The organism is Mesorhizobium monacense (genome assembly GCF_056781675.1).
Window position 1 is genome coordinate 623,148 of record NZ_CM165567.1, and the last position, 56,181, is coordinate 679,328.

Genomic DNA, 56,181 nt, shown 5'->3' on the forward strand with positions numbered 1-56,181 from the left:
TCGATCGCCGAGAGGTTGATTGCATCTCCACCGGCCAAGCCGGCACCTTCGAAATCGGTGATGGTGTCGCCCGTGTCGAGAAGCGAAAGATACGCAAAAGTGTCGTCGCCAGTGCCTCCATTCAGCGTGTCGGCCCCATAGCCGCCCGTGATCAGGTCGCTACTGTCTTGCCCGTAAATCGTATCGGCTCCGGAACCTCCATAAATGGAGTCGCTCCCACTGCCACCGCCTGGACTTACCGGGGGTTCTCCGCCGTAAAGAGTGTCATTTCCAGTGCCACCGTACATTGTGTCATTTGAACTTCCACCAGTAATTGTATCAGCACCGGTTTGGCCATAAAGGGAAACGTCGGCACCGTTTTGGCCATTTATGATGTCATCTCCATCATGTCCAAAGACATTATCAGATCCGTTTCCGGCATTGATCGTATCGGAACTATTAGTTCCGTTATAACTCTCACTCTCACTCGTTCCACTGACAACTGTGACTGTGACTGTTGAAGATGCCGCTCCCCCAGCCGCGTCGAAATCGTTCGGATCGCCACTACCAGTAAATACCGGCGGCAGGCTAACACCATCATTGGTATCGCCGACGGTGACGGCGATGGCCTGGGTGTCGGTGCTGATGCCGTCGGAGACCCGCACCTGCACGTCGTAGACGTTGTCGGCGCCGGCGTCGGCGGGGTTCTCGAAGTCGGGTGCCGAGACGAAGGCCAGCACGCCGGTGGTGGGATCTATGGTGAACAGGGCGGCGTCCGCGCCGCCGCCGATTGCGTAAGTCAGCGTCGCGCCGGCATCGGCGTCGGTGGCGGTCACCGTGGTGACGGCGGTGGCGTTCTCGGCGACCGCGACCGAAGCGCTTGCCCCGCCGCCGTTGGAGGTGATCGCCGGGGCATTGTCGTTGACGTCGCCGACGGTGACGGCGATGGCCTGGGTGTCGGTGCTGATGCCGTCGGAGACCCGCACCTGCACGTCGTAGACGTTGTCGGCGCCGGCGTCGGCGGGGTTCTCGAAGTCGGGTGCCGAGACGAAGGCCAGCACGCCGGTGGTGGGATCTATGGTGAACAGGGCGGCGTCCGCGCCGCCGCCGATTGCGTAAGTCAGCGTCGCGCCGGCATCGGCGTCGGTGGCGGTCACCGTGGTGACGGCGGTGGCGTTCTCGGCGACCGCGACCGAAGCGCTTGCCCCGCCGCTGTTGGAGGTGATCGCCGGGGCGTTGTCGTTGACGTCGCCGACGGTGACGGCGATGGCCTGGGTGTCGGTGCTGATGCCGTCGGAGACCCGCACCTGCACGTCGTAGACGTTGTCGGCGCCGGCGTCGGCGGGGTTCTCGAAGTCGGGTGCCGAGACGAAGGCCAGCACGCCGGTGGTGGGATCTATGGTGAACAGGGCGGCGTCCGCGCCGCCGCCGATTGCGTAAGTCAGCGTCGCGCCGGCATCGGCGTCGGTGGCGGTCACCGTGGTGACGGCGGTGGCGTTCTCGGCGACCGCGACCGAAGCGCTTGCCCCGCCGCTGTTGGAGGTGATCGCCGGGGCATTGTCGTTGACGTCGCCGACGGTGACGGCGATGGCCTGGGTGTCGGTGCTGATGCCGTCGGAGACCCGCACCTGCACGTCGTAGACGTTGTCGGCGCCGGCGTCGGCGGGGTTCTCGAAGTCGGGTGCCGAGACGAAGGCCAGCACGCCGGTGGTGGGATCTATGGTGAACAGGGCGGCGTCCGCGCCGCCGCCGATTGCGTAAGTCAGCGTCGCGCCGGCATCGGCGTCGGTGGCGGTCACCGTGGTGACGGCGGTGGCGTTCTCGGCGACCGCGACCGAAGCGCTTGCCCCGCCGCTGTTGGAGGTGATCGCCGGGGCATTGTCGTTGACGTCGCCGACGGTGACGGCGATGGCCTGGGTGTCGGTGCTGATGCCGTCGGAGACCCGCACCTGCACGTCGTAGACGTTGTCGGCGCCGGCGTCGGCGGGGTTCTCGAAGTCGGGTGCCGAGACGAAGGCCAGCACGCCGGTGGTGGGATCTATGGTGAACAGGGCGGCGTCCGCGCCGCCGCCGATTGCGTAAGTCAGCGTCGCGCCGGCATCGGCGTCGGTGGCGGTCACCGTGGTGACGGCGGTGGCGTTCTCGGCGACCGCGACCGAAGCGCTTGCCCCGCCGCTGTTGGAGGTGATCGCCGGGGCATTGTCGTTGACGTCGCCGACGGTGACGGCGATGGCCTGGGTGTCGGTGCTGATGCCGTCGGAGACCCGCACCTGCACGTCGTAGACGTTGTCGGCGCCGGCGTCGGCGGGGTTCTCGAAGTCGGGTGCCGAGACGAAGGCCAGCACGCCGGTGGTGGGATCTATGGTGAACAGGGCGGCGTCCGCGCCGCCGCCGATTGCGTAAGTCAGCGTCGCGCCGGCATCGGCGTCGGTGGCGGTCACCGTGGTGACGGCGGTGGCGTTCTCGGCGACCGCGACCGAAGCGCTTGCCCCGCCGCTGTTGGAGGTGATCGCCGGGGCGTTGTCGTTGACGTCGCCGACGGTGACGGCGATGGCCTGGGTGTCGGTGCTGATGCCGTCGGAGACCCGCACCTGCACGTCGTAGACGTTGTCGGCGCCGGCGTCGGCGGGGTTCTCGAAGTCGGGTGCCGAGACGAAGGCCAGCACGCCGGTGGTGGGGTTGCCCGCGAAGAGTCTCTGGGGGTTTGTCGACGATCCAGATCCAACCGGCGTGTCAGGTCCCTTCGAGCCGTCTAGTGGCTTCTTGTCCGTACTCGTCGCCTCGGTTCTGACTGTATCTTCTGCGGGTGACGCAGCCGTACTCGATTCAAATTTGCCAGGACGATCAACCGTTTCGTCGCCGGTCGCCATTCCTTCGAGCGGCTCCGAGGCAAAAGATACCTCGAGCGCGGACTTCAACGCGAGCACCGCAAGAATAAGGGCGTTGAGCGCACTGATGGCAACGACGGCGGGAAATGCTGTAAAACCGGTCTGTGCGAGACGCCGCCCTGGTGCCATCACACCCTTAGCGGCGCTCATCATCGGGCGACATGTGCGGACAAGACCAATTATCGCGCCGCCAGCAAAAGCGAACAGGAAGAACTTTCCAGCGATCGAAAGGCCGACCAATACGAAAACGCCAACCCGACTAGGCTTGCCCGCCCGGGCGTCTAGCTCATTTGTTCGCGAGCTTGGTACCACCACACCGTCTATAGGTTTTCAATAGGTAACGGCCGATCCCTGGTCGCATTCCTCTATATCCGGGCACTTTCTAAATTTTTCTGTAACCTTCGGCGGGCTAGGCTTCATCCCGAAGGGGTTCGCATGGCATGGATAATGACGTGTCAATTAATTACTGAAAAAAGGAAGGTTTGATGGCCAAGGGCTTTGCACAATCCCTGTTAGCCCGCTCATGGTATCGACCATCCACTGTCGTCGTGCACCCTGGCCCCGAACTAATGCATGCGTAGGAGCGATTGTTCATCGCTCGTCAACGAACCCGAGCTCGGAATATGAGTCCTGTATGGTACCTTGTCCTGCCAACTCTCGCAGTCGTTGATTTTGCGATTGGTATCACTGCAATCTCGTTGCCCGACGCGATGAGAGATACTGTGATCGAGGCGACGCATCGAAGCAGTGTGGAACTGGCGAATCAATTCAAATTGACGCGTGACGATCAGAGTCGTTACCTGAGCGCTCTTCAAAAGAGATATGCCGATGCAAACTCAAATACCCAACTTGATACTAATATGCCGTTCAAATTTCATTTGGAGAATTTCCGAAAAGCAATATCTGGAGAAGTCAATTTAACTTCTGCGACCCCATATCTTATATTTAATACGAGAAGGGGCCGGATGGATGATTTTCAGGCAAAAGCTTGGGAGGCTTTCCAAGAGAATTCCGATGTTGTTCTTGAGAGACTGGAAATCATGGGGGGCCAACGCTCGCTACGAGTAGCTGTTGCCGATCACATGACCAATTCGATTTGCATTTCTTGCCACAACAGCAACACGCAATCCGGGAAACACGACTGGAAAATTGGTGACGTTAGCGCCGTACTTGAAGTGACCAGGCGGGTTGAACCTTATTTGGCCGCCGCGGAACAACGCAGCAACATAATTGTAGGGAGCCTTGCGGTTGGCGGTTGTGCCGTCGCACTTGTCCTCATCGCATTCACCGGTCTGATCGTCCGTCGCACACAAGAGAAGCAGGAGGCTGACTGGGCATCCAGCATCAAGATTACCCACCTCGCCCGGCACGACTCATTGACGGGCCTCATAAATCGCGCGGTCTTCATGGAGAAGATCGAGGAGGCCTGCACCGGCCTACGCCTGCGCGACGAGACATTTAACGTCCTATTGCTGGATTTGGATCGGTTCAAAGCGGTAAACGATATGCTCGGACACCCCGCCGGAGATGCGCTGCTCCAGGAGGTGACGCAGCGCTTGAGATCTGCGCTGCGCGAAGCCGATGTCCTGGCGCGGCTTGGCGGCGACGAGTTCGCGATCATCATCACGTCGGAGACCGATCCGCGTGGATTCGCAACCGAGCTCGCGAACCGAATTATCGGCGCCATTGCAGAACCGTTCAGTATCGACGGGAACCAAGTGAACGTCGGCGTCTGTGTCGGGATCGCCGCGGCTCCGGACGACGGCGCCGACCCTGTCGATCTGGTCAAGAAGGCCGACATCGCGCTCTATCAGGCAAAAGCGGGCGGTCGGAGCCGCTACTGCTTCTTCGATGCCGGGATGCTCTCCGATCTGGATGCCCGTAACCGGCTCGAACACGACCTGCGCGGGGCGATATCAAGTAAGGCACTGGAACTCCACTATCAGCCTATCGTCGATGCCAAGTCTGGAATGCCTTGCGGCGTGGAGGCCCTGGCGCGCTGGCATCACCCGGAGTTGGGAATGGTCGAAGCCGACAGGTTCATTCCTCTCGCCGAACAAACCGGACTTATAGTGCCGCTAGGGGAATGGATCCTGCAGAAGGCGTGCGCCGACGCGGCCGGCTGGCCGGAACATATCAAGCTAGCAGTCAATCTGTCTCCTATGCAGTTCAAACAGACCAATCTGCTAGATGTCGTCATGTGCGCACTTGTCGAGTCCGGGCTGCCGCCGCAACGTTTGGAGCTGGAGGTCACGGAGACGGTTTTTCTGGCAAACGATCCGGAGCACTGGGCCGTCCTGCGTCAGCTCAAGGGCCTCGGGATATCGATCGCTCTCGACGACTTCGGGACCGGCTATTCGTCGCTCAGCCACGTGACGATGTTCCCATTCGATAAGATAAAGATCGACAAGTCGTTCACGCAGGACATGACAAAAAGCGCCAGTTGCGCCGCGGTCATTTCATCGACACTCGCCATTGGTCGCGGTCTTGACATGACCACTACCGCCGAGGGCGTTGAGACCATGGAGCAATTCGAGCTTCTGCGCGCGAGCGGCGTCACGTTCGTGCAGGGCTATTTGTTCGGAGAGCCTGGCCCCGCTTCCAAACTTGAATTCAGCCGCGTGGGCAACGCGCAAATCAATAACGCGGCCTAGTCTTAGTCTAGCGATGGCGTTTGATAGTGACTGCGCAGCGGAGCCTGATTGACGATCACGAGGACGCCATTGCGGCAAAAATGTCGCAGACAGACGTGAGAACATCGTAGCGGCGTGCAAATTCTGCAATCGCCTACTGGGCGGCCGAAAGGCGAAATTCAGGCGAATCGGGCGTTCGACTTTCTTCCTTTCGGCAGAACAGTTCCTGTCGCGCGTCGATCTCCGGTCGGGGTTCGTCGGACTGATACGTGTCGCGATGGCCGCGAAGGTTAGATCACCGCGCGAATTTTCTCAACGATGCCTACTTCCTCGTGCCCTCGGCGATCACCATCATGTTCGGCTCGGCGAGGTCGCGTGTGCAGGAAGGCCCGGCTGCTTTGCGGCATCAGGCTCGCCGCATCAACACGATCTGCGGTCCGCTGTTGCTGTCGTTCGTGCCGAAGCTTGCGCCACGCCGACGGAAGGCTCTGTTCCCAGCGCGTGAAATCCCGGATCATCCAGTCGCGATCGGGCAGTTGCACGTCGAACATCGGCGGCAGCACAAGCCCCATCATTACGCCAACCCAAATTGGAAACTAGGATGACCGGCGGAATGGAAGTCCTCCGAACGGCTATGCACACAACGCGGCAACGGAGGTAAAAACAGAAAGGACACGGCGCTGAACGCTGCGGTAGACGGCGTTAACTTCAACGATACTTTTGAGCTCGATAATGCGCTCTTTGGCCAGCAAGGGGTAACGTCCACTCGACTACTCTAGGCGTGTTGGAGCGGCCGAGCGGATTTACCGGCGGGACTTTCAATGGCGCGCGGAACCAAATTCCCGTATCTGGGAAGGAGCCTGATCGAGATCGGCATCTTTTCGGCGGTGAGCAACGTGTTGCTGCTGGTGATGCCACTGTATCTGCTGCAGATCTACGACCGCGTGCTGCCGGCCGATAGCATCAGCACATTGATCTATATCAGCCTGCTCGCTGCTGCGGCGCTGGTGGTGCTCGGCATGCTGGAGATCATCCGCGCCTATTATGCCGACAAGGTCGCCTCGCGGCTCGACACACAGATCGGCTCCGATGCATTCCTCGTGTCGATGACCGCGCCGCGCGCCGCGCTCGGCGACGTGCAGCCGCTGCGCGACCTGCAGGCGATCCGCACCTTCATCAACTCGCGCTCGCTGTTCTTCCTGTTCGACCTGCCGTTCTCGCCGTTCTTCATCGCGCTGCTCTACCTGATCCATCCGGTGTTGTTCTTCGTCACGCTGTTCGGGGCCTTCGTGATGGTGGGCGTCGCGCTCGCCAACCAGAAGGCGACCGCCAAGCCCGGACAGCAGGCGGCCGACTCCATGATGGTCTCCATGAACATGGCGCAGTCCTTCGGTCGCAACTTCGAGACCGTGCGCGCCCTCGGTATGGTGTCGAACGTGACCGAGGTGTGGGGCAAGAAGTTCGCCGAGTCGCTCAACCAGGCGGCCAGCGCCTCGCGCCGCAACGCGCTGTTCGGCGGCTTCTCGCGCACCACGCGCCAGCTCTTGCAGAACGGCATATTGGGCGCCGGCGCCTATCTGGTGCTGCAGAACGAGATGACGGCGGGGATGATCTTCGCCTCCTCGATCATCTCGGGCCGCGCCCTGCAGCCGCTAGACCAGATCATCGGCGGCTGGCGCCAAGTGACCGACGCCGACCGCGCCTGGAGGCGGCTGAGGGGCATCGACACATCCGCGACCACCGCCAACAAGGACACCATCAAACTGCCCGACCTCAAGGGCGCCGTCGCGATCGAAGGCCTGATCTACTATCCGCCGGACGCCGACCGCGCCGCTGAGCCGCTGATCAAGCGGATCGGTCTGCGCATCGAGCCCGGCGAGACGGTGGCCATCATCGGTCCGAGCCGCGCCGGCAAGTCGACGCTCGCCCGCCTCATCGTCGGTGCCATCAAGCCGCATGCAGGCGTCATACGCCTCGATGGCGCCGACATCCAGAATTTCGATTCCGACCAGCTCGGCCGTCACATCGGCTACCTCAGCCAGGAGGTCGAGCTGTTTCCGGGCACGATCGCCGAGAACATCTCGCGCTTCGAGCCGAACGTCGACGACGCGGCGATCGTGCGCGCCGCCGAGGTTGCCGAGACGCACAAGCTGATCCTCGCCCAGAAGAACGGCTACGCGACGGTGATCGGCGCGACCGGCGTGCGCCTGTCTGGTGGCGAGCGCCAGCGCATCGGGCTCGCCCGGGCATTCTACCGCGATCCCAAGGTGATTATGCTCGACGAGCCGAACGCCAATCTGGACGCCGAGGGCGAGCAGGCGCTGGAGCGCGCCGTGCTCAACGCCAAGCAACGCGGCACGACCGTGCTGTTGATCACGCACCGGCCGTCGATCGCCGCCAAATGCGACCGCATCCTGATGCTGCGCGAGGGCATGGTCGAGATGTTCGGTCCGGCCCAGGACGTGCTGCAGAAGCTCGCGCAGGGCGCCGCCGGGACGCCGCCGAGGCCTGCGGCGACGGACACGCAGCCCCAGGCCCCGCAGCCGCAGCGCGAGCCGGCGGCGGCGCAGCCTTCCGCCTCGTTCGTGGCGGTGATGCGCGCCAACTGAGCGTGTCGGACCGAAAGCGCGAGCGGCTTTCGGGATGAATCCGGTGCGGAAACAAGAGATAGAGCGCGAGTTCCGATCTCGTTGGAACTGGCGCACCCTGGGGCGGGATTTCGATGGCAAAAAAGCCGCGCATCTATGACTGGACGAAATCGGTCGACACTAGCACGGCAAATGTCTCGCGCTTCGGCTATGCATTCATCATCGTCTGCCTCGGCGGCTTCGGCCTGTGGGCCTCGACCGCTCCTTTGGCCGGCGCTACCATCGCCCCAGGCTACGTCGCCGCGGCCGGGCAGAACATGATGATCCAGCACCTCGAAGGCGGGATCATCAAGACTATCGGCGCGCGCGAGGGCGATCACGTCAAGGCGGGACAGCCCTTGCTGACGCTCGACTCGACGACGGCCGAGGCGCAGCTCAATCGCATGCTGAAGCAGCTTGCGGCACTGCGCGCCAAGTCGATGCGGCTCGAAGCCGAGCGCGACCTCGGGAGCAAGCTCGTCATCCAGGCCGATATCGTGCGCAGTTCGCGCGGCGACGGCTTTCCCGACGTCGTGGCCGAGCAGCAGGTCGAGTTCAACGCGCGTTATGCGCGCTACATCGCCGAGCGCGAGATCCTCAAGCAGCGCATCCAGGCTCTCCGCGAGGCGATGAGCGGCCTCGACCAGCAGAAGAAGGCGAGCGAGAACCAGCTGAAGATCGTTCGCGAGGAAATCGAGCGCAAGAAGCAGCTGCTCGAGGACGGCCTCACCAACCGCACCGAATACACCAATTTGCTGCGCGTCGAGGCCGAGCTGATCGGCCAGGTCGGCTCGCTGCAGTCGCAGATTGCCAGCTCGTCGACACAGGTCGTCGAGACGAAGCAGCAGATCGAGCGGCTCACCACGGCGCGCGTCGAGGACGCCGTCTCCGAGCTCAACTCCGAGCGGGCGACGATCGCTGACGTCGAGGAGCAGGCGCGGGCCGCGCAGGCGATCCTCGACCGCACTGTGATCCGCGCTCCCGCCGACGGCATCATTGTGCGCTCGGTCCACAATTCGCCGCAGGCCGTGATCAGGGCCGGCGAGCCGTTCATGGAGCTACTGCCCACTTCCGACCTGTTGGTCATCGAGGCGCGCATCAGCCCGCACGACATCGACACGCTGCGCATCGGCCAGCAGGCGCGCCTGCATTTCTCTGCGCTCAACGCACGCATCACGCCGCAGGTGGACGGTACGGTCACCTACATCTCGGCCGACCGCCTGGTCGACCAGGCGTCCGGCCAGCCCTTCTACACCGCGCGGCTCAAGATCACCGACGACCTGCCACCAGAGGTGTCGCGCGACAAGATCTATCCGGGCATGCCGGTCGAGACCTACATCTCGACGGGCGAGCGCACCTTCGTCGAGTATCTCGTGCGGCCGCTGCTGGATTCCTTCGGCCGTGCCTTCCGCGAGTCGGACTTGTAGGTATCGCGTGAGCAATAGCCCGTCAGTCATGGTCTATGAGCGCATCGGCGACGATGCCGCTCTGCAGCAGGTCTCGGATTGCCTGGACGCGATGCGCGAGATCGTCGCCCGGCACGGCGGTGATTTCATTCATTCGAAGGGCGATGACGTACTCAGCCTGTTCGAGAGCCCGGAGGCGGCGCTGAGGGCCGTCTGCCAAATCAGCCGCCAACTGACGGAAGGGCCGTTGAGCGCCCGTATAGGATTGCATTTCGGGGCGGTCATTCGCGCACGGGGCGAGGTCTTCGGTGACGTTGTCAATGTCACCGCAAGGTTGTCCACTACGGCCAACCCCGGGGAGGTGTTGATCAGCCAGAGCTTCTGCGAAGCCCTTTCCGCGGGGAGCCGCAGTGGCTTGCGGCTCCTCGACAAAATGGCCTTGAAGGGGAAGCAAGAACTCTTCGATGTCTATACCCTGTGGAGCGACGATGGGGCCCTCAGTACGCAGATCACCAGCCGGGGCACCATTATCGGCAGGCGCTTCGTCCCGCCGCGACTGGCCAAACTGGTCATCCGCTATGGAGATCAGTTGCGATCCTGTCGAAACAACGAATTCGTGACCATCGGCCGATCTCCGGAATGCAATATTGTCGTCGAGCGGCCCTGGGTTTCAAGGCACCACGCGACCTTCACCATTTCGAATGGCAGGGCCCGACTTGTCGAGCGAAGCTCGTCGGGCACATTTGTGTCGATGGGACCCGGCCATGAAGTATTTGTACGCCGCGAAGATATTCTCCTCTTCGGCTCCGGCGTCATCTCGCCTGGACTGAGGCCGTCCCTCGGCGACGCCCAGTTCTTCACTACGAAATTGTCTCAAACTGACCCGGACGGACTCGTTAGTCGCGAGCGGCTTCAAGCGGCCGCGACGATCTCTTCGGCAATTCTGGTTGCGCGCGTAGCGCTGGTTCGCTGACACCGTCAATGTTCACGTTGAACCTTTTCTCTGGCGTCTCGTCCGGCAGGATCGCAACGATCAAGCCCTGCGGCCCGGCTGCCTGACCGCCTTCTTCGCTGGCTTTGCCGCGGCCTTGCGCCCGAGCCCGCTGGACTTCGCCAGTGCCGATCGCTGGGCGGCGTAGTTCGGCGCCACCATAGGATAGTCACGCGTAAGGCCCCACCTTTCCCGGTACTCGTCCGGAGACAGCCCATAGTGGGTGCTCAGATGCCGCTTGAGCGATTTGAACTTCTTTCCGTCTTCGAGGGAGATGATGTAGTCCGGAAATACCGACCTTTAACCGCCGGGGACGGAGCAGGCCTCTCGGGTTCACTTGGCTGCCTAATTCTCGAAAGTAGGTTATTCGTCCCCCCAGCCGGGAGCTCGTTGAGGAGCTTGCGAAATCCATGCTGGTGACGTGGGAGTCGCTAGCCGCCGAGAATCGACGCTGGCCCAAGCAGCCGTCAGATCATGGCTATGTGCTGAATGATAGCAATGCTGCGCGCCTGAACAGAAATGAACAGATCCGCGAACGTATCCGCGAATTGGTAGAAGCTTTGGCTGACAAGATGATCGTCACTCGCGAGGATCTTGATCATTTCTACCAGTCGCTGACGGCTCAGGATTTTACGTACACGCCCAACTAAGGCGCAAACGGAGCGCTCGCTGGCTGCGGTGAAGGCAATTAAAACAGTAGTTTATCGAAGCTCTTGCGGTGCACGTCGAATATCAGTCGAATAAAGAGCCCTGTACGGGCCAGATTCGATAGCGAAAAGGAATGCCGTCCCTGAGTTGCGGCTTCGTTCGCGCAAGAGTTCAATCGAACAACACCGGCGATCCTCGATTTACAGATGAGGGACTTGGGCCCCGAACCGCGCGAAAGGTGTACCGATGCCCCGCCTGGCTCCGCAGCAAAGGATTGCACTGGCTCGGAAGCTCGAGATTCGCGCTGCGACCGGCGAAGGACTGAGCTTGGAGAAAGGATAGAGCTTCGCCGCGCGGCGAAGAACCTGCTCGCATTGAACGCAATGGAAGAGCACAAGAATCGACGCATATTCTATCAAGCTTCAGAGCGAAGCTGGTCGGAGGAGCGCTACGAGCTTGGCTATCGGCACATGGTCCATTTGGCCGACGTGTTCGAGGGATGGGCAACGGACAGGCGCATGACGTCCGAATGGACAGCTAGGTTGACTGGATGGGCAGAGTCTCTGCGGCGGTTGGCAGATGAAGTCGGGTCGACTTGGGATCCGCCAAGGCCAGCGGGTACCTCTGCCACCACGACGCGTAGGCCGAAGGTCCAACATCTTGAACCGGATACTCTACTCGTCCATCAGGTTACGACCAATAAATCCCACAAGGGAGAGTGTAACCATGGCTGCTTTGCGCCCAATAGCAGACATTCCTACGGTCCCGTCACTGCACCAAAAAGCCGACATCGCTAATACAGGCCACGGCCAGCTTTGCGTAAAGCGTCGTTTAGCAGCTAGCCAACGTGACATGGATGAACGCGCTCGCCGCCGGTAACCTCATGAGCGCTGAGGGAAAAGATCCGGTCATGGAAAAATGGCAGGCAACGCTGCCCGCCATCTCCGACTTCCGGCTGCGTTTACTGGTGGCCAACCATCGTGCAGAAGTCGCCATGCCCCTGGTCATCAGTGGCTATGTCGCCGCATTCCTGCTTTATCGCGGCGCGATCCTCGTCTTTCAACCCCGTCCAAGCGGCCTTGAAGTCGGCTTCCGACTTTAAGGTCTTCATATCGGCAGCGGTGTAGAAGGGCGCCATTTTCGTCGGCTCGTCGAGGGCGCCGCCGTGCTCGGCAAGTGCGGCGCCGGCCATCATCGAAAGCGCCATCGCGCCCATGCAAAGCATCTTGATGTTCATGGTCATTTCCTCTCTTGGTTGCTTTGATTTCGTGCTCGTGCGGGATCGGCACGGGTCGGGCCTACCCCTAGGTCAACCATAGGAGAGCACTTGGCTCCGCGATATTGTCCTTTAGGGAACTTGCGGTGGAGTCTCGTCGCCCAATTACCGGCAGCCGGAAGCGCCACCGTCACGCCCTCGATCGAGGTCCATCCCGAGCACCTGCCCAAGCGCCTGATGATCCACAAACCGATAAGGTCGACGGGAGAACCGTCTGGCGCACTGAGCGGTTTCGCGGATGAGGCCCGTCCCAATCGGTCTCTGGTGATCGCGTTGCACCCCGCGTTGAAGAATACTGACGCGTTTCACGCTGGCGCTGAGTCTTGACGAGGCGTAACTCGCCAGCGGACACCATGGTTCTCGGAAGATCGCTGGCATTCATAGCCTCGCCTGAACCCGGAGCCGATTAGTTTGCCGGTGGCGAAAGGCTTTCCAATTGTTGCAGGCGTTTCATCGCCTCCATCGCCGCCAGCGAGTTGTAGTTGATACCCGCCGCGTTCAAGCTGCTCCCCTCCTGGAAGGGAAACTGCGGCAGCGTCATGAGGAAGGTTTTGAGCTTCTGCTGAACGGGCACGAAGAGCCAGATGTTATCGGCATACCAGCGCAGATAGAGGCCTGATTCCCGCGGTGCCTTCTCGTAGGGGTCGGCCCGGAGATTGACGATCTCAGGCCAGCCTGGCACATCGCGAGTGCCGGTGGCAATGTTGCCATTCACGACGGCAAACGAAACCTTCCAGACGTTCCAGCGCACAGCATTCAGTTCACCGCCCTGACCAAAATAGAATATCTCTTCGCGCGGACCTTTCGGGACCTCGCCCTTGAAGTAGGGCAGGAAGTTGTAACCGTCCAGGTGAACCTTGAATGTCTTGCCATTGGCTGCGTAACCCTCCTTCAACTTCTCGACGATGTTGGGTTCGCCGCAGCAGCCAGAAATGTCGGGAGCCAGTCCTCCTGCGAGAAGATGTCGTTGATGATGGTGCCCGGCTGGTGACGCCCGGCCAACGGACGAGCATCGGCACGCGGAAGCCACCTTCCCACGTAGTGCCTTTTTCGCCGTGAAACGGTGTGGTGCCGCCGTCCGGCCACGACCCGGTTTCCGCGCCGTTGTCGGTGCCATAAACCACAATGGTGTTGTCGGCGATCCCGAGATCGTCAAGCTGCTTCAGCACTTGGCCGACCATGTCGTCATGCTCGACCATGCCGTCGGGATAAAGACCGATACCGGTGCGGCCCTCGGCGGATTTCTTCAGATGCGTCCAGACATGCATGCGCGTGGTGTTGAACCAGACGAAAAATGGCTTGTTATCCTTCGCCGCCTGCGCAACGAACTTCTGCTCGGCATCGAGGATTCCCCCATCCACCGTTTCCATCCGCTCGCGGGTGAGCGGCCCGGTATTTTCGATTTTCTGGCCGCCCTTGCCATCTGCCCAAGTATGCAACACGCCGCGCGGACCGAAATTTTTCTTAAACTCGGGGTCCTTCGGATAGTAATAGGTCTCCGGTTCCTCCTCCGCGTTCAGGTGATAAAGATTGCCGAGGAACTCATCGAAGCCATGCACCGTCGGTAGATGCGAGTCTTGGTCGCCGAGATGGTTCTTGCCAAATTGGCCGCTGGCGTAACCTTGCACTTGGAGAAGGTCGGCAATGGTCGGTGCCCATTCGGGAATCCCCTGCGGCGAACCCGGCATCCCGATGGTCAGCAGCCCGGTGCGAAATGGATGCTCTCCCGTGATGAAAGACGCGCGACCTGCCGTGCAGCTCTGCTGGGCGTAGCGTCAGTGAAGAGAGCGCCTTCCTTGGCTATGCGGTCGATGTTCGGCGTTTTGTAGCCCATCAGGCCGAGGTTATAGGCACTGATATTGTCAATGCCGATGTCATCGCCTCAGATGACGAGGATGTTGGGCTTTTTCGAAGTCTGAGCCAGAGCTTTTGGCACGGCCGGCAGCATTGATGCTACCAGCAACGAACAGCCGCTGAGCAATAGGTCGCGCCGTTTCATCCGTCCGCCCGTTTGCTGCACTCCGTGCCGGCGATCACTACCATGATTACCACTCATGACGAGCTTCCCATCTCTTGTTCACGCCTGCCATGCCAAGCAGTACTGTCAAAGCTGGCATCAAAAAAGTGTTGGCGGTATTGCCCTTTGCGGCAAAATATTCTGAACAGAACCGCTCTGCGACTTCTTCAACCAGCCAGCCTGGTACTTTTTCATCCAGGGGTAAGTTAGCAATAGGGTCCGCTCGCAGTGCGTGCGCGAGGCCCTTCGCGAAAATCTCATGCCTCAAGGGGCGCGCGCTCAGCCTAGGACCCGCGTCCTCTGCGGCCCCCAGCGTTGTGCGACCAGTCGTTCCTCAATCAGTCGCCGTCAAGGTGACGGTGGTGACACCACCCGCTATGTTGATGCCTTGCTGACCCTCGACGGAGATCGGCTGCAAGGAGAGCGAGCGGTCGCTGCCGCCGACGAGAATATTGGCGCCAGCGCCGGCGCCGAACGATGCGTTGGCGCCCACACCGGCATAGGTGCCCGCCAGCGCGCCCGCCGGGAGGCCGCTTGTCGCCGCCGCCACGCCCCAGATCAAATGCCCATTCTTAACCTCGCCGAGTTCCACGCCGAACTGATCAATTGAACCGGCATAGTTTTCGAGCTTGCCGCTCTGGTCTTGGAAAACGCAGGCAAGTGTCTGCTTTTCGACCACGAACATGCCGATCCCGCGTGACACGTCGCACGACAATGTGCCGACCTGTGTCGAGTTCTGGGCAGTCGCAGCGAGGGGGATCGATACTACGAAGAGCGCAAAACATGCGCTGCGAAGGTAGGCCATTGTCATGTCTCCCTTGAATTGATGTCGCTTCTCGCGATGGCCGCTCCCTGGGGAGCGAGCCACCAAATGTTGGAAGTGCCATTTCCTCCTAGTAGCACGGTGGATAGGGATAGTACCCGCACTGGTCCCCGTAGCCGTAGCGGTAAGGAGCGGTCGCCGCGGCTCCAATGGCAGCGCCGGCCACGACGCCCGCTGCAACGCCTGCGCCGCCATACCAGGCTCCATGGTAAACCGGAGCGTGCCAATAGCCGCCCCCGCCATAGCCCCCGCCATGCCATCCGCCGACGTGGGCGAAGGTGGCGTCACCGACATGCGCGTAGCCGCCGTGGAAGCCACCGCCATGGAAGCCGCCGCCAAAATTGTCGATGAAGACCGCCGCCGGCCCATCAGTGCCGTCCAGATTTCCTTCCAGGACGGCAACGTCGAACGTCAGCGTTGTTCCTTCCAGCTTCGGAGTTTTCAGGGTCACGACCACATCGCTTACATCCGATCCATCGCCGCCGAGCACCGAGACGGTCGCATTCGGGGGGTCGATGGCAAAGTTGTCCTTGCCTTCATCCCACTGCATGATGAATTGCTCGGTGGTGACATGCCCTGCGGCCCGGACCGGCCGGTCGGCGAATACAATCGCATTCTTGGCTACGCCTGTCAGGACCAGTTTGCCGCCCTCCAGCTTGGCGCCGTCCGAGTTGACGACGGCGAGCGATGGCACCGGACCGGTCGGCGTAACCTCGCCGATGGTCTTTTCGAGCGGCACATGCGGCTTCTTGGCGGCGTCCTGGGCCATTGCCCCGGTGGCTGCCACGGCCAAACCTCCAGCAAAAGCCATCAGGCTTGTGATGCGAATCCTATTCATTGCATTTGTCCTTCGCGTTTGAGTTTGCCGGTACTGTCCTTGCGTCTGCTTTCACCCTGATCGAAACCACGAAACCGTGGTCCTACTTCCCTGGAAAAATCTGTTTCCAGTCGGTCTTCATGCTCACCACCGTCCATTGGTTGATCGCCGCGGCATCGAGTGCGAGGTCGAGGCGGCCGAAATCAGTGTCGCGATCGTAGGCGTATTCACGTTCCGCATCGGTGTGATGGACGATGAGGCCGAAACGGGGCTTGGTGTCCATTCCGTTGGCTAGCGTCGTCCATTGCAGCATTTCAAGATCGCCGTCGGAATTGCCGAACGCGGCTATCGGGCGCCGGCCGATATATTCGTTGATGCCGACCGGCTTGCCGGCCTTGTCGTCGATGAAGTTGACCGCCGGCAGACGAAACAGGGTCGGTGCCCCGTCCTTGATCTCGAACCGCGTCTTGATCGATGAGCCGATGACCTGCTCCGGCGGGACGCCGTAGACTTGTTCCGTCCAGGGGCGCATGAACTCAATGCCGCCACCGGACGCGATGAAGGTCTTGAAGCCGTTGGCGCGAAGATAGGCGAGCAGTTCGAGCATCGGCTGATAGACGAGTTGCGTATACGGGCGTTTGAACCGTGGGTCGCGTGCGGTGGCGATCCAGTCTGTAACGATCGACTGGAACTGTGCGCTGGTCATACCGGCATGGGTCGCCATGATGAGCTCGACGAGCCCTTTTTCGCCCGACGCGGCGAGAGTCTTCATGTCGCCTTCAAGGACCGCCTGGAACGGTTGGGTCGTCTTCCATTCGAGATGAGACGACGCCTCGGCCTTGACGCGGTCGAGCGCGAAGGCGAGCTGGACGTACATGGGATGCTCGACCCACAGCGTGCCGTCATTATCGAAGACCGCGAGGCGTTCGGGCTCCGGCACGAAGTCCGGCGAGTCTTGCTTGCTCACCTTCTCGACGAAGGCGACGATGGCCGCCTTCGGTGCGCTGTCGTTCCACGACGGGAGTGGATCCGTGTTGCTGGTGCTTGCCGCGGCGGCCGGCACCGCCCGTGCGGCGAGCACCGAGATGGCCGAGAGCTTCAACAGAAGCCGTCGTGAGATGTTGGTCATTGTCCGCTCCTCCCCGCGGTTAAAAGTGGTGTCATCAGGATAGGGGTGCGGCCACGGAGATGGCCGCGCCGAGGTGGGCGACCATACCGGCCGCCCACCTCCGCATCGCACGCCAGATGGCGGTCAGTCGTGACCTGTCTTCATGCTCCGGACCTGCGCCATCACTTGCTCCAGATTGTAGCTTGCAGGGTCCTGGAGCGGCGGGAAGGCGATGTAGGTCTCGAGATGCTTCAGCCACAACTGCTGTCCGATGGGCAGGATGTTCCAGTCATAGACGTAGGCGGTGGACGGTGACGCGATGGAGCCGCCCATACCGAAGAGCGTCTTGATCTGCTGCCCAACGGAAGTCTCGAAAGGATCACGCTTGATGTTGACGACCTGGGTCCAGGCATAGGGCATTACACCGCTAATGAACCCGGCTGGGTCATCCGAAACCATCGCGAAGTACATCTTCCAGTTCTTGTAGCGGACCGCCGACGGCTCCTTGCCGGAATAGTACAAGAAAGTGTCGCGCGCGGATGGCGACTTCCCTTCCAGGAAGTCGCGCTGATCGATGCCGTCGAGAGTGGTCTTGACGACATTCGGATATTTGCCCGCTTCGATCTCCTTCTTCAATCCATCACCCTTCGGGCCGCCTGCGATGTTCACGAGCGTCGGCAGCCAGTCGAGCGCCGAGAACATGTCGTTCTTGACGATGCCGGCCTCGATGTGCCCCGGCCAGCGAACGACCAGGGGGGCACGCATGCCGCCTTCCCAGGTGCTGAGCTTGCCGCCCTTGAACGGGGTGGTGCCGCCATCCGGGAAGGTGATCGTCTCGGCTCCGTTGTCGGTGGTGAAGACGACGATGGTGTTGTCGAGCTGGCCCATGTCTTCCAGCTTCTTCAGGACGACGCCGATGTTGTCGTCCATCTGCTTCATGCCGGCTTCGTTCATGCCCCAGTCCTTGCCGCCGGGCTCGCCGATCATATTCAGATATTTGTCAGGCAACACCGTCGTGATGTGCATGCGCGCCGGGTTGTACCAGACGAAGAACGGCTTATCGGTCTTCTTCGGGTCGTTTCGGTCGAGGAAGTCGACGACCTTGGCAGAGATTTCCTCGTCAATGGTCTTTGACCGCTCCAGCGTCAGCGGACCCGCGTCCTTGCAGGATTGATTTGCCGGGGATCCGTCGGAGGATGTGCACGCGAGCATCGGACGCGGTGGCGTCAGGCAGGTCGTAGTCTTCGGGTCCACGGCCGCCGGGTCTTCCGCTAAGCCGGGAATCGGCGTGTTCTTGCAAGCGGGCGCGATCCCCTGCTCGGTAGGCGACTTGTTGATGTCGGGGAAGCTCACCCCTTGCATGGCGTCGAGGTGATAGAGGTAGCCCCAAAATTCCTGGAAGCCGTGTGCCGTCGGCAGGGATTCGGTGGTATCGCCGAGATGGTTCTTGCCGAACTCACCTGTCGAGTAGCCGAGATCATTCAGGAACCTGGCGAGGTGAGGCGTGCCGGCCCGCAGGTAGGACGGGCTTCCGGGAATTTCCGGCAGGACCATGCCGACGCGCACCGGCTGCATGCCGGTGATGAAGGCGGTACGCCCGGCAGTGCAGCTCTGCTCGGCGTAGTAGGTCATGAATTTCGCACCCTCCTGGCCGATTCGATCGATGTTGGGCGTTTCGCCGACCATCAGGCCCTGATGATAGATGCTGGGTTGCATCCAGCCGATATCATCGCCCATGATGAACAGAATGTTGGGCTTTTGCGCTTCCTGGGCCTGTGCCGGCGGCGCAAGCGCGCCGCAAAGGCCGACGGCAGCGGTCAACATCCCGATACCGTAACGAAGGATCCTGCGACTCATTTTCAGCTCCTGTTTGCTGGAGGACTTCGAAAAACTGTTCGAATTGGAACGGCTCCAGGCCTGAGTGTCGGTTGCGACTTGCGAAAAGACGCCCGGGCCTGACGTTACGGTAGCTATCGGCCGGCCTCGGCGATATTGTCCTTTGGGGAAGTGCTCTCTGCCCGGCACGAGCATGGCGCACCGGACCCACAGAAGGGCTCGATGCGGCCAGCAATTGCCGGCGTCGTGAAACGGTAATCATCTTGAGGTTTTCTATAACTGGACTTGTGGTACTCGAGCGTTGCCCCGATGACGCTGTCTGGCTAATCTGTTAGTAGTTCCCGGCTTTCGGATGCAAAGGGATGTTCAGCATGGTTCGCGATCTGAAGGTTCGATCGCGCCGCCCCGTCCAAAGTACGGTCTTAGTTTTTTTCGTTTTTCTGTTTGCGATCTTTCTGAGCGAGACAGTTGCGCTGGGGGAGATCGTCAACCGGTCGCCGCGCGCGCTCATCCTCCATCCCTACGACGAAAGGCTTCCCGCGACGGTCATTGTCGGAGAGACAGCAAGAAATCGATTGCTGGAAGCGACAGCAGGCAAGATCGATCTGTTCTCGGAATTTCTCGATCTGTCCAGATTCCCCGAGAAGTCCCACATCGACCGCATGGCACGATATCTCGCCGAGAAGTACTCGGATCACCGCCCGGATGTGATCATCGCTGTCGGCGAGGCAGCGACCAGCTTCATTGTCAACCATCGCGACAGGATCGCCCCCGAGGCGAAGATAATCTTTTGCTGTTACGACAGCGCTTCGAAAATGAAGTTACCCAGCGATGTGGTCGGGGTTTTCAGCGAATTAGACATCACGAAAATACTCGAAATGGCTCGAGGCCTCCAGCCGAACGCAAGGCATCTTTTCATCATCGGGGGATCGTCGACCTTCGACCGTTCATGGCTCGCATCGGCCCGTGCTGATCTTGCCGTTCCCGCCAAGGACTATGAAACGACCTATCTAGAAGATTTGACGATCGATGAATTCGTCGAACGCGCCGCACATTTCCCGGCAGACAGCATTGTTCTGGTCCTGACCGTTGCAATGGATCGCACTGGCCGTAACTTCATTCCGCGGGAAGCACTCGAACAGATAGCGGCCACAGCCAGCGCCCCAATTTACGGTCCTTATGACACTTACATCGACCACGGCGTTGTCGGTGGCAACGCTGTCACCTTTGAATCGTTAGGGCTGGCCGTGGCCGGCCTGACGGTCGATGCACTTGCCGGAAAGCCGATCGCAAGTGTCGACGTGCCACAGACCTATTTCGCCGACGCAAGACAACTGAAGCGCTGGGGGTTGTCCGAGAACGCCCTTCCTCCCGGAACCGTCCTGAGCTTCAAGGAAAAGACCCTGTGGGAAGAACATTGGCTTATGATCCTTGGCGTGGTCGCCGTCGTCGCGCTGCAGGCCATCATCATTGCCGGGTTGTTGATAGAGCGTCGTCGCCGCTTTGCCGCGCAGGGGGAATCTCGCTTGCGTCTCCTCGAACTGGTGCACATGAATCAATCCGCGACCGCGGGCGCGTTGTCGGCATCGATCGCCCATGAACTGAACCAGCCTCTGGGCGCCATCCGCATCAACGCAGCAGCCGCTGAGATGATGCTGCGCAGCGAGAAACCCGATCTAAGGCTCATCCACCAGATTCTCATCGACATCCGCGACGACGATCAGCGCGCCGGCGATATCATTGCCCGGTTGCGAGGATTGCTGAAGAAGCGAAGCGAGATCGACTGGCAGGAGTTCGACCTGAACGACGTCGTCGGCAGTGCGATCAGCATCCTGCACGCTGAAGCCGAAAAAAGGAGCATCGTGGTCAGTGCCGGTAAACCGGCACAGAGATTGCCCATCCGGGCCGACAAAGTGCACGTCCAACAGGTCATACTCAACCTCGCAACCAATGCGATGGACGCCATGCACGATGCGGCGGCGCCGGAGCGCAAGCTGATGTTTCAGACGATTTTGACAGAGGAATCGAAGGTCGAGGTGTCGGTTTCCGATACCGGGCACGGCATCCCGATTGATCAGCTCGGCAATGTTTTCGCCGCGTTCTACACAACCAAGCCGGCCGGCACCGGGCTTGGCCTGTCCATCGCGCGCGCCATAGTCGAAACCTATGGCGGCAAGATATGGGCCGACAATCGCCCCGAAGGCGGCGCTGTGTTTCGCTTCGTTTTGCCACTGGCGCAACGTGCATGAGCCCAGTGAGACCGATCATTCACATCGTCGATGATGACAAGCGCTTTCGTACCGCGGTTGGGCGGTTGTTGGAGGCTTCCGGTTTTCGGGTCGCCTCTTATGGGTCGGGCGACGAAATTCTGGCACATCTGCCAAGCTCCGAACCCGGATGCATCCTCCTCGACCTGCAGATGCCTGGTCTAAGCGGAGCGGAACTGCAGGACCGTCTCGCGGAAAAGGTGCCACTGCTGCCGATCGTATTCCTCACTGGTCACGGCAATATCGGGGCTACCGTTCGAGCGATGAAGGCTGGCGCCGAGGATTTCCTGGAGAAGCCTGCCTCCCGCGAGGCATTGCTGGAAGCCATCGAACGGGCGCTGCTTCTATGTCAGAAACGACGCACGGAGCACGATCGTATTCATGCACTCCAGGTGCTCGTTGCGAGCCTCACGGCGCGTGAGTCCCAGGTTTTCGGCCTGATCGTTCGCGGCAAGCTCAACAAGCAGATCGCCTACGAACTCAGCACGTCGGAGAGAACCGTCAAGGCACACCGCCACAGCATCATGGAGAAGCTTGGAGTGCGTTCGCTGGCCGAGGCGGTTTCGATCGCCGAGAGATTAGGATCTGTTGATTCGGCGGTACAGCCAATGCGCCAGCAAAAGAGTGTCGCTTCCCCATAGGACAATATGCGCGGTCGTGTCTTGGCCCTAGGATCGGGGCGATTGGAGTGCGCAATTGCGGTGACTGAGGAAAGGCACAAATTGGAATGTCCCCCACGCACCGTGGCAGTCGTGGAAGACGATCCGAGCATGCGGAGGAGCGTCGAGCGCCTACTAAACGCACATGGTTTCGCTACGGACGGATATTCGTCGGCCGAGGCCTTTCTCCACCGTGACACCGCGAACCAGATTGGCTGCATTGTGCTCGACATCCATCTTGGCGGCATGTCGGGCATCGAGCTGCGGCACCGTTTGAAAAGCTCCGGTTCCAGGCTCCCGGTTGTCTTCATCACTGCCGTTGATGATGAAGCACTCGAACTGCAGGTCGCCCAGGCGGGTTGTGTCGCCTATCTGCGCAAACCGTTTCCGGCCGCCTTGTTGATCGGCGCTGTCAACAGGGCACTGGGAGGTTCGCCAACCGATTGAACGGCGGAAGGTGTTCTTGTTGGACCTTGTGGCAATCCGGCTTGGATGTCCTCAGTTGGCGCGACCTGCTCGTTCTGGCAAGCAAGGTCACCTCCAACAGCGACCACCGTCAAAGGAGGCGTCCAACACCACGGTAATGGGGGGATCGGGCCATATCATTTGGATGCTTAACACGGGTTTCGGCTCGTCAAGCAATAGCCAGACGCCCGATCTCGTAGCGACTATGTCGTAGTAGCTGCCGCCACCAAAGTAACTGCCACCAAAATAACGTGGATAACCGAAGGGGGTATTGTCATCTTCGACGGTGATGGCGACGGGCATCCTGCCTTCCCAACTACACCGGATCTGCAGCGCCGCTTCCGCACCCGAGGGAACGAGGAGTACCCCCAACGCAAACAATCCAGTGAGTGCCGGTCTCATCTTCAAACGCCCTTCCAACGGTTGCCGAAAGCTTACATCATCTGGGACGACTAGGGGAGGGAGGCCTTGCCAAATTGGTTACTTGATTGGGATGCTGAGGTGAGCGCATCTAGCGGCTCTCGCGGGGTCGATCAGTTGCTGCCAATCGTCGCGCGACCACAGCCCACGGAACTCCGGGAGGTCTTCCTCGGTTCCCCTAAGGACAATAGCGCCGTCAGTTTTTCTCGATAACACTAATTACCGGAGCGACAATTGTCGACATGGCCGGTCCCTATGGGCGCCGAGGCAAAGGTGGGAAGGTCGCTCACGCCCGGCCGGCGCCGCACCTGCCGGCGGCAGAAGCGCAGGTTCGGCGCTCGACGAGCCGGCGGCAATGGCGCCCTTAGCGATGAAGGACGAGGATCGCGCGGGGATGGCCAGGTCATCCGGCGCTAGACTGGAGAGAGTATTTTGAGATTGCTGACGCGCCTTTTCCAGAGGATTCTGGTTTTCTTTCTGGGCGTAGTTAGCGTTTGGCTGATAGTCTTCGTTGTTTTCGATACTGCGGACCACAGACTTCCATGGGTCCTGGCGGTAAGTCTTACGTACGGCTTGGCCGCCTATGTTATTCTGCCAAACGTGGTCCGAATGGGCCTGAAGGTTCTTCATCGCAGACTCATCCCTAGATACACGATCACCGGAGATGGTCTGCCCGGCGATCCTGTAAATCTCGTCCTCATCGGCACGCTTCAACAACTCAGCGATGCCTTTGCAACAGCGGGGTGGTCCACGGCCGACCGTTTGGGGATGGCAAGCTCGTGGCGCATGATACGAGCGTTTCTGCTGAATTCAGCCTATCCCACCGCACCTTTCAGCACTCTCTATCTCTTTGGGCGGCGGCAGGACATAGGTTTCCAGGAGCCCATCGATAACAGCCCGCGCAAGCGCCATCACATCCGTTTCTGGGCCCTCAGCCTCGACCATTCCGAGGACGACATGAGCGCAGCGAGCTTCTGGTTCAACACGGATAAACCGTCGGCCGACCAGCGCGTACTATGGGTTGGGGCGGGCACCAGGGATACTGGATTTTCTCTAACTTGGCTGACCTTCCAAGTTACACATGCTACCGATTCGGATACGAATGCCGAGCGCGACCACATAGTCGGTGAGTTGAGAGCAAAGCAAGTGATCGGGGATGTCGCGTTGCACCAATGTGGTTCACGTTTGCAGACCGGACAGGTCAATCATTACGTTACCGATGGTGAGATCGCGTTCGCCAGCTTGACAGAAAAATGAACAAGGATCCGCGATCGGAAGACTATCCTCGCACCATCGCCGCTCTCCCTTGGGTTCGAGAATCAGTGCGCTGGGATCGGGGGGCTGCGAAGCCGGCAGTTGAGCTCGAAAACCGAACGAGCGGAGAAACTCGATGAGAATTGCGCAGCCAGCCACGTTCTGGATTGTGGTCTCTGTGGTCTCCTTGGTTTCGCTGGTGCTGTTGCGCCAAATCCTGCTGCCGTTCGTCGTCGGTGCATTGCTCGCCTATCTGCTCGTACCGGCGGTCGACAGGTTGGAACAGTTCGGGATTGGTCGTTCGTTCGCAGCTCTGGCCGTGTTCCTGCCGCTGGTTGCGGGTTTTGTCGCCTTTCTCCTGGTGATGCTCCCGGCCATCATTGGCGAGGTCAGATTTTTTGTTGAGGAATTTCCGCGCTACGTCACGCGACTCCAGTCGCTCATTACCGATGCAAGCGGCCCTTGGCTGCACAGTGTCATGGGCCACGAGCTTCATATCGAGCAATCCTCCGCCGATGTCGCGAGGACGATGGGCAGCGCCTGGCTCAATGACTTCTTTCGCTCGTTATGGTCGGGCGGGCGGGCCTTGTTCTCCCTTCTTTCACTGCTTCTCGTCACGCCGATCATCGCCATCTATCTCGCAATTGACTGGCAACGAATGATTGCGACGATCGATGGCTGGCTTCCCCCGGCGCACCGCGACGATATTCGGGCGCTTGGGCGCGAGATCCACGGTACGGTCGCTGGCTTTGTGCGCGGGCAGCTCCTCATCTGTTTCATTCTCGCCGCACTTTATGCGACAGCCCTGAAGGTGACTGGGCTCAACCATGCCATTTTGATCGGCGTCGCCGCAGGTCTCATCAGTTTTGTTCCCTATCTCGGGGCCGCCACCGGTATCTTGGTTTCGGTGTGCGTTGCTATGGACCAGTTTTGGCCGAATTGGGTACCTGTCGCTGTCGTCGGGGGAATCTTCATCGTCGGAGAAGTGCTTGCCGATTATGTGCTGTCGCCGCGGGTCATCGGTCGTCGCGTCAACCTCAACCCAGTCTGGATGATGTTTGCGCTGTTCGCCTTTGGATGGCTGTTCGGCTTCATCGGATTGTTGTTGGCGATACCGATCGCGGCATCGTTGGGCGTGATCCTGCGGTTCGCGAGGCGGCAGTCTCTAGCAGGCTCGGGTCACCACGCCTCTGATGGGCTGCCTGGTCCGGGCCGATGAAAGGCCGGCACTGGACCCTGACGTGCCGCAAGGCGTATCGGCACTCCGTTGATGCATGCCCACAATGCCGGGCAGGTGGCACGCATCCGCTGCTGCGGCCACTGCAACATCAAGCGCTTCTATAAACCACTGGAGCTTCGGGAGGTCATCGGCAACGTCACCATCGAGCAGGTGCGGGCAAAGGTCCGCTGCGAGAAATGCGGGCGCAAGGAGTCGATGAATGCCGAACTATTCCATCCTGTCGGGCAGGAACTGGAAACCATTCGCTTTCGGCGCCTGATCGAGATCAGATGGGAGCGAAGAGTGATATGGAAAGACGAGTGAGGCCAAGGAGGTCCGGCAGCCTACACCCTCGATTTTTGCCAGCGGCAGAGCGCGCTTCGGTTTCGCTGCAAATACCAGCGTTCCCCGAGCTCGGGGCGGACGATTGTGTCATCGTTGGAACTTAAGCCTACACCGATGATCCTGGCGAAGTACACCGCGACATCCAATCCTGCTCCTTGGTGGTCATGCCATCACTGAGTGAGGGATTCGGCCTTAGCGCCTTCGAAGCGATCGCAGCCGGCGTGCCTGTGGTGCTTTCGTTCGAGAGTGGCTTGGCGGAATACCTTTTGAAAGCCATCAACGACGGGATTGTTGAGCCGGGCGTGCGAGACGCCTGTATAGCCCGAGTTATAGGGGACGACCCGGCACTGATCGTGCTCGAATGGGCGGAGAAGGTGACCAAGGCCATTTTGCATCGCGAAGAGGCGTTTCGGCGTGCAGAAACGCTGCGCACAGCGCTGCGGCCCATCCTGACGTGGAGGCGCGCTGCCGAGGATTTCACCGAGGCCGTGCTCGCAATCCTGGACTAGCGTTTTCGTCTGCGAGTCGAAGGGCTGAGTTTAAACAAGGTTGGCATTCTGGTTACGCATGGGCCAACGATCCCGCAGCCCTACACGGACATCGCCGGATTAAAGGCGAGACGGCAGCGGTACGGTAAGGCGGGCCCACTGTTGATTCTGGACGAGGTGGCAGTTGCTTTTCCGGTCTCTTATCGGGACGAAAAGTTCGGCAAACCTGCTAAACAATTGAAATGTTTGGTACGCCCAAGGGGAATCGAACCCCTGTTCCCGCCGTGAGAGGGCGGTCGGACTTTTGCAAGTGTTTCATGTCGCATCCATGTCGCGTGGACCTGCCGATAGTCGCAGGAAACCCTTGGAAATCAACGGTAGCCACTTGCAACATGGTGCGACATGAAATCGGCCGCCCAGGTGCATTCGATGGGACCTAAGCGACTGATTTAATTTGGAGAAATTTGGTAGCGGGAGAGGGACTTGAACCCCCGACCCCAGGATTATGATTCCCGTGCTCTAACCAACTGAGCTACCCCGCCAGGGCGGCGAAAGGCCCGAAATCCACCTTAAATCGCAAGGCATGTCGAGGCGTTCACCAAGGTCGCGCGGATATAAGGTTGGGAGGGCAAGCCTGTCAAGCTTCGAAGCAGCCTGCGTGCCGGCATAATCTCGCCATCGAAAAGCTTTGCCTGGCAGGCAATCGAAAAGGGGTGCGGGGTTGAGTTCGACCGGGCACGTCGCTATGTCTCGGCCACGATTTTTAGAGTTTGAAAACAATGAAGCCGCGCATTGCAGTCCTCGGTTGCGGATACTGGGGCAGCAACCACATCCGCACCCTTAAGGCGCTTGGCGCCTTGCACGCGGTTTCGGACGACAACCGCGCCCGCGCGGAAGGCTTTGCCAGCGAGCAGGATTGCCTGGCGATCGAGCCGGAGCAATTGTTCGTTCGCGACGACATCGACGCCATCGTCATGGCGTTGCCGCCGCAGTTCCACGCCGACATGGCAGTGCGTGCCGTCGAGGGCGGCAAGGACGTGCTGGTGGAAAAGCCGATCGCGCTGACGGTGACCGATGCCGAGCGCGCGGTGCAGGCGGCGAAGGACAATGGCCGCGTCTTCATGGTCGGCCATGTGCTGCGTTTCCACCCGGCCTTCGAGACGCTGAAGGCGCTGATCGACAAAGGCGAGCTCGGTGAAGTCCGCTACATCCACTCGCACCGGCTCGGGCTCGGCAAGTTCCACACCGAGAACGACGCGCTATGGGATCTGGCGCCACACGATCTGTCGATGATCCTGGCGATCACCGGCACCGAACCGATCGAGGTCAGGGGCGAGGGGGCGGCACTGCTCGACAATCTCAGCGACTTCGCGCATCTGCACATGCGCTTTCCCAACGGTCTGCGCGGCCATCTCTTCGCCTCGCGGCTCAATCCCTATCGCGAGCGGCGGCTGACCGTGGTCGGCACCAAGGCGATGGCGGTGTTCGACGATGTCGAGCCATGGGAGCGCAAGCTTGCCGTCTACCGCCACGCGGTATGGCAGGACAGCGGCCAGTGGGCCTTCACCGCCAACGAGCCGTCCTATGTGGCGGTCGGCGAAGGCATGCCGCTGACGCGCGAGCTGGCGCATTTCATCCAGTGCATCGAAACGCGGGCCGAACCGCGCACCAGCGGCGAGGAAGCGATCAGGGTTCTGCGCATCCTGACGGCGGGCACCGTGACCCACTCCGGGTCCGCTTCCTGACAGCCAGTCTTCTTCGTAGAGGAAGTTGCGGCGGCGTCTCTACTCGGCGGGGATATGTGCCGGGCGGGCGGCAAGCCGGCTCAGCATGGCCTCGGCCTCGGCGCCGCGCTCGGAGCGCTCGATGAAGCCGCCGCCGAACACGCGGGCTTCGTTGCCGTCGTCGGAATAGAGCACGCAGGCCTGTCCGGGCGCGATGCCCGATTCGCCGTCGACCAGCTCGACCGAGGTCACGCCGTCGCGGTGATGCAGCACGGCCGGGCGCGGCGGGCGCGTCGAGCGGACCTTGGCGAACAGCTCGAGGCCGCCGGCGGGAACGTCGGACAGCGGCCCATCGCCCAGCCAGTTCATGTTGCGCAGATAGATCTTGTGCGTCTCCAGCGCCTCGCGCGGACCGACGACGACGCGCGCCCGGCCGGCGTCGAGATGCACGACATAGAGCGGCTCGCCCGAGGCGATGCCGATGCCGCGGCGCTGGCCAATGGTGTAGCGCAAGATGCCTTCATGGCGGCCGAGCACACGGCCGTCTATATGGACGATGTCGCCCGGATTGGCGGCGGCCGGCTTCAGCTTGGCGATGATGTCGGAATATTTGCCCTGCGGCACGAAGCAGATGTCCTGGCTGTCCTGCTTGGCGGCGACCGTCAGCCCCATCTCCTCGGCAATGGCGCGAACCTCGGGCTTGGAAAGCCCGCCGAGCGGAAAGCGCAGATAGTCGATCTGCGCCTGCGTGGTGGCGAACAGGAAATAGCTCTGGTCGCGATCGGCGTCGACCGGCCGGTACAGCGCGCGGTGCGCGCCATTGGCGCCGGAGCGGATGTAGTGGCCGGTGGCCAGCGCGTCGGCGCCAAGCTCCTTGGCGGTCGCCAAAAGGTCGGCGAACTTCACCGTCTGATTGCACGACACGCAAGGGATCGGAGTCTCGCCGGCGACATAAGAGTCGGCGAAGGGGTCGATGACCGCCTTGCGGAAGCGCTCCTCGTAGTCGAGCACGTAGTGCGGAATGCCGAGCGTCTCGGAGACGCGGCGGGCATCGTCGATGTCCTGGCCGGCGCAGCAGGAACCGGCGCGGTGCGTTGCCGCGCCATGGTCGTAGAGCTGCAGCGTGACGCCGACGACGTCATAGCCCTCGCGTTTCAACAGGCCGGCAACGACCGATGAATCGACGCCGCCCGACATGGCGACGACGACTCGGGTGGTTTCGGGGCGTCCTGGAAGGTCGAGGCTGTTCATGGTTCTTTCGTTCTGCGTGGCGCCTGAATGCCAATGACCGGAATATAGGTCAAGCACCTGCGCGGCGCCAGCATCTCGCGCCCGGGCGATTTTTGCCAGCGAATTCAGTGTCTGGTGGCCGATATCTCAAATGCCGACGAAAAGACTAACGCGGCGTTCATGATCCTTACCTAGCTATTAGGGTTCGCTTAGGCAATTTTTAAAGCTGTGGCGGTACTGTGGCGGGGATTGGGTCTTTGAGTTTTTTGTAGAGAGTACGATGACCGATCTAGTTAGACCGCGAGTCAAATATGTTATCGGGCCTGACGGCAGCCCTCTCACGATTGCCGATCTGCCGCCGACGAACACACGGCGCTGGGTTATTCGGCGCAAGGCAGAAGTGGTGGCTGCGGTACGCGGCGGCCTTTTGAGCCTTGAAGAGGCATGTCAGCGCTACAAGCTTACCACCGAGGAATTCCTGTCCTGGCAGGCGTCGATCGATGAATACGGCCTTGCCGGGCTGCGCACGACGCGCATCCAGCAATACCGGCACTAGACAAGGCCGGGTCAAAGATAGAGGGCGCGGCCTTGCCGCGCCCTTTTGCTTTGCCGCAACGATCCTGCGTGGCTCAGACCGTCAGCACCACCTTGCCGATCGGCTTGGTGGCGAGAAAGGCATGGGCGGCGCCGGCTTCTTCCAGCGGCAGCGCCTTTGCCACGTGGACGGCGAGCTCTTTTGCATCGATCAGTCCGCCAAGCTCGGCAAGGCCGGCGCGATCGGGCACCACGGACATGCGCTCGACACGGATATTGCGGACGCCGGCGTCTGCTTTGGTGGCGCCACTGACATCGAGCAGCGACACCAGCACGCCGCCGTCCCTGAGTACCTTCAGCGAACGCTGGGCATGGTCGCCGCCGATCGGGTCCAGCACCAGGTCGATATCGCCGACCTTGCTGGTGAAATCACCCGCGGTGTAGTCGATAACCTCGTCGGCGCCGAGCGAGCGGACGAAGTCGAGCTTTTCCGGGCTGGCGGTGGCGATGACATAGGCACCGCGCGCCTTGGCGATCTGCACCGCCAGATGCCCGACACCACCGGCCGCAGCGTGGATCAGCACGCGCTGGCCCTGTTTCAGGCCGCCATGGCGCACCAGGCCTTGCCAGGCCGTCAGCCCGGCCAGCGGCAGCGCGGCGGCTTGAATGTGGTCGATACCTTCGGGCTTCGGTGCGATTTCGTCCGCCGGCGCGACCGCCAGCTCGGCATAGGCGGCCGCTTGCCTCGGAAAGCGCGGCATGCCGAACACCGCGTCGCCGATCTTGAGGCCGGTCACGTCAGGGCCCAGTGCCTCGACGGTTCCCGAGATGTCCCAGCCGAGGATAAAGGGCGGTTCGCCAAGCAGCGGGAAGTAGCCGGCACGAACGGCGCCATCGACGGGGTTGATGCCTGCGGCCTTGACGCGGACAAGCACCTCGCCGGCCTTTGGCGAGGGGGCGGGCCGATCGGCGATGACGAGGACGTCGGGTCCGCCGACGGAGTTCTGGATAATGGCACGCATGGAAATCTCCTGCTGGTTGGTGTGCCACTATCATCTGGATAGTAATGTTCTCTTGTCTAGTATGTACCTTTTCTATATATAGGTACCTCATGGATAGTGAAGACAACTCCTCGTTCGGCTACGACGCCTTCCGGCGGACGTGCCCCTCGCACACCGTGCTCGAGACGCTGGCCAACAAATGGGTCTATCTGGTCGTTTGTGCATTGCGCCGCGGCCGGCTGCGCAATGGCGAACTGGCGCGCAAGCTCGAAGGCATCACGCCGAAGATGCTGACGCAGACGCTGCGCATCCTCGAACGCGACGGCATCGTGCGGCGCGAGATCTTTCCGGTCATTCCGCCGCGAGTCGAATATGAGCTGACCGAACTCGGCCAGAACCTGGCGGGGCTGCTCAATCAGATCAGGTCCTGGTCGGAGCAGCATGTGCCCGACATCAAGGATGCCCGCGCGCGGGCATCGCTGGACTCTCGAGAGGATTCCCTGGCGCGGGGCTGAGGCCGGCACCGGGCCTGTTCAGGGTCCGGCCGCGGCTGCTCGATGGCGTTCCGGGAACGCCGATCGGGCTGGTTTCAGCCGATCATGGCGCTGCGGCCACCCAGTTCGGCATCGCGGATCTTGGTGTCGCGCGATTCGAGCATCTCGGCCTTGGAAAGCTCCGCTTCAGCTTCGCCGAGTAATGATTCGGCAACGCTTCGCTGCTGGGCGAGGTCGCTTTGGGAATTTCTGAGGTTGTCGCGGCGCAAGCGCGCCGCCTTGGCGAAGGTCGGATAGGCAAAATGGTTGATGTCGGTGATGCCGGCTTTCTTCTCTTCAGCGGTGATCTGAAGCTCCAGTTCGACAGCCATGCGTTCGAACTCGGCAATCATCATGTCGAGCTGCAGCAGCTGCCGCCGCTTCTCATTCACCTGAAACTGCTTCAGTCGAACGAGGTTTTCACGTGACTTCATGATTCGGTACTCCCGGAAACGCACACCCGCACATATCGTCCAAACCGCCTGAAAAGGCCCAGGCGTCACCCGTTTCCCCCGGCTTTCCCCGAACTATGGGAAACAAACTCCTAAAGTTTTTTGCCGTTGGTAACCATTCGTTTACGGGCATTGTTAATCATACGGGCGAGGACTTAAGGCCGGGTAAAAATTCCGGTTTTCGGCGGAAAGCCAACCGGCGAGTCCCTGGAGTCACTTAGGCTGGCTTATTAATGTGGTGCATTAGCGGTTTGGGTCTGTGATTCGTTATTAGATTCAAGAGGGTGTAGAAAGGGGTTAAAAAATCTGGTATCGTCCTCGGCACGAAATTAGGTTTTGTTAACCATTCGGTGGCACCTTCTGTTCAGGCAATCACTGCTCCGGTCCGGGACGGGTCGTGACATGGACCGGCAGCAGAAAAGGGGAATGAAATGCGTGTTCTGCTGATTGAAGATGACAGTGCAACCGCACAAAGCATCGAATTGATGCTGAAATCCGAAAGCTTTAACGTTTATACGACCGATCTCGGCGAAGAGGGCGTCGATCTCGGAAAGCTCTACGACTATGACATCATCCTTCTCGATCTCAATCTTCCCGACATGTCGGGTTACGAAGTCTTGAGAACACTTCGCCTCTCCAAGGTGAAGACACCGATCCTGATCCTGTCCGGTATGGCCGGCATCGAGGACAAGGTGCGCGGCCTCGGCTTCGGCGCCGACGACTATATGACCAAGCCGTTCCACAAGGACGAGCTGGTGGCGCGCATCCATGCCATCGTGCGGCGCTCCAAGGGCCATGCCCAGTCGGTCATCACCACCGGCGACCTGGTGGTCAATCTCGACGCCAAGACCGTCGAAGTCGGCGGCCAGCGCGTCCACCTGACCGGCAAGGAATATCAGATGCTGGAGCTGCTCTCGCTGCGCAAGGGCACCACGCTGACCAAGGAAATGTTCCTCAACCACCTTTATGGCGGCATGGACGAACCGGAACTGAAGATTATCGACGTCTTCATCTGCAAGCTGCGCAAGAAGCTCGACGCCGCGTCCGGTGGCCAGAATTACATCGAGACGGTCTGGGGCCGCGGCTATGTGCTGCGCGAACCGGAAGACATTCGCGTCAGCGCCTGAGCGAAACCTTCGTTTGATTTTCCAATAAAAAACCCGGCTTCGGCCGGGTTTTTGCATGCTGGGCGTTGAAGCCGCCCGCATCTCCGATGCTGGCGAGTCAGGCGGCGATTTTCAGGGCACGGAAACGCTCGAGCAATTGCGGCCGGTTGAACGGCTTCAGCAGATAGCCCTGGGCGCCGGCGCGCTTTGCCTTCATGATCGAAGCGACGTCGACCTCGACCAGCGAAACCAGGATCTGCGGCTTGACCACGCTCTCCATGGCGCGGATGCGGCGGATGAGGTCCACGGCCTGCACATCCGCCAAGGCGCCGTCGATGACGATGACGTCGGGCATGTCGGCGGCGCACATCTCGATGGCGTCGAGCCCCGTGGCCGCTTCGATTACGGTCAAATCGGAGCCGCCGAGGATGCGCTTTGCAACTTTCCTGATGACGCTCGAGTTGTCGACGAACAGGCAGCGTTTCATTTCCGGGTCCTCTCAGCCATCTGGCGAACCGGCAATCTGCGGGCAACCACGAGGCATACTAGAGCAATCTGGTAAAGAAGCCGAAAAGCCGTTAGGTAAAGTTTTTGCAAAGATACGCCGTGCGCATCTTCTTCGCCGCGAATGCCGCGAGACCAAGCCGGCAAAACTTGCTCTGCCTGAATTATCGCCAAATTAACAAATATTAGCAGAAATAAATACTTTGGCTGTTCTTGCCGACTGGGCGAAGGCTTCAGGCCGCCGAAAGCACGATCTCCTCGGCGGTCGCGTGGATTGAGATCGTCATGTTGGCCTCCCGCGCCAGGAGCAGCGTGTAATATGGCTGCACCGAATGGGCGTCGATCGGCTCCTCGGGCTTGTGGCCGGAATGAAGCTCCAGGAATTTCGGCGGCACGCGCAGCATCGGGCCGGCGGCCGACAGCGCAAAACGCGGCTCGGTGTCCAGATTCTCCAGCGTGACCACAAGCTTGCCGCCGCGCGGGATCGCCGCGTTGGCGACGAGAAGGAGGTTGAGCAGCAGTTTGACCTTGTTCTTGGGCAGCAGCGCGCGGGGCCCGTTCCAGGAGAGTTCCGGCTTTTCGTTTTTGAGGAAGGCGATGGCGACGGCTTCGGCATCGCCGGTGTCGATCATCATGCCGGCCGAGCCGGCGGCGCCGAAGGCGATGCGGGCAAATTGCAGGCGGGCCGAAGCGTTCCTGGCGCTCTGGCGGATCAGCTTCATGGCGTCCTCGTCGGCGCCGCCCTCATCGAGCAGTTCGAGGCCGTTGTTGATCGCGCCGACCGGCGAAATGATGTCATGACAGACCCGGCTGCAAAGAAGCGCTGCAAGATCCGGTGCTGAAAGGGCGAACAGTTCGGCCATGGGCGAAGTCCCTGATAAAATCCACGTACTCATGGCCGAGCGATCAATTGTCGCGCCTGCCCACACGAATCACGCCCTCTCCCCAGGTCATCTGAATACACAGCGCCTGTGCGTGCGGCAACAAATCCAAAATTGTCGTTAGCGAAAATGGTGAGTTCACGCAGGATTCCCGGCCTGCGCAGGCGGTTCGAAGCCGGTGTGTGAGGGACGCCGGCCTTCGAACTGCCATCTTCATGTGGAAGCTTAATGGTTGAAAAAGGATTACGGCATAGTTTGCCTGTGACAGTTACCCCTAGCGGCCGCCAAGAGCCGCATGGGTGCGAGGCGTCGGCGAAAGTGCTCCCTGACGGAGATTGGAAGCATGTTTTCCCGATTCTACGACCGGAGTTTTTTCCGAGTCATCTCAATGACGATTGCCCTGATGGGCGTTCTCGTCTTTTCGACCTCCGCGCTGCGGGCCCAGGAGTACACCGCTCAGGAGATCGTCGATTCCGGCCATAAATTCTTCGGCGCCACGTCGGGCGGGCTTGCCACCGTCGTCGAGAAGGTTTTCGCTTCCTATGGCCTGCCCAACGGCTATCTGCTCGGCGAAGAGGGCTCCGGCGCGCTGATCGGCGGCCTGACGTATGGCGAGGGAACGCTCTACACCAAGAACGCTGGCGACCATAAGGTCTTCTGGCAAGGTCCGTCGCTCGGCTGGGATTTCGGCGGCGAGGGCTCGCGCGTGATGATGCTGGTCTACAATCTCGACGATGTGAACAGCCTCTACAGCCGCTTCGGCGGCGTTGCCGGTTCGGCCTATGTGGTGGCGGGCGTCGGCTTCAACGTGCTGCAGAACAACAGGGTGCTGCTGGTGCCGATCCGCACCGGAGTCGGCGCCAGGCTTGGCGTCAATCTCGGCTATCTGAAGCTCACCCAGCGGCCGACCTGGAATCCGTTCTGATCGGGCATGTCGGTATTCAGGTGATGCCGGCCTGACCTGAATCTCGATATGCCCTCAACCCGCGATCATGCCATCGAGCGGATTTTGTGAGGTCACAGGCTGAACGTGGCCGCGGCACACTCTTGCCGCGGCGCTGGATTTCCGTCATGCGAAGATGGCAAAGTCGAGCTTTGGCGGTTGTTGCCATCATAGCGGATAGTCACCTTGATCCAGTCGATCCTGTTTTTCGCCCTCGGCTTTCTCTGCGCCGGCTTTCTGGCGCTGCTGGTCGCCCCGGCCATCTGGCGGCGGGCCGTTGCGCTGACGCGCAAGCGGTTCGAGGCGTCCATGCCGTTGACGTCGGTCGAAATCCAGGCCGACAAGGACCGGATCAGGGCCGAGTTCGCGATGTCGGCGCGCCGGCTGGAGATGAGCGTCAAGGCATTGCGGGAAAAGGCGGCCGAACAGCTGGTCGAGATCGGTCGCGGCCGTGAGGCCCTCAAGGGGCTGGCGGTCGAGCGGAAGGACAAGCAGCAGGCGCTTTCCGAACTGGAGGCGAGGACCGCAGAGCTTCATCAGCGCGAGGAACAGTTGCAACACCTTTCGGACAAGCTCGCGCAGAGCGAGCGCATGCTGGAGAAGCGCGCGCTCGAGCTCGAAAAGCTGGAGCATATGTATGACGACGCCAGCTTCTCCTCCAGCAACCGGCAGATCGAACTGGTGGCACGCGAATCCGAATTGGAGAGCCTTGCCAACGACATCGCGGTGCTGCGCAGCCAGCGCAAGGAGGCGGACAGGCGCAATCAGGAAACCGCGGCCGAAAGCAAGGCCGCGCGCGAGGCCTTGAAGGTGGAGAAGAAGAGAACCGTCGAGCTCGACAAGAAGGTCGAGCGCCTGCTCGCCACGCTGGCCGATCGTGAGGAGAAGCTCGACCGCCACGAGAAGGAAATGGCGCGATTGCGCGAACGATCGAAGGGCGAGGCCGAGGCAAACGCTCCGGCGGCGCTGCTTGCCGGCGGAGGCGACAGCCTGACTGCCGTCAGGAGCGACGACATCGACAAGGCGATCGCCAAGCTCGATGGCGACCGCGAGCGGCTGGAGGCGCGGCTGACGACGCTGGCCCGCGAGAACAAGCGGTTGAAGGCGGATCTCGGCGCGCTGGCTGTGTCCAGCCCCATGAATGGCAGCGCCGCACTGCGCGAGCAGATGAATGAACTGGCGGCGGAGGTCGTTCACCTGACGGCCAAGCTCGAAGGGCCCGACTCGCCGATCGCCAAGGCATTGGCGGCACCGTCGGATGCCAGATCCGGCAACCGCAGTCTTGCTGACCGTGTGCGGGCGCTGCAGAAGGCGGATTCGCCGACCTGAAAGTGGGGACGCCACCAACCGCTTGCGCCTATGGCAGGGTATCACCATGTCTAACGGCATGATCCTCTATGCCGCTCTCGCGATTACCCTGCTGGCTGCCTGGCATTTTCATCCGGTGCTCGTTGCACTGTTCGACGCTGCAACGTCGCTGGTCAGTGCGACGGAAATCGCTCGCGATGCGCGATCGAAGGCCACCGGCGCTCCAGTGCCGCTGGCCGACGATATGGAGACCTTCAGGATGGATGTCTCGCCGAGCGAGACCGGGACGACGCGCGTTGTCGGTGACGGGTTCGTGCGATCAGCAGCGCGAAAAATGATGCAGCGCGATGGCTGAGGCGGCGGCGACGTTCAGGCTGTCGAAGCCTTGCGCCATGCCGATCCGCACCGTTTTCAGGCGGGCGAGCAGGCTTTCGGGCAAGCCTTCGCCTTCCGTGCCGAGATAGAGCGCCAGCCTGTCCGTCCTCTTTGCGTCGCGAATGTCGGCCTCGCCACGCGGCGACAGCGCGACCTGGCTGAAACCCAGCCGGTCGAGCATGGCGATGAAGCTGGTTGTATCGTCAAAGGAGGCGAAGGGCACCTTCAGCGCCGCGCCGACCGAGACGCGGATTGCCTTGCGGTATAGCGGATCGCAACAGGTCGCATCGAGCAGCACGGCACTGGCGCCAAAGGCGGCGGCGTTGCGGAAGATCGACCCCATATTGTCGTGATTGGCGATGCCGACAAGAATGACGACCAGCGCATTGGCAGGCAAGGTTTCCAGCAAGGCCTCGGCCGGCTGCAAGGCGCCCCTGCTGCCGATCGCCAAGATGCCTCGGTGCATGTGAAATCCGGCGATCCGGTCGATGATCTCGCCGCTGGCGACATAGACCGGAAGGTCCGCCGGCGCCTTGCGCAAGGTCTCGTCGAGGCCGGCCAGCCGGTTTTCGAGAACCAGTATCGATTCGGCGGCAAATCGACCGGCCGACAGCAGGATTTCGAGCACGACCTTGCCTTCGGCAACGAAACGGCCGTGCCGGCCAACGAGGTCGCGCTCGCGTATGTCGAGATAGGCGGCGACACGCGGGTCTTGCGGATCATCGATGTGGATCAGGTCCATGCATTGCCTCAGCCTGCTCACATCGCCCGAAAGATGGATTTTCGGAGAGCGATGCGCGGATACGACATGGAGAGCGGCGTACATCCGGATGGACGCACGCCGCTCGAAAGTCGTCAGCGAGATAAGGAACGATCGGACCTGCCGGTCAAGTCCCGGCGCGGCGCAGGCGATGGGCCATCCGCGACAAGTCGCCATCGCCGAAGATGCCGTCCAGCATGCGAAGCAGCTCACGCGCGGCTTCGGATTTGCAGGCATAGTAGATCATCTGCCGGTCACGGCGGGTCTCGACAAGGTCGAGCGCCCGAAGCTTGGCCAGATGCTGCGACAGAGCGGATTGGCTCAACTGGACCTTGTCGGCGATGGCACCAACCGACATTTCCCCGTCCATCAGGTAGCTCATGATTAACAGCCGTTTCTCGTTGCCCATAAGCGTGAGGAACGTGGCTGCTGATTCGGCGTTGGCGAGTAGCTTGCTCGAGATCATCGATGCCCCATGTTTTTGAGCTCATCCTGACGCTATGGGGGCAATAGCGTCAGATTCCATAAATTCACGTGTGGATGCACGCTGCTGAATCAGCGTCATGTGCAAGGGTAGAACATTTCCTCCAAATCTCAAGACTTGCTTTTGATTCAAGGCGATTAACTATCGATCTTGTGAATAGCCGGCTGCGCGTCCGGCCTTGGCCATATCGACCAGGACCGGCCGCAACTCGCGGGCCGTCTTCAGGGGTTCGGGGAAGAAAACCCGGCATATGGCGTCGCCCGAGGCCAGATCCATGCCGTCGGCGTCGAAGCCGGTGGCAATCCAGCCATCGCCCTCGGCTTTGGCATAATGGCGGGCATAGACGGCGATCGCGTCGAGGTGGTCGGCATTCATGTGGTCGAGAGCCGATTGTTCGCCGGCAGCCAGCTCGTCAACGACCGGCCCGGTGGTGACCAGGTCGCCATGATCGAGCAGATAGGCCTTGCCGAAGCCGCCATTGAGACTGGCGCGCTCGGGCTCGAGCCGGAAGATCGAGAAATCACCAAGCCCGGCATAGAGCCGCGCCTTGGGATTGCGGTTGAGATAGCGCCGCTCCGCGCGGGCATGCTCGTCCGATCCGCACTCGAGCCGTCGTGCCCGGCAGACCAAGGTGACACGCGGATGCGCCAGCGGATCGCCTTTGCCCGGTTCGCCGACAAGCAGCGAGCAGCGCGGGTCGGCGAGGATGGCACCGGTATGCGCGGACAGCATCGACACCAGGATCAGCGGCGCGCCGTCAACGTCGGTGGCAACGCCCACCCTGCTCGCCAATGGCGATCCGGTCGCGGGCTCGATGACAGCCAGCGCGCCGAAACGGGCGCCGCGGATCAGCGTCCTTGCCAGCCGGATCGCTTCGGCGTCGGTCTCGCGTATGACGTCCTTGTTGCGATCAACCAAAGTGTTCACCATCATAAGTTGATATTCCTTCTCCACTTATCAGCCGATCACGCCCGATTTGACAAGGGCCTCAACCTCGATTTGCGCAAAACCAAAGCGCCTCAGCACCATCACAGGCTGGAGGTCGTGTTCGGCCGGCTTGCTGGCAAGCGTCGACGGCGTTTGCGAGAAGCGCGGCGCCGGGGCAGGGCGATCGAGCCTGCCTGCTTTTACAAAGGCGCCGCGGGCACGATTGTGCGGATGGTTTTTGGCTTCCTGCAGCGACAGCACCGGCGCGACGCAGGTGTCGGTTTCCGCAAACAGGGCGGCCCAGTCGTCGCGTGTCTTCTGCTTCATCCGCCGGGCAATGGCGCCGCGCATGTCCGGCCACAGCGCCTTGTCGAACTGGTCGCGCACGAAACGCTCGTCGATCGGGAGCAGCCTGGCGAATTCGGCGAAGAAGCGCGGTTCGAGGCAGCCGACGGCGACATGCCGCCCATCAGCCGTCTCGTAAGTGTCGTAGAAGGGCGCGCCGGAATCGAGCAGGTTTACGCCGCGTGCATCCCGCCAAAGGCCGGCCGCCACAAGGGCATGGACTGGCGCCGCCAGCATCGAGGCGCCCTCGACCATGGCGGCGTCGATCACTTGGCCCTTGCCGGAACGCGAGCGCTGGAACAGCGCGGCGAGTGCGCCGGCAATCAGCATCATGGCACCGCCGCCATAGTCGGCGACGAGGTTGAGCGGCGGCACCGGTTTGCCGCCCTCGTTGCCGATGGCGTGCAGCACGCCGCAATAGGCAAGATAGGTGATGTCGTGGCCGGCGCGGCCGGCGAGCGGTCCGTCCTGGCCGAAGCCGGTCATGCGGCCGTAGATCAGCGTCGGGTTGCGCTCCAGCATCGCGTCCGGTCCGAGGCCAAGCCGCTCCATGACGCCAGGACGAAACCCTTCGACCAGCATGTCGGCCTTTTCGGCAAGGCTGAGCAGCAGTTCGGCGCCTTCCGGGCGCTTCAGGTCGATGCGCAGGATGGAGCGGCCATGACGGTCGAGGTCGTAGTCCTCCGGCAGCGGCAGCAAAGGCTGACCGGAGCCCGCCCGCTCGATGCGCAGCACGTCGGCGCCCATTTCCGACAGCATCAGGCCAGCCAGCGGCACCGGTCCGAGGCCGGCCATCTCGATCACGAGCAGACCGCTGAGCGGGCCGCTCCTTGCCGGGATGGTGGCGCTCATGGCCGGCTATTTCGGCGCCATGCGGATGGCGCCGTCGAGACGGATGGTCTCGCCGTTCAGCATCTGGTTCTCGACGATGTGGAGCGCAAGTGCCGCATATTCGGAAGGCTCACCCAGCCGGGACGGAAAGGGCACCGCCGCACCCAGCGAATCCTGCACGTCCTGCGGCATGCCGGCCACCATCGGCGTCCTGAAGATGCCCGGTGCAATCGTGCAGACGCGGATGCCGGAACGCGCGAGGTCGCGGGCCACCGGCAGCGTCATGCCGACGACGCCGCCCTTGGATGCTGAATAGGCGGCCTGGCCGATCTGGCCGTCATAGGCCGCGACGGAAGCTGTGTTGACGATGACACCACGCTCGCCGCCTGCAAGCGGCTCGAGCTTCGCTGCCCGGTCGGCGAACAGGCGGATCATGTTGAAGGTGCCGATCAGGTTGATCTCGATCACCTTGCGGTATTGCTCGAGCGGATGCGGACCATCTTTGCCGATCGTCTTCACGGCGATGGCGATGCCGGCGCAATTGACCAGGATGCGCGGTTCACCGAGCCGCTCCGCCACTTCGGCGAAGGCAGCCACACCGCTGTCGCTGCTGCTGACGTCGCACTGGACGGCAATGCCGCCAATATCGGCCGCCACCGTCCTGGCACGGTCGATGCCGACATCGAGGATGGCGACGCGCGCGCCTTTGGCGGCAAGCGCTCGGGCTGTCGCCTCGCCGAGGCCGGAGCCGCCGCCGGTGACGATCGCAATCTGGCCATTGGGGTTCATGCCGGCGTCCTCCACACATTTCGGATGATGCTACGAAGCTCGCAGCGCAGGCGCAACCGGCAGGATAGCCTCAAGCCATGACCGGGACGGGATCGGAAACCCGCGCCACGTCCGCATGGTAGACCTCGCCCGACAGCCGGGCCACGGCGCCCGGCACGATCTCGTGCGACAGAAGCCGGTCGAGGTCGACCGGGCGCGGCATGGAGATCTGCCCGCGCGGGATCCTCTTGAAGCCGAGCGGGCCGTAATAGGGCTCGTCGCCGACCAGTATCACCGCCGGCACGCCGGCCTTGGTGGCGGCCTCCAGTGTGATTGCCACCAGCCGGCGGCCGATGCCGAGATTCTTGAAGGCAGGCCGCACCGCGAGCGGCCCGAGCATCAGCGCGCGGCCGGCGCCGGCCGCGATGCGCGTCATCCGCACCGAGGCGACGACAATATCGCCGTCGACGGCGACGAAGGACAAAGCGCGCTCATGCCCTCCGGCTTCGCGGATCTTGTAGGCGGCGAGCACGAAACGGCCCGGCCCGAAGGCCTCTTCGTTGATGGCTTCGATTTCGGGATCATGCGCCGGGGTTTCCGGCAGGTATTTCACGTCGGCAAGGCTCATGGTCTTTGCGTTCCGGTAGAGGAGGAAAAGGTTTGCTGCAAACGGCAGCATTCGCCAGTCAGCGCTTCATCAAGCGCGGGCGCCCTTTCGTCGTCGGTCAAACCGGATCATGGCAAAGTCGAACATGCGGATTGTCCGCTAGCATCAAATTCCGGCCGCTGCAATCGGCCGTTTTCGTCCGCCGTTGCGGCCGAGTGACGGTCTGTTCAGCACATGACGACTTCGGCACGGCAACCTTGCGCCTACATTGACCAGAAGACGCAAGGAGATTTGCATGGGATTGCTGATCGAAGGCAGGTGGCAGGATCGCTGGTACGATACGGCGGACAGCGGCGGCAGGTTCGTGAGGGCGCAGGCGCAATGGCGCGACTGGATCACCGTTGACGGGGCGCCGGGAGAGGGCCGAAAGCGCCGCTTCAAGGCCGAGCCCGGGCGTTACCACCTCTATGTCTCGCTTGCCTGCCCCTGGGCGCACCGGACGCTGATCCTGCGCGTGCTGAAGAGGCTGGAAGGCATCATCTCCGTCTCGGTCGTGCATCATTTCATGGGTGCGGACGGCTGGACGTTCCTGGCCGAGGACGGCGCCACCGGCGATACGCTTTACGGCCTCGATTTCCTGCACCAGATCTATGCCAAGGCCGACCCCGCCTATTCGGGCCGGGTGACGGTGCCGGTGCTGTGGGACAAAAAGGAACAGACGATCGTCTCCAACGAGTCTTCCGAGATCATCCGGATGCTCAATTCAGCGTTCGACGAATGGAGCGATACGAGCCTCGACTACTATCCCGAGGAGTTGCGTGGCGAGATCGACCGCGTCAACGCGCTGGTCTATCCCGCCATCAACAACGGCGTCTATCGGGCCGGCTTCGCCACCACGCAACGCGCCTATGAAGAGGCGTTCGGCGAATTGTTCGCCGCACTGGGTACGCTGGAGGAAAGGCTGTCAAAACAGCGCTATCTCGTCGGCGATCGCATCACCGGGGCCGACTGGCGGCTGTTCACCACGCTGGTGCGCTTCGACCCGGTCTATGTCGGCCATTTCAAATGCAATCTGCGCCGCATCGCCGACTATCCGAACCTGTCGAACTATCTGCGCGATCTCTACCAGGTGCCCGGCGTCGCTGGCACGGTCAACCTGCACCACATCAAGGCGCATTACTACGCCAGCCACCGGACGATCAATCCGACCGGGATCGTGCCGGTCGGCCCGGAACTCGACTATGCCGCGCCGCATGACCGGGCGCGGTTCGGAAAAGCCGCATGATCTACCAGTAGGGCGAGGGCTTTTCGCCGTGAAAAACCTCGGCGATCCGGCGCAGCGTCGCCGGGGTGGTTGCTTCCGGCAAGCGGTCGAGTGGGAAGAAGGCGGCTTCGGCGATCTCGTGGTCCGGCAGCTTCGGCGCCGTCTGGCTGAAGGCTTCGATCAGATAGAGGCCAACATGGTCGCGGTTGCTGGAGCGGCGGTTGAAATGCATCGACTTCAGCACCGGCGGCGCGGTCAGAGCGACGTTGCCCTCCTCGGCAAGCTCGCGCGCCAACGCCTCGACCAGCGTCTCGCCTGTTTCGACGCCGCCACCCGGTAGCTGCCAGCCCGGAACATAGGTGTGGCGGATCAGAAAGACGCTGTTGGAGCCGCGGTCGTGAATGAGGCCGCGCACGCCGAGCGTCATCGGCCGCCGCAGCAAGAAATAGAAGTGGAACAGCCTCGACCTCAGGCCCGGCCAGCCGGTCTGGCGCAAGGCCAGTTCCGGGTCTGACGTTGCTGTCATCCGTGAAACCATGAGTGGAAAGCAGGGGCCGCGTCGCTTATGAATGAAGGATGTTCAGGCTCGCGCATATTTCCGATATCCATCTGGGACCGCTCCCCGGTGTAACCTATCGCGAACTCGCCTCCAAGCGCGTGGTCGGCTACGTCAACTGGCAACGCAACCGCCGCCGCCACATGCACGACGCCGTCATCGACACACTGCTTGCCGATATGAAGGCCAGCGCTCCCGATCACCTCGCGGTGACAGGCGATCTGGTCAATCTAGCGCTCGACGGCGAGATCGAGATGGCCAGGCACTGGCTGGAGACGCTGGGTTCGCCGCATGACGTGTCGGTCGTTCCGGGAAATCACGATGCCTATGTGCCGGGCGCCTTCGACAAGTCCTGCCGTTCCTGGGCGGCCTGGATGACCGGCGACGACGTCAACACACCGGTCGACCGCCATTCCTTTCCCTATTTGCGGGTACGCGACAACATCGCGCTGATCGGCGTTTCGACGGCGCGCGCCACCGCCCCATTCATGGCCAACGGCTTCTTCAGGGAGGGCCAGGCGCAAAGGCTCGGCCGAATGCTCGATGCGACGGCCGAGCGTAGCCTGTTCCGAGTTATCATGATCCACCATCCGCCGGTGCGCGGTGCCGTTTCGCAGTACAAGCGGCTGTTCGGCATCGCGCTCTTCCAGAAGATCGTTCGCCGGCATGGAGCCGAACTTATCCTGCACGGCCATTCGCACAATCCGAGCCTGTTCTTCATCGGTGGCCGTGGTGCCAAGATCCCGGCCGTCGGTGTCGCAGCCGCCGGACAAGGGCTTGGCGGCAGGCACCCGGCCGCGCAGTACAATCTGATCGATATCGACGGCGACAAGGGCAACTGGCGGATCCGCTTGACGCGACGCGGCCTGACCGGGCCAGCGCTTCCGCCTTCGGAGTTGCAGGTGCTCGAACTTGGCGCCGATGCCGAGGCATCGCGCCAACTGGTCAGAAGCTGATCTTCATCGCCACGAGGCGGTCCCAGAACAGCACGATCGACACAGCCAGCCCAACCAGCGCGCCGGCAAAGATCAGACCGAGGCCGGACAGGATGGCCGACCCGGCCTTGCCACGCTGAGAAACCTGCAATGGCGGCTCGGCTTCGGCCACCGTGGTGCGCTGCATGCCGGACACAGCGTGCTCGACCCCGCCTTCCATCATCCTTTGACGTTCGACGACACGCTCGGCCACATAGCGCGTCACCTGGTCGGCGACGATTTTCATGTCGGTCGATTCGGCGAGAACCACGCGGCCGATGCGGGTATCCCTGAGGAACCGGTAGGTGCGGCGATCCCGCCCCATGGCGACATGGCTGACGGCATCGATCCACAGGCGCGGCTGCAGGCCGGACGATACGGCGAAGTCGAAATTGTCCATATCGGCGGGCACATCGGCAAAGACGGGCGCAAGTTCGGCGGCAAGCAATTCGAGCCGCATGCGGTGCGCTTCGCGCAAGTCGACGACCACGTCGTCGCGGTCGGCAAAGGCGTTCTTCACATCGCGAATGGCGTCGGACAGGTTTCGCGACGGATCGATCGGGGTGATTTTCTCGCCTGTGTCCTTCATCGGCGTGGCCTCGCGGTTGGTTAACAGCGAGTTAACATAGTCGTCGGCAAAATGCACCCGCGAGATGATGGCTGCGGATCAGCTCGCCGCTGCGTCAAGACTCGGCTGAAAACGCCTGCTGCGGCGGTTCATGTTGCGGCGCACCGCCGTGGCGACAAGGTCAGGCGCTTCCTCGGCCAGCATGTGGCCGGCCTCCAGAACATGGTGCAGATGAAAATTCACAGGCATGTCGTCGGCCTGGCAAACCGGCAGCACGGCGTCGTCCGTTCCCCAGACCGCCATCACCGGCATTTTCAGCGTTTCGAGCTGTTCGCGCGGGATGGCACCCTGCCGGTCATCCCTGGTCATGGACGCGGCGATCTCGACAAGCTTTTGCAACTGACCCGGGCGTCTACGCATCTCGTCAAGCACGCCCACGATATGTTCCGGAGGCTGGCTCAGTGGCCCGGACATGGTGGCGAGACAGGTACGGATCTCATTTTTGCCGGTGGCGGCCGCATAGCGCCGCAGCAAGGGGCCATTGATTTCCGGGCCAAAGCCACCCGGCGCCAAAAGTGTCAGCGAGGCAACCCTTTCGGGGTCGGCCAATGCCATCAGCACAGCCACCGCGCCGCCCATCGAATGGCCGACCAGGTGCACCCTTTTCATGCCGCGCGCGGCAACGTCCGCCAGCGCTGCCCGAGCTGCCGTCCTGGCCGAACCGCCGCCAGGGAAATCGAGAGAAAGCCCATGCCCGGGAAGATCGTAGGCCAGCGTCCGCATGTCGGGCGCAAGCATCGACGTCACGTCGTGCCAGACCTCATGGCAGCCACCGAAGCCGTGCAGGAAGACGACAGTCTTCGGACCGGTACCGCGTTCAGCAGCGTGGAGGGATGAACTCATGAAAACTGATGATTATTGCAAGACCGGACGGATAGCGAATTCCAGACTGTGGCTGGATTGCTCCCAGTCCAGGTCGATGGCCAGTAAAATTTTCGCGATCCGGGGCGTGCTTAGGCACGGATCAACTGGCGTTGCCGAGGCCCGCCGCGCGCAGCGCCCCGACCAGCCGGTCAGTCAGGTCGGCAGGGTATTTCCTGTCGACGAAGGTTGAGCGCGGATTGGCGGCGAACTTCGGAAACTTGGCGATCAGTTCGTTGGTCAACTGGGTCGCCAGTTGATCGCGGGCGGCCAGCTTGGCGCCGATAAGGCGCGCCGCCAGGTAGTGCGATTTGGTCGCTGTCGTCCGCAACGACTCGCTGGCGATGGCGGCCCTCTTCGTGTCGCCCAGCATGAATGCACCGACAAAAAGCCCGTAGTCCCACCAGGTCGGGTGGCCGCTGAAGGTTTCGACGGCGTGGGCCAGGATCGGGGTTCCTTCGCTGTATTTGCCGGCGAAAATCAGTCCATAGCCGTAAGCGGCCGCCATGCCGAGGTCATAAGGATTGAGCTCATGGGCCTTGCGCATCCAGCGGATCGATTCGTCCGTATTGCCGAGGCGCGAATTGAGATAGCCATAGGCGCGATGCGCGTAGGGGCTGGTCGGCCCCATCTGAACAGCGCGATGGGCAAACGACATCGCTTGTTCGATCGTCGCGTCGGGCGGATAGGAATAGTGATCGGTGACAGCCTCGAGATGCAGGGAGGCGAGTTCCGAATAGACGAGCGACGATTTCGCGCCCTGGCTGGCCAGGGTTTCCAGGCAGCGATAGGCAGCTTCGTGTGTCTTGGCGCTCTGGTCGAGATAGTAGCTGTCGTTGAGCACCAGACAGCCGGTCAGGCCGGTCTCGATGCCGCTCTGCTCGATGTAGGTGTAGATCGGCCCGTAGGCGGGAATGGTCGAGGTCAGTATGTTGGCGATACTGTCTTCGATCGCGCCCGGCGCGCTGTCGACGGCCGACAGGTTGCGTGACAACAGCACCCGGCCGGTCGCGACATTCTGCAGTTCGAGCGTCACGTCACCCGCCGCGGGTCCCGGCAGGATATCGAATACGAAGCTGGTGGCGTCGGCGGCCGGATCGCGGGTGCCGTCGGCGTCACGTCCGATGAAGTCTATGGTGTCGAAACCGGCGAGGCCGGCGCGCAGCGAAGCAGCCACACGGGCTGCTTCCGGGCCATTGGCCTTCACGGCGATGTAGACCAGCGGCAAGGTTTCCACCGGCGGCGACGCGACGCTGCTCGTCGCCACCGCGGTCTCTATGGCCGAGGCGGAACCGCTGCTGCCGAGCAGGACATCGCTGCCCTGGCGAAGGATCAGCACCCCAAGCATGGCGATAACCACGGCAATCGCGCCCCAGAATAACTGCAGGTGGCGGGTAAGCGACCGTCCAGGTTCGGGCGCAGCAGGAGGCGGTATCAACGCCGCGGCAGGGGCAATGTCGAGGTCGGGTAGTTCCGTCGGGGCGATCGTCGGCGCGGTGCCTTCCGCCGGTTCCAACTCGGCCGGCAGGCGAATTGCATTCAGTTCATAGGAAGGAACGTAGCCGCCACGCGGAATGGCGATGCGCACCGGTTCGGCAACGCCTTCATTGGCGAAGTAGTTTTGCAGAAGCTCGCGCAGCCTGCCAGCCTGGACCCGAACCACGGCATCGGTAGACGGGTCGAAATCGCCGTCCTTGCCGAAGACGTCCATGGCGATGGAGAAGCCCTTGAGCCGGTCAGCTTCGCCAGCCTGCTCGCGTTCGACCAGATAGCGCAGCAGTTTTCGCGCACGCTCGGACCGTCCGAACGTTTCGCTGGCTAGCAGTCGCTCCAATGTCTCGCGCACTGCGGGGGCGGCAGGCGTGGCATGCTGCAAGTGTCGATCCTCTCGAAGTCGGCACAGGTTGAGGCGCGATCATATAGCGCTGGCACTGCCGCACAAGCATGGTTGTATTATGCTATCGCGTAAGCCACCGGATAATTGCCCATGGTTAACGCGTGAGCCGGCTCACAGGCAGGCCCTGGAGCGCCGCGGACGCGGCGCGCCAGGGGTATGGAAGATCAGCCGGCCTTGCGGCCGACGATGCGGTTGGCGGCCGAAACCACCGCTTCCAGCGAGGCGGCGACGATGTTGGTGTTGATGCCGGCGCCGAACAGCTTGCCGCCGGGATATTCCATCTCGACATAGGAAATCGCCGAGGCGTTCGAGCCACGCTGCATCGAATGCTCGGAATAGTCGAGCACCGACATCTCCACGCCGACATGGCGCGACAGCGCATCGACGAAACCGTCGATCGGACCGGTGCCCGAACCGGTGATGGTCATTTCCTTGCCGTTGTCGAGGATGACGGCCTCGACCACGCGGCGGCCTTTGGTCTCGGTGTCCGGGTAGGTATGGTGGTCGAGGAACTTCAGCCGCGCTGCCGGCTGGTCGACATAGGTTTCGAGGAACTCCTCGTGGATACGCCTGGCGGCCACTTCTTTGCCTTCGGCGTCGGTAATCGCCTGGATGTGCTGACTGAACTCGATCTGCAGATTGCGTGGCAAATTGAGGCCGTAGTCGGCCTGCAGCACATAGGCGATGCCACCCTTGCCGGACTGCGAGTTGATGCGGATGATCGCCTCGTAGTTGCGGCCGACATCGGCCGGGTCGATCGGCAGATAGGGCACTTCCCAGTGCGGCGTGTTGGCCTTGCGCAGTGCCTTCATGCCCTTGTTGATAGCGTCCTGGTGCGAACCGGAAAAGGCCGTGTAGACGAGCTCGCCGACGTAAGGGTGGCGTTCCGGGATCTTCAACTGGTTCGAATACTCGTAGACGTTCTTCATCCGGTTGATGTCGGAGCAGTCGAGCTCGGGATCGACGCCTTGCGTGTACATGTTGAGCGCCAGCGTGACGATGTCGACATTGCCGGTGCGCTCGCCATTGCCGAATAGCGTGCCTTCGACACGGTCGGCCCCGGCCATCAGGCCGAGTTCGGTGGTGGCGATGCCGGTGCCGCGGTCATTGTGCGGATGCAGCGAAATCAGCAGGTTCTCGCGGTTGTCGAGGCTGCGGCACATCCATTCGATGCGGTCGGCATAGATGTTGGGCGTCGACATCTCGACCGTCGACGGCAGGTTGATGATCAGCTTGTTGTCAGCCGTGGGTTTCACGATCTCGGTGACCGCGTTGCAGATCTCCAGCGCCACTTCGAGTTCGGTGCCGGTGAAGCTTTCCGGCGAATATTCGAAGCGAAAACCGCCGCCGGCCTTGGCCGCCATGTCGGTAATCATCTTGGCCGCATCGGTGGCGATGCGCTTGATGCCGGCGACATCCTTCTCGAAGACGACGCGGCGCTGCAGTTCGCTGGTCGAATTGTAGAAATGCACGATCGGGTTGGTGGCGCCCTTCAGCGCCTCGAAGGTGCGGGTGATGAGTTCGGGACGGCACTGCACCAGCACCTGCAGCGAGACATCGGCGGGCACATTGCCCTCCTCGATGCACCAGCGGGCGAAGTCAAAATCGGTCTGCGAGGCCGACGGGAAACCGATCTCGATCTCCTTGAAGCCCATGTCGAGCAACAGCGCGAACATGCGCGCCTTGCGCTCGTGGCCCATCGGGTCGATCAGCGCCTGGTTGCCGTCGCGCAGGTCGACCGAGCACCAGATCGGCGCCTTGTCGATAACCTTCGAAGGCCAGGTGCGGTCGGTGAGGCCGACGGTCGGATAGGGTTGATACTTGCGAGGGGCGTCCGGCATGCCCTGGGCTGACTTTGTCATGCCCCTTGCTGCGTTGCCGTCATTCGGACGGATGTCTTCTCGTGCGTTCATCGTCGTGTCTCCCGGCGGCTCGCCGACCCCGCCTTCAGGCGGATTGGTGCCGAGCGGCGCCTTTGCCAATGTTTCGTTCGCTTGATGTGACTTGCCAGTTTGGCCAAGGAGCGTGCGCGCAAGCGGCGGTTCGACCGCCGGGCGCTCCTTCAGCGAACCCGGCGATCGCCGATAAGGCCGAGAAGAAGCAGCGTCGAAGCAAGCGCGCGCACGGTCTCGCCGGCAAAGCCGGTCGGACGGGAAGCGACGGAAGAGGCGCGCGTGTTCATGGCGGTTCTCATACAGGAGCAGGCTGTGGGAGGCAAGTGGGGCCGCCTCCCGGCAAGACACGCAAGCTCTTCCCCATATGGGGCAAATACGCCAAACTCGTCATGTTTCTGTGCGTGTCGTTGACCCAAAACCGCTTCGCACTTTTGGGCGACATGCATTGGACGAGGCCATTTTGCCGGGAGGTCGTCCATGAATTTCGTTTTCTTCTCGCCGCATTTTCCGGCCAACGGCGCCGATTTCTGCGACCGGCTGAAGAAGGCCGGCGCCACGGTGCTCGGCATCGGCGATGCGCCCTATGAGGCGCTGAACGGTAAACTGCAGACAGCGCTGTCGGAATATTACCGCGTCGCCGACATGGAGGACTATGAACCGGTGTTCCGGGCGATGGGCCATTTCATCCACAAATGGGGCCGTATCGACCGCTTCGAGTCGCTCAACGAGCACTGGCTGGAACTCGAGGCCAACATCCGCACCGACTTCAACATCTTCGGTACCAAGCTCGATTTCGTGAAGAATTTGAAGCGCAAGAGCCGCATGCGCGCCTTCTTTCGCAAGAGCGGCGTCGAGACCATTCCGCAGCGCAAATGCTCCGATCGCGCCGGCGCCATGACCTTCATCCGCCGCGTCGGCTATCCGGTGGTGGTGAAGCCGGATTCCGGCTCCGGCGCTTCGAATACCTTCAAGATCTCCAATGCGAAGGAGCTCGACCAGTTCTTCAGGGACAAGCCCGAGGGTGTGACCTTCGTCATGGAGCAGTTCATCGAAGGGCTGGTGGTCACCTTCGACGGGCTGGTCAACCGCGACGGCGAGGTGGTGCTGGCGGCCAGCCACCGCTACGACCAGAGCGTCATGGAGGTGGTCAACAGGGACCGCCATATGAGCTACACCTGCTTTCCCGAAATCAGCCCGGCGGTGGAGGAGGCGGGCCGGAAGATCCTTGGGGCGTTCGACGTGCGCGAGCGCTTCTTCCACATCGAGCTGTTCGAGACCAAGGACAGCCGCGTCATCGCGCTCGAGGTCAACATGCGTCCGCCGGGCGCCTGGATGACCGATGCGATCAACTACACGTTCGACATCGACGTCTATGCGGCGTGGGCCGAGATGGTGGTCAAGGACGCCGCCGGCGGGCCTTATCAAGGCAAGTATTTCACCGCCTATGCCAGTCGCAAACGCCACCTCGCCTATTTGCACAGCCATGCGGACGTGCTAGCCGCGCACGGTGACAAGATCGTCCATCACCAGGCAATAGAAGAGGTATTCAGCCGCGCCATGGGACACTACGCGTATCAGATGCGGTCTAAGGATGCCAAAGCGCTGCGCCAGGCGGTCGACTACATTCACGCGGAAAAGGCGTGAGGCAATGGACGTCTCCTACCACAAGGGATTTGCCCGCAACCTCGGCCGCGACATGGAATACAAGCGCTACGGCCATGCCGGCCGGCCGGTGCTGGTGTTCCCGACCTCGCAGGGGCGGTTCTACCAGTTCGAGGATTCTGGCGGCGTCGGGGCACTCTCGGAATTCATCGATACCGGCCGCATCCAGCTGTTCACGCTCGACGGCATCGATTCGGAATCCTTCTTCGACAAGCATGCCGACCCGGCCGACCGTATCGCCCGCCACGAAGCCTATTTCCGCTATGTGCGCGAAGAGGCGCTGCCGGAATTGCTGACAACCGCGGCAAAAGCCAATGGCGGGCGCGAGCTGAAGCCGCTGTTTTCAGGCTGTTCGATGGGCGGCTACCACGCGTCGAATTTCGTCTTCCGCTTTCCGGAACTGACCAGCGGCGTGATTGCGCTGTCGGGCGTCTACTCGACCCGCGATTTCTTCGGCGGCGCGCTCGACGGCAATATCTTCTTCAACTCGCCGCTCGACTATCTGCCTGGGATCGTCGATCAGAAACTGCTTGGCCGGCTGAAGGCGCTCAGGCTGATCTTCTGTTGCGGGCAGGGCGCCTGGGAAGAGCGGATGCTGGTCGAAACGCGAGCGCTGGAGCAGGTGCTGCGCGACAAGTCGATTCCTGCCTGGGTCGATTATTGGGGCGGCGACGTCAGCCATGACTGGCCGTGGTGGCACAAACAGCTGGTCTATTTCTTCGGCCGCTGGCTGGATGACGACTTGATGCATCGCCTGGACTGATGGTTGCCAGTTTCCGGTTACAATGATCGATTTTCCAGCCTGGGTGATCGCCTAAAGCGCCTCGCATTCAAACGGATTCATGCGACGCGCTTTGGTTCTTGTTTTTATGCATGTCGCGGTCGCAAACCGCTGCGCACTTTTGCGCGACATGCATTAGGAACCGCGTTGCATTCTTGAGGTTCGATCGCTCAAGAAAATATGACTTCTTTTATCATGTTTCTGTGGAAAAGGCGCCGCCGCTGTGGCATGCCGATGATGGCGGCGCCTTGGGCGGCGTCGCTTCAACCGGTATTCGAAAGGCTGCAGCCATGGAGCAACTGAGCGCGCAAACCCGGATCGTGGATGGTGCCATCCGCTCCGTCATGGACAGGCTGCGCGCCGAGCACGGCGAAACCGAGATCGACACCGGCATTGCCGACCAGTGGGAATTCCGCATGCATTACGGCTCGTTGAACGCCACGCTCGACGACGGCAGCGTGCTGATCCGGGTTGCGGCGGAGGACGAAACCTGCCTGTCCTATATGAAGATGACGGTCGCCGGTCATGTCGCCGAACATCTCGGCACGACGAAGGGCATAAGTTGGCAGGGCGACGGCAGCGACGCCGGCACGCCGGTCTTCTTTCGCGAGATCAAGGTTGTGTCGGCGACACGGATTTCCCCGCATATGCGGCGCGTCCGTTTCTCGGGCCATGATCTCGGCCGATTTGCGCATGGCGGTCTGCATGTGCGGCTGCTGCTGCCGCTGCGCGGCCGGCAGCCGGTCTGGCCGTCGATGGGTGCCGATGGCCTGCTGGTGTGGCCTTCGGGCGAGGATGCGCTGGTCGTGCGGGTCTACACGATCCGGGCACTGGACGCCGCCGGCGGCTGGCTCGATGTCGACTTCGTGCTGCATCCCGGCCAAGACACGCCTGCCGCCGCCTTCGCCGAGAACGCGCAAGCCGGCGATATTATCGGCATGATCGGACCTGGCGGAGGCGGGGCGCCCGATGCGGAGACGCTGCTTCTGGTCGGCGACGATACGGCACTTCCCGCCATTGGCAGGATCCTCGAGGAGCTTGCGCCATCAGCCCACGCCGAGGTGCTTATCGAAGTCGATGGCCCGGAGGACCGGATGCCGCTGGCCGACGGCCAGAACATTGCCGTCACCTGGCTCTACCGGCAAGGCGTTGAACCCGGCACCGCCGCTCTGTTGCCGGCGGCGCTGAGGGCACGTGATCAAGCTGCGCTCTCTGACGAGCTCTATGTCTGGGCGGCGTGCGAATTCGCCGATTTCCGCGAGATCCGCAAGATCGTGCGCAAGGAATGGGGCCTGCCGCGCGGCCGGCACCTGGTCACCGCCTATTGGCGCCGGGGCGCCGAGGGCGATGACGAGCGCGAGGAATAGCACCGCGCCGCCGCTTGGCGGCAGCGCGGATGGCGTCGTCGGTCAGAAGCGGTAACGCAGGCTGGCGAACAGCGAACGGCCTTCGTCGCGGTAGCAATAGCCGGCCGAGCAGATGGTCTTCTGGGTGTCGAACAGGTTCTTGGCGTTGACCTGCAGCTTCACGCCTTCAAGCTTCGGATTGCGGTAGCCGAAATCGTAGGAGAGCGAGGCGTCGACGAAAGCGCGCGCCTCGTTCTTGAAGGTGTTTGTGTCGTCGCCATAGCTCGAGCCGGTGACGCGCACGCCCGTGCCCAGCCCAAGCCCTTCCAGCGTGCCGTTCTCGAACTGGTAGTGGCCCCAGAGCGACAGGATGTGGTTCGGCGTCGCCGACAGTTCCTTGCCGGCGGTGAACTGGGCGCCGCGTTCGATCTTGACTCGCAGATAGGTGTAGGAGGCTATGAAGCTGAGCCGTTGTCCAAAGAGGCATTGGCTTCCAGCTCGATGCCGCGCGAATTGAGGTCGAGCTGGCGCTGCTTGTTGATGCCAGTCGAAGCGTCGAACACGACGCCGTCCTTCTGGTCAATGTCGAAGAGGGCGGCGCTAACGATCGCGTTGTAATCCGGGATCTCGTATTTGACGCCGATCTCTTTCTGCGTCGCGATGGTCGGGCGAGCGACGCGGCCGACGGCGCTGGTGACGTCGTCAAAGACGAAGCCGATGTTGGGCGAGAACGAAGTGGAATAGTTGACATAGGGCGTGATGCCCCATTCGGTCTGGTAGGACAGGCCGAGCCGGCCGGAGAAGGCGCTGTTCTTCTGCTTTGAGGTGCTGAAGTCGGCAGCGGTGGAGGTGGTGTCGACCCAGTCGTAGCGGCCGCTGGTAAACAGGGCGAAATCGTTCCACTCCATCTGGTCGTGCAGGTAGACGCCGAGCTGGTTCATCTCCTGCCCGCCGGAGTGAGGAACCGCGGCCGACTTGATGTCGTCGACCGAGACATAGGAGATCCCGCTGCCGGCATCATAGTCCGACCAGGCGTAGTCGACGCCGCCGGCCGCGGTGTGCCTGACCGGGCCGGTGTCGAACTCGAACTGCGCCATGTTGTCGACGACGAAGTTCTTCATGTTCTCGGTGTAGTGGCCCCAATAGCGCTGAAACGGCTGATCGGCGCCGATCGAATAGTGGCCGCTGTATTCGATGTCGCTGTCTACGGCGTTGTAGCGCAGGTTCTGGCGCACCGTCAGCACATCGTTGAACCGGTGTTCGAACTCGTAGCCGATGCGGCCTTGCGTCTGGTCGAAATCGTTCCAGGCCGGATCGCCCTCATAGACGTTGGACAGCACGCCATAGGCCGAATTGTAGAACGCCGCCGTGCCGCCGGTGACGGAATTCGAGTACTCGCCGAGGATGGTGAGCTTGGTGTCCTCATCCGGCTTGAACGTGACCGCCGGCGCCAGATAGAGCTTGTCGTCGGGATAGCCAGGCAGATCTGTTTCGCTCAGGCGGCCGAGGCTGGTGAAGCGGTACAGGATGCTGCCGTCGGCGTTGACCGGTCCGGAGGCGTCGAGGCCGGCCTGGAAGCGGTTGTGCTCGCCGGCCAGCAATTCGATCTCGTGAAACGGTTCGTCCTTGGGCCGCTTGGTAACGACGTTGACGATGCCGCCCGGACCGCTGATGCCGTAGAGCGAGGATGCCGGGCCTTTCAGGATGGTGACGCCCTCGATGCCGTAGGGCTCGGTCTTGAACCAGGCCGAGGGGCCGTTGTACTGGCGCAGCCCATCACGGAACATGCCGTTGTAGAAGGCCTGGAAGCCGCGCAGGAAGAAGGCGTCGTAACGGGTATCGAAGCCGAAGCTGTTGGGGTTGGCGCTGGCCGTGTAGCCGAGCGATTCGTTCAGCGTGCGCGGCTTCTGGTCCTCGATCTGCTTTTGCGTCACCACCGAAACGGCTTGCGGGATCTTGGCGATCGGCGTGTCGAGCTTGGTGCCGATGCGATCCTCCTTGGCGACGTAGCCGTCCTGGACCAGGATCTCGTCGCTCTCGGCGCTGACTTCGATCTTGCCGAGGACGGTGGCGTCCCCACTCTCCTGTGCGCCGGCCGGCAAGGCGTGGCAGAGCAAGGCGGTACTGGCCAGCAATGATAGTCTCCAGCACCATATTGCCGTCCGCGTCCGCATCAACTCGTCTCCACTGTCTCATGTCTGATTGCGATCCCGCGCTCTCAAATATGAGTGTGTTAGTCAAGTAATTTCTCGTGTTTGCGCGACGACTTGTCCGGACTGTTGCCCGGCAGCAAAAAATCACCCGGTTCTGGTGAAGCCGGACTCAGATCAAGGGGCGGAAAATGCTTATGATTTCACGCTTCTTGCCACCAGGCGCGCGACGCTCGGCCCGATCAAGAGCACGACGAGGAAGCGGGCCGACTGCAGCGCCATGACGAAGGAGATGTCGACGTTTTGCGCCGCGGCGGCGATGATGGCGACGCTGTCCATGCCGCCCGGACTGGTCGCCAGATAGGCGGTCAGCGGATCGATGCCAAGCAGATGGCTGATCATGAAAGCAAGGCCGCCGCAAAAGGCGATCAGCGCGACGATCGAGCCGATGATCTGCGGCAGGGCGCGCGCCGCGTGGCGCAGGATCGGCCGGGTGAAGTTCAGCCCGATCGACCAGCCGATCAAGGTATAGCTGACCGCGAGCAGCCATTGCGGCAGCTGCATCGGCACGCCGAAGCCGAGATGGATGATAGAGCCGAAGATGAAGGTGCCGAGGAAGAACGGCGAAGGCAGCCGGCATAGCCTGCCGAGCAGGCCGCCCACGAGTGCGATGCCGATGGTGGCGGCG

The 56,181-nt window shown here is 61.7% G+C and carries 49 protein-coding genes, 1 tRNA gene and 3 pseudogenes (2 of these 53 running past the window's edge); 24 read left to right on the plus strand and 29 right to left on the minus strand.

Going from position 1 to position 56,181, the window contains the following annotated elements:
- Positions 1 to 2,645, minus strand: the 5' portion of a protein-coding gene (locus tag AC1RUK_RS02915; protein WP_481836841.1) for a beta strand repeat-containing protein. Its footprint begins 193 nt before the window's first position; the window shows 2,645 of its 2,838 coding nt (coding positions 1-2,645); it begins with the start codon at positions 2,643 to 2,645; its stop codon lies beyond the left edge, outside the window.
- Positions 2,646 to 3,832: 1,187 nt separating this feature from the next.
- Between AC1RUK_RS02915 and AC1RUK_RS02920 the strand changes: the two genes are divergently transcribed.
- On the plus strand, positions 3,833 to 5,521 hold the full coding sequence (locus AC1RUK_RS02920) for an EAL domain-containing protein (RefSeq protein WP_481836840.1): 1,689 nt from the start codon (positions 3,833 to 3,835) through the stop codon (positions 5,519 to 5,521).
- 269 nt (positions 5,522 to 5,790) lie between these two features.
- Here AC1RUK_RS02920 and AC1RUK_RS02925 read toward each other — a convergent pair whose 3' ends face one another.
- The gene (locus AC1RUK_RS02925; RefSeq protein ID WP_436170163.1) at positions 5,791 to 6,075 is read right to left on the minus strand and encodes a hypothetical protein; all 285 of its coding nucleotides are present in this window, start codon (positions 6,073 to 6,075) and stop codon (positions 5,791 to 5,793) included.
- A gap of 246 nt (positions 6,076 to 6,321) precedes the next feature.
- Between AC1RUK_RS02925 and AC1RUK_RS02930 the strand changes: the two genes are divergently transcribed.
- From AC1RUK_RS02930 to AC1RUK_RS02940, 3 genes are all read left to right on the plus strand, one after another.
- Positions 6,322 to 8,109: a type I secretion system permease/ATPase gene (locus AC1RUK_RS02930; protein ID WP_481836839.1), complete on the plus strand. Its 1,788-nt coding sequence runs from the start codon at positions 6,322 to 6,324 to the stop codon at positions 8,107 to 8,109.
- A gap of 113 nt (positions 8,110 to 8,222) precedes the next feature.
- Entirely contained in the window at positions 8,223 to 9,554 is a 1,332-nt protein-coding gene (locus AC1RUK_RS02935; RefSeq protein WP_481836838.1) for an HlyD family type I secretion periplasmic adaptor subunit, read from the plus strand.
- Positions 9,555 to 9,582: 28 nt separating this feature from the next.
- The gene (locus AC1RUK_RS02940) at positions 9,583 to 10,506 is read left to right on the plus strand and encodes an adenylate/guanylate cyclase domain-containing protein (RefSeq protein ID WP_481836837.1); all 924 of its coding nucleotides are present in this window, start codon (positions 9,583 to 9,585) and stop codon (positions 10,504 to 10,506) included.
- Between the two features lie 60 nt (positions 10,507 to 10,566).
- Here the strand turns inward: AC1RUK_RS02940 and AC1RUK_RS02945 are convergent.
- Positions 10,567 to 10,824, minus strand: a pseudogene (locus tag AC1RUK_RS02945) (Ros/MucR family transcriptional regulator); the annotation flags it as partial.
- A 110-nt stretch (positions 10,825 to 10,934) separates the two neighbouring features.
- Between AC1RUK_RS02945 and AC1RUK_RS02950 the strand changes: the two are divergent.
- The gene (locus AC1RUK_RS02950) at positions 10,935 to 11,174 is read left to right on the plus strand and encodes a hypothetical protein (RefSeq protein WP_481836836.1); all 240 of its coding nucleotides are present in this window, start codon (positions 10,935 to 10,937) and stop codon (positions 11,172 to 11,174) included.
- Between the two features lie 959 nt (positions 11,175 to 12,133).
- Here the strand turns inward: AC1RUK_RS02950 and AC1RUK_RS02955 are convergent.
- The 6 genes and pseudogenes from AC1RUK_RS02955 to AC1RUK_RS02980 form a co-directional block, all read right to left on the minus strand.
- The gene (locus AC1RUK_RS02955) at positions 12,134 to 12,409 is read right to left on the minus strand and encodes a hypothetical protein (RefSeq protein ID WP_436172134.1); all 276 of its coding nucleotides are present in this window, start codon (positions 12,407 to 12,409) and stop codon (positions 12,134 to 12,136) included.
- A 445-nt stretch (positions 12,410 to 12,854) separates the two neighbouring features.
- Positions 12,855 to 14,321: pseudogene (locus AC1RUK_RS02960) on the minus strand (arylsulfatase).
- A gap of 478 nt (positions 14,322 to 14,799) precedes the next feature.
- On the minus strand, positions 14,800 to 15,270 hold the full coding sequence (locus AC1RUK_RS02965; protein WP_436172133.1) for a DUF992 domain-containing protein: 471 nt from the start codon (positions 15,268 to 15,270) through the stop codon (positions 14,800 to 14,802).
- A gap of 88 nt (positions 15,271 to 15,358) precedes the next feature.
- Entirely contained in the window at positions 15,359 to 16,126 is a 768-nt protein-coding gene (locus AC1RUK_RS02970) for a hypothetical protein (protein ID WP_436172132.1), read from the minus strand.
- Between the two features lie 82 nt (positions 16,127 to 16,208).
- Positions 16,209 to 17,234, minus strand: a complete 1,026-nt coding sequence (locus tag AC1RUK_RS02975) for an HAD family hydrolase (RefSeq protein WP_436172131.1) — start codon at positions 17,232 to 17,234, stop codon at positions 16,209 to 16,211.
- A 123-nt stretch (positions 17,235 to 17,357) separates the two neighbouring features.
- Positions 17,358 to 18,950 (minus strand): arylsulfatase, encoded by a 1,593-nt coding sequence (locus AC1RUK_RS02980; protein WP_481839595.1) that lies wholly within the window; start codon positions 18,948 to 18,950, stop codon positions 17,358 to 17,360.
- Positions 18,951 to 19,420: 470 nt separating this feature from the next.
- Here AC1RUK_RS02980 and AC1RUK_RS02985 point away from each other — a divergent pair, with 470 nt between their 5' ends.
- The 3 genes from AC1RUK_RS02985 to AC1RUK_RS02995 all read left to right on the plus strand — a co-directional run bounded on the left by AC1RUK_RS02985 (position 19,421) and on the right by AC1RUK_RS02995 (position 22,422).
- Positions 19,421 to 21,298 (plus strand): sensor histidine kinase, encoded by a 1,878-nt coding sequence (locus tag AC1RUK_RS02985; RefSeq protein WP_481836835.1) that lies wholly within the window; start codon positions 19,421 to 19,423, stop codon positions 21,296 to 21,298.
- Positions 21,295 to 21,957 (plus strand): response regulator transcription factor, encoded by a 663-nt coding sequence (locus AC1RUK_RS02990; RefSeq protein WP_481836834.1) that lies wholly within the window; start codon positions 21,295 to 21,297, stop codon positions 21,955 to 21,957. Before AC1RUK_RS02985 ends, AC1RUK_RS02990 begins: the two co-directional genes overlap by 4 nt.
- Before the next feature lie 129 nt (positions 21,958 to 22,086).
- Complete coding sequence (locus AC1RUK_RS02995; protein WP_481839594.1) at positions 22,087 to 22,422, plus strand: response regulator transcription factor; 336 nt, start codon at positions 22,087 to 22,089, stop codon at positions 22,420 to 22,422.
- An 87-nt stretch (positions 22,423 to 22,509) separates the two neighbouring features.
- Here AC1RUK_RS02995 and AC1RUK_RS03000 read toward each other — a convergent pair whose 3' ends face one another.
- Positions 22,510 to 22,743 carry a hypothetical protein gene (locus AC1RUK_RS03000; protein ID WP_481836833.1) on the minus strand — a complete coding sequence of 78 codons (234 nt, stop codon included), beginning with the start codon at positions 22,741 to 22,743 and terminating at the stop codon, positions 22,510 to 22,512.
- A 549-nt stretch (positions 22,744 to 23,292) separates the two neighbouring features.
- On the opposite strand from AC1RUK_RS03000, the gene AC1RUK_RS03005 reads away from it, so the two are divergent.
- The 4 genes from AC1RUK_RS03005 to AC1RUK_RS03020 all read left to right on the plus strand — a co-directional run bounded on the left by AC1RUK_RS03005 (position 23,293) and on the right by AC1RUK_RS03020 (position 26,187).
- Positions 23,293 to 24,117 (plus strand): LssY C-terminal domain-containing protein, encoded by an 825-nt coding sequence (locus AC1RUK_RS03005; protein ID WP_481836832.1) that lies wholly within the window; start codon positions 23,293 to 23,295, stop codon positions 24,115 to 24,117.
- A gap of 133 nt (positions 24,118 to 24,250) precedes the next feature.
- Positions 24,251 to 25,333, plus strand: a complete 1,083-nt coding sequence (locus AC1RUK_RS03010; protein WP_481836831.1) for an AI-2E family transporter — start codon at positions 24,251 to 24,253, stop codon at positions 25,331 to 25,333.
- 75 nt (positions 25,334 to 25,408) lie between these two features.
- Positions 25,409 to 25,657: a hypothetical protein gene (locus AC1RUK_RS03015; protein ID WP_481840179.1), complete on the plus strand. Its 249-nt coding sequence runs from the start codon at positions 25,409 to 25,411 to the stop codon at positions 25,655 to 25,657.
- A 185-nt stretch (positions 25,658 to 25,842) separates the two neighbouring features.
- Positions 25,843 to 26,187, plus strand: coding sequence for a glycosyltransferase (locus AC1RUK_RS03020; RefSeq protein WP_481839593.1), 345 nt, complete (start codon positions 25,843 to 25,845; stop codon positions 26,185 to 26,187).
- 444 nt (positions 26,188 to 26,631) lie between these two features.
- Here the strand turns inward: AC1RUK_RS03020 and AC1RUK_RS03025 are convergent.
- A tRNA-Met gene (locus tag AC1RUK_RS03025) sits at positions 26,632 to 26,708 on the minus strand.
- A 237-nt stretch (positions 26,709 to 26,945) separates the two neighbouring features.
- On the opposite strand from AC1RUK_RS03025, the gene AC1RUK_RS03030 reads away from it, so the two are divergent.
- Complete coding sequence (locus AC1RUK_RS03030) at positions 26,946 to 27,911, plus strand: Gfo/Idh/MocA family protein (protein ID WP_481836829.1); 966 nt, start codon at positions 26,946 to 26,948, stop codon at positions 27,909 to 27,911.
- Between the two features lie 39 nt (positions 27,912 to 27,950).
- Here the strand turns inward: AC1RUK_RS03030 and mnmA are convergent, their stop codons facing one another.
- Positions 27,951 to 29,141, minus strand: coding sequence for a tRNA 2-thiouridine(34) synthase MnmA (gene mnmA / locus AC1RUK_RS03035; RefSeq protein WP_481836828.1), 1,191 nt, complete (start codon positions 29,139 to 29,141; stop codon positions 27,951 to 27,953).
- A gap of 259 nt (positions 29,142 to 29,400) precedes the next feature.
- Here mnmA and sciP point away from each other — a divergent pair, with 259 nt between their 5' ends.
- Positions 29,401 to 29,676, plus strand: a complete 276-nt coding sequence (sciP, locus tag AC1RUK_RS03040) for a CtrA inhibitor SciP (RefSeq protein ID WP_006203587.1) — start codon at positions 29,401 to 29,403, stop codon at positions 29,674 to 29,676.
- A gap of 73 nt (positions 29,677 to 29,749) precedes the next feature.
- On the opposite strand, the gene AC1RUK_RS03045 is transcribed toward sciP, so the two are convergent.
- Positions 29,750 to 30,676: an NADP-dependent oxidoreductase gene (locus tag AC1RUK_RS03045; protein WP_481836827.1), complete on the minus strand. Its 927-nt coding sequence runs from the start codon at positions 30,674 to 30,676 to the stop codon at positions 29,750 to 29,752.
- Between the two features lie 89 nt (positions 30,677 to 30,765).
- Here AC1RUK_RS03045 and AC1RUK_RS03050 point away from each other — a divergent pair, with 89 nt between their 5' ends.
- The gene (locus AC1RUK_RS03050; protein ID WP_481836826.1) at positions 30,766 to 31,170 is read left to right on the plus strand and encodes a winged helix-turn-helix transcriptional regulator; all 405 of its coding nucleotides are present in this window, start codon (positions 30,766 to 30,768) and stop codon (positions 31,168 to 31,170) included.
- A gap of 74 nt (positions 31,171 to 31,244) precedes the next feature.
- Here AC1RUK_RS03050 and AC1RUK_RS03055 read toward each other — a convergent pair whose 3' ends face one another.
- Entirely contained in the window at positions 31,245 to 31,622 is a 378-nt protein-coding gene (locus tag AC1RUK_RS03055) for a flagellar export protein FliJ (protein ID WP_436173954.1), read from the minus strand.
- A gap of 449 nt (positions 31,623 to 32,071) precedes the next feature.
- Between AC1RUK_RS03055 and ctrA the strand changes: the two genes are divergently transcribed.
- On the plus strand, positions 32,072 to 32,767 hold the full coding sequence (gene ctrA / locus AC1RUK_RS03060; RefSeq protein ID WP_006203583.1) for a response regulator transcription factor CtrA: 696 nt from the start codon (positions 32,072 to 32,074) through the stop codon (positions 32,765 to 32,767).
- A 97-nt stretch (positions 32,768 to 32,864) separates the two neighbouring features.
- Here ctrA and AC1RUK_RS03065 read toward each other — a convergent pair whose 3' ends face one another.
- A complete protein-coding gene (locus AC1RUK_RS03065) occupies positions 32,865 to 33,233 on the minus strand; it encodes a response regulator (protein ID WP_481840180.1) in 369 nt (122 codons plus the stop codon).
- A gap of 250 nt (positions 33,234 to 33,483) precedes the next feature.
- Positions 33,484 to 34,113 carry a histidine phosphotransferase ChpT gene (gene chpT, locus AC1RUK_RS03070; RefSeq protein ID WP_436173215.1) on the minus strand — a complete coding sequence of 210 codons (630 nt, stop codon included), beginning with the start codon at positions 34,111 to 34,113 and terminating at the stop codon, positions 33,484 to 33,486.
- A 361-nt stretch (positions 34,114 to 34,474) separates the two neighbouring features.
- Here chpT and AC1RUK_RS03075 point away from each other — a divergent pair, with 361 nt between their 5' ends.
- The 3 genes from AC1RUK_RS03075 (at position 34,475) to AC1RUK_RS03085 (ending at position 36,737) form a co-directional block, all read left to right on the plus strand.
- A complete protein-coding gene (locus AC1RUK_RS03075) occupies positions 34,475 to 35,056 on the plus strand; it encodes a DUF1134 domain-containing protein (protein ID WP_481836825.1) in 582 nt (193 codons plus the stop codon).
- A 204-nt stretch (positions 35,057 to 35,260) separates the two neighbouring features.
- Positions 35,261 to 36,403 (plus strand): coiled-coil domain-containing protein, encoded by a 1,143-nt coding sequence (locus AC1RUK_RS03080; protein ID WP_481836824.1) that lies wholly within the window; start codon positions 35,261 to 35,263, stop codon positions 36,401 to 36,403.
- A 46-nt stretch (positions 36,404 to 36,449) separates the two neighbouring features.
- Positions 36,450 to 36,737 (plus strand): hypothetical protein, encoded by a 288-nt coding sequence (locus tag AC1RUK_RS03085; protein ID WP_481840181.1) that lies wholly within the window; start codon positions 36,450 to 36,452, stop codon positions 36,735 to 36,737.
- Here AC1RUK_RS03085 and AC1RUK_RS03090 read toward each other — a convergent pair.
- The 6 genes from AC1RUK_RS03090 to AC1RUK_RS03115 form a co-directional block, all read right to left on the minus strand.
- The gene (locus AC1RUK_RS03090; protein ID WP_481836822.1) at positions 36,702 to 37,499 is read right to left on the minus strand and encodes a TrmH family RNA methyltransferase; all 798 of its coding nucleotides are present in this window, start codon (positions 37,497 to 37,499) and stop codon (positions 36,702 to 36,704) included. The genes AC1RUK_RS03085 and AC1RUK_RS03090 overlap by 36 nt on opposite strands.
- A gap of 145 nt (positions 37,500 to 37,644) precedes the next feature.
- Positions 37,645 to 37,983, minus strand: coding sequence for an ArsR/SmtB family transcription factor (locus AC1RUK_RS03095; RefSeq protein ID WP_481836821.1), 339 nt, complete (start codon positions 37,981 to 37,983; stop codon positions 37,645 to 37,647).
- 159 nt (positions 37,984 to 38,142) lie between these two features.
- Positions 38,143 to 38,934, minus strand: coding sequence for a HugZ family pyridoxamine 5'-phosphate oxidase (locus AC1RUK_RS03100; RefSeq protein ID WP_481836820.1), 792 nt, complete (start codon positions 38,932 to 38,934; stop codon positions 38,143 to 38,145).
- Between the two features lie 24 nt (positions 38,935 to 38,958).
- Complete coding sequence (locus tag AC1RUK_RS03105) at positions 38,959 to 40,125, minus strand: CaiB/BaiF CoA transferase family protein (RefSeq protein ID WP_481836819.1); 1,167 nt, start codon at positions 40,123 to 40,125, stop codon at positions 38,959 to 38,961.
- A gap of 6 nt (positions 40,126 to 40,131) precedes the next feature.
- Positions 40,132 to 40,893, minus strand: a complete 762-nt coding sequence (locus AC1RUK_RS03110; protein WP_481836818.1) for a 3-hydroxyacyl-CoA dehydrogenase — start codon at positions 40,891 to 40,893, stop codon at positions 40,132 to 40,134.
- Positions 40,894 to 40,963: 70 nt separating this feature from the next.
- Positions 40,964 to 41,500, minus strand: a complete 537-nt coding sequence (locus AC1RUK_RS03115) for a GNAT family N-acetyltransferase (RefSeq protein ID WP_481836817.1) — start codon at positions 41,498 to 41,500, stop codon at positions 40,964 to 40,966.
- Positions 41,501 to 41,774: 274 nt separating this feature from the next.
- On the opposite strand from AC1RUK_RS03115, the gene AC1RUK_RS03120 reads away from it, so the two are divergent.
- Positions 41,775 to 42,764 (plus strand): glutathione S-transferase family protein, encoded by a 990-nt coding sequence (locus tag AC1RUK_RS03120; RefSeq protein ID WP_481836816.1) that lies wholly within the window; start codon positions 41,775 to 41,777, stop codon positions 42,762 to 42,764.
- A gap of 1 nt (position 42,765) precedes the next feature.
- On the opposite strand, the gene AC1RUK_RS03125 is transcribed toward AC1RUK_RS03120, so the two are convergent.
- Positions 42,766 to 43,269 (minus strand): NUDIX domain-containing protein, encoded by a 504-nt coding sequence (locus tag AC1RUK_RS03125; RefSeq protein ID WP_481836815.1) that lies wholly within the window; start codon positions 43,267 to 43,269, stop codon positions 42,766 to 42,768.
- A gap of 50 nt (positions 43,270 to 43,319) precedes the next feature.
- Here AC1RUK_RS03125 and AC1RUK_RS03130 point away from each other — a divergent pair, with 50 nt between their 5' ends.
- Positions 43,320 to 44,255: a metallophosphoesterase family protein gene (locus tag AC1RUK_RS03130; protein WP_481836814.1), complete on the plus strand. Its 936-nt coding sequence runs from the start codon at positions 43,320 to 43,322 to the stop codon at positions 44,253 to 44,255.
- On the opposite strand, the gene AC1RUK_RS03135 is transcribed toward AC1RUK_RS03130, so the two are convergent.
- The 4 genes from AC1RUK_RS03135 to leuA all read right to left on the minus strand — a co-directional run bounded on the left by AC1RUK_RS03135 (position 44,245) and on the right by leuA (position 49,572).
- Entirely contained in the window at positions 44,245 to 44,862 is a 618-nt protein-coding gene (locus tag AC1RUK_RS03135; protein WP_481836813.1) for a hypothetical protein, read from the minus strand. The two genes, AC1RUK_RS03130 and AC1RUK_RS03135, sit on opposite strands and share 11 nt — an antisense overlap.
- A gap of 78 nt (positions 44,863 to 44,940) precedes the next feature.
- Positions 44,941 to 45,744, minus strand: a complete 804-nt coding sequence (locus AC1RUK_RS03140) for an alpha/beta fold hydrolase (RefSeq protein WP_481836812.1) — start codon at positions 45,742 to 45,744, stop codon at positions 44,941 to 44,943.
- A 121-nt stretch (positions 45,745 to 45,865) separates the two neighbouring features.
- The gene (locus AC1RUK_RS03145; protein ID WP_481836811.1) at positions 45,866 to 47,638 is read right to left on the minus strand and encodes a tetratricopeptide repeat protein; all 1,773 of its coding nucleotides are present in this window, start codon (positions 47,636 to 47,638) and stop codon (positions 45,866 to 45,868) included.
- A 185-nt stretch (positions 47,639 to 47,823) separates the two neighbouring features.
- Positions 47,824 to 49,572: a 2-isopropylmalate synthase gene (gene leuA, locus AC1RUK_RS03150; RefSeq protein WP_481836810.1), complete on the minus strand. Its 1,749-nt coding sequence runs from the start codon at positions 49,570 to 49,572 to the stop codon at positions 47,824 to 47,826.
- 459 nt (positions 49,573 to 50,031) lie between these two features.
- Here leuA and AC1RUK_RS03155 point away from each other — a divergent pair, with 459 nt between their 5' ends.
- The 3 genes from AC1RUK_RS03155 (at position 50,032) to AC1RUK_RS03165 (ending at position 53,364) form a co-directional block, all read left to right on the plus strand.
- Positions 50,032 to 51,198 carry an ATP-grasp domain-containing protein gene (locus AC1RUK_RS03155; protein ID WP_481836809.1) on the plus strand — a complete coding sequence of 389 codons (1,167 nt, stop codon included), beginning with the start codon at positions 50,032 to 50,034 and terminating at the stop codon, positions 51,196 to 51,198.
- Positions 51,199 to 51,202: 4 nt separating this feature from the next.
- Positions 51,203 to 51,979 carry an esterase family protein gene (locus tag AC1RUK_RS03160; RefSeq protein ID WP_481836808.1) on the plus strand — a complete coding sequence of 259 codons (777 nt, stop codon included), beginning with the start codon at positions 51,203 to 51,205 and terminating at the stop codon, positions 51,977 to 51,979.
- Positions 51,980 to 52,287: 308 nt separating this feature from the next.
- Positions 52,288 to 53,364, plus strand: coding sequence for an SIP domain-containing protein (locus AC1RUK_RS03165; protein WP_481836807.1), 1,077 nt, complete (start codon positions 52,288 to 52,290; stop codon positions 53,362 to 53,364).
- 42 nt (positions 53,365 to 53,406) lie between these two features.
- Here AC1RUK_RS03165 and AC1RUK_RS03170 read toward each other — a convergent pair.
- Positions 53,407 to 55,517: pseudogene (locus AC1RUK_RS03170) on the minus strand (TonB-dependent siderophore receptor).
- A gap of 171 nt (positions 55,518 to 55,688) precedes the next feature.
- Positions 55,689 to 56,181 carry the 3' portion of an AbrB family transcriptional regulator gene (locus AC1RUK_RS03175; RefSeq protein WP_481836806.1) on the minus strand. It continues 596 nt past the right edge of the window, so 493 of the gene's 1,089 nt are visible here — the last part of the coding sequence; its start codon lies off the right edge, out of view; the stop codon is at positions 55,689 to 55,691.

Bases quoted from the DNA above. Each gene is read 5' to 3' on its own strand.
- AC1RUK_RS03125 (WP_481836815.1), bottom strand. From the start codon at position 43,269: ATGACAGCAACGTCAGACCCGGAACTGGCCTTGCGCCAGACCGGCTGG.
- AC1RUK_RS03165 (WP_481836807.1), top strand. From the start codon at position 52,288: ATGGAGCAACTGAGCGCGCAAACCCGGATCGTGGATGGTGCCATCCGC.
- AC1RUK_RS02935 (WP_481836838.1), top strand. From the start codon at position 8,223: ATGGCAAAAAAGCCGCGCATCTATGACTGGACGAAATCGGTCGACACT.
- AC1RUK_RS03160 (WP_481836808.1), top strand. From the start codon at position 51,203: ATGGACGTCTCCTACCACAAGGGATTTGCCCGCAACCTCGGCCGCGAC.
- AC1RUK_RS03065 (WP_481840180.1), bottom strand. From the start codon at position 33,233: ATGAAACGCTGCCTGTTCGTCGACAACTCGAGCGTCATCAGGAAAGTT.
- mnmA (WP_481836828.1), bottom strand. From the start codon at position 29,141: ATGAACAGCCTCGACCTTCCAGGACGCCCCGAAACCACCCGAGTCGTC.
- AC1RUK_RS03000 (WP_481836833.1), bottom strand. From the start codon at position 22,743: ATGCCCGTCGCCATCACCGTCGAAGATGACAATACCCCCTTCGGTTAT.
- AC1RUK_RS03020 (WP_481839593.1), top strand. From the start codon at position 25,843: ATGCCATCACTGAGTGAGGGATTCGGCCTTAGCGCCTTCGAAGCGATC.
- AC1RUK_RS02980 (WP_481839595.1), bottom strand. From the start codon at position 18,950: ATGGGCGATGATATCGGCTGGATGCAACCCAGCATCTATCATCAGGGC.
- AC1RUK_RS03115 (WP_481836817.1), bottom strand. From the start codon at position 41,500: ATGAGCCTTGCCGACGTGAAATACCTGCCGGAAACCCCGGCGCATGAT.
- AC1RUK_RS03010 (WP_481836831.1), top strand. From the start codon at position 24,251: ATGAGAATTGCGCAGCCAGCCACGTTCTGGATTGTGGTCTCTGTGGTC.
- leuA (WP_481836810.1), bottom strand. From the start codon at position 49,572: ATGAACGCACGAGAAGACATCCGTCCGAATGACGGCAACGCAGCAAGG.
- AC1RUK_RS03105 (WP_481836819.1), bottom strand. From the start codon at position 40,125: ATGAGCGCCACCATCCCGGCAAGGAGCGGCCCGCTCAGCGGTCTGCTC.
- AC1RUK_RS03055 (WP_436173954.1), bottom strand. From the start codon at position 31,622: ATGAAGTCACGTGAAAACCTCGTTCGACTGAAGCAGTTTCAGGTGAAT.
- AC1RUK_RS02930 (WP_481836839.1), top strand. From the start codon at position 6,322: ATGGCGCGCGGAACCAAATTCCCGTATCTGGGAAGGAGCCTGATCGAG.
- AC1RUK_RS03045 (WP_481836827.1), bottom strand. From the start codon at position 30,676: ATGCGTGCCATTATCCAGAACTCCGTCGGCGGACCCGACGTCCTCGTC.
- AC1RUK_RS02985 (WP_481836835.1), top strand. From the start codon at position 19,421: ATGGTTCGCGATCTGAAGGTTCGATCGCGCCGCCCCGTCCAAAGTACG.
- AC1RUK_RS03090 (WP_481836822.1), bottom strand. From the start codon at position 37,499: ATGGACCTGATCCACATCGATGATCCGCAAGACCCGCGTGTCGCCGCC.
- AC1RUK_RS03075 (WP_481836825.1), top strand. From the start codon at position 34,475: ATGTTTTCCCGATTCTACGACCGGAGTTTTTTCCGAGTCATCTCAATG.
- AC1RUK_RS03135 (WP_481836813.1), bottom strand. From the start codon at position 44,862: ATGAAGGACACAGGCGAGAAAATCACCCCGATCGATCCGTCGCGAAAC.
- chpT (WP_436173215.1), bottom strand. From the start codon at position 34,113: ATGGCCGAACTGTTCGCCCTTTCAGCACCGGATCTTGCAGCGCTTCTT.
- AC1RUK_RS02990 (WP_481836834.1), top strand. From the start codon at position 21,295: ATGAGCCCAGTGAGACCGATCATTCACATCGTCGATGATGACAAGCGC.
- AC1RUK_RS03155 (WP_481836809.1), top strand. From the start codon at position 50,032: ATGAATTTCGTTTTCTTCTCGCCGCATTTTCCGGCCAACGGCGCCGAT.
- AC1RUK_RS02965 (WP_436172133.1), bottom strand. From the start codon at position 15,270: ATGGCCTACCTTCGCAGCGCATGTTTTGCGCTCTTCGTAGTATCGATC.
- sciP (WP_006203587.1), top strand. From the start codon at position 29,401: ATGACCGATCTAGTTAGACCGCGAGTCAAATATGTTATCGGGCCTGAC.
- AC1RUK_RS03095 (WP_481836821.1), bottom strand. From the start codon at position 37,983: ATGATCTCGAGCAAGCTACTCGCCAACGCCGAATCAGCAGCCACGTTC.
- AC1RUK_RS02970 (WP_436172132.1), bottom strand. From the start codon at position 16,126: ATGAATAGGATTCGCATCACAAGCCTGATGGCTTTTGCTGGAGGTTTG.
- AC1RUK_RS03120 (WP_481836816.1), top strand. From the start codon at position 41,775: ATGGGATTGCTGATCGAAGGCAGGTGGCAGGATCGCTGGTACGATACG.
- AC1RUK_RS02975 (WP_436172131.1), bottom strand. From the start codon at position 17,234: ATGACCAACATCTCACGACGGCTTCTGTTGAAGCTCTCGGCCATCTCG.
- AC1RUK_RS02920 (WP_481836840.1), top strand. From the start codon at position 3,833: ATGGATGATTTTCAGGCAAAAGCTTGGGAGGCTTTCCAAGAGAATTCC.
- AC1RUK_RS03050 (WP_481836826.1), top strand. From the start codon at position 30,766: ATGGATAGTGAAGACAACTCCTCGTTCGGCTACGACGCCTTCCGGCGG.
- AC1RUK_RS02995 (WP_481839594.1), top strand. From the start codon at position 22,087: ATGCGGAGGAGCGTCGAGCGCCTACTAAACGCACATGGTTTCGCTACG.
- AC1RUK_RS03030 (WP_481836829.1), top strand. From the start codon at position 26,946: ATGAAGCCGCGCATTGCAGTCCTCGGTTGCGGATACTGGGGCAGCAAC.
- AC1RUK_RS03085 (WP_481840181.1), top strand. From the start codon at position 36,450: ATGTCTAACGGCATGATCCTCTATGCCGCTCTCGCGATTACCCTGCTG.
- AC1RUK_RS02955 (WP_436172134.1), bottom strand. From the start codon at position 12,409: ATGAACATCAAGATGCTTTGCATGGGCGCGATGGCGCTTTCGATGATG.
- AC1RUK_RS02925 (WP_436170163.1), bottom strand. From the start codon at position 6,075: ATGATGGGGCTTGTGCTGCCGCCGATGTTCGACGTGCAACTGCCCGAT.
- AC1RUK_RS03130 (WP_481836814.1), top strand. From the start codon at position 43,320: ATGTTCAGGCTCGCGCATATTTCCGATATCCATCTGGGACCGCTCCCC.
- AC1RUK_RS03140 (WP_481836812.1), bottom strand. From the start codon at position 45,744: ATGAGTTCATCCCTCCACGCTGCTGAACGCGGTACCGGTCCGAAGACT.
- AC1RUK_RS03110 (WP_481836818.1), bottom strand. From the start codon at position 40,893: ATGAACCCCAATGGCCAGATTGCGATCGTCACCGGCGGCGGCTCCGGC.
- AC1RUK_RS02940 (WP_481836837.1), top strand. From the start codon at position 9,583: ATGGTCTATGAGCGCATCGGCGACGATGCCGCTCTGCAGCAGGTCTCG.
- AC1RUK_RS02950 (WP_481836836.1), top strand. From the start codon at position 10,935: ATGCTGGTGACGTGGGAGTCGCTAGCCGCCGAGAATCGACGCTGGCCC.
- AC1RUK_RS03100 (WP_481836820.1), bottom strand. From the start codon at position 38,934: ATGATGGTGAACACTTTGGTTGATCGCAACAAGGACGTCATACGCGAG.
- ctrA (WP_006203583.1), top strand. From the start codon at position 32,072: ATGCGTGTTCTGCTGATTGAAGATGACAGTGCAACCGCACAAAGCATC.